Annotated in this window: 44 protein-coding genes and 15 pseudogenes (2 of these 59 running past the window's edge); 30 read left to right on the top strand and 29 right to left on the bottom strand. The window is 34.5% G+C overall.

Annotation, left to right across the window (positions count from 1 at the left end):
• Together ABWU45_RS03745 and ABWU45_RS03740 are read left to right on the top strand one after the other, a co-directional pair.
• Positions 1-474: the 3' portion of a RadC family protein gene (locus ABWU45_RS03745; protein ID WP_353279024.1), read on the top strand. It extends 183 nt beyond the left edge of the window; 474 of the gene's 657 nt are visible here — the last part of the coding sequence; its start codon lies off the left edge, out of view; the stop codon is at positions 472-474.
• Positions 475-575: 101 nt separating this feature from the next.
• Positions 576-989, top strand: a pseudogene (locus ABWU45_RS03740) (hypothetical protein); the annotation flags it as partial.
• A 262-nt stretch (positions 990-1251) separates the two neighbouring features.
• On the opposite strand, the gene ABWU45_RS03735 reads toward ABWU45_RS03740, so the two are convergent.
• On the bottom strand, positions 1252-2220 hold the full coding sequence (locus tag ABWU45_RS03735) for a transposase (protein WP_141456909.1): 969 nt from the start codon (positions 2218-2220) through the stop codon (positions 1252-1254).
• A gap of 210 nt (positions 2221-2430) precedes the next feature.
• On the opposite strand from ABWU45_RS03735, the pseudogene ABWU45_RS03730 reads away from it, so the two are divergent.
• The 3 genes and pseudogenes from ABWU45_RS03730 to ABWU45_RS03720 all read left to right on the top strand — a co-directional run.
• Positions 2431-3156: pseudogene (locus ABWU45_RS03730) on the top strand (hypothetical protein); the annotation flags it as partial.
• Positions 3157-3222: 66 nt separating this feature from the next.
• Positions 3223-4142: pseudogene (locus ABWU45_RS03725) on the top strand (helix-turn-helix domain-containing protein).
• 25 nt (positions 4143-4167) lie between these two features.
• Positions 4168-5070: a helix-turn-helix domain-containing protein gene (locus ABWU45_RS03720; protein WP_353279023.1), complete on the top strand. Its 903-nt coding sequence runs from the start codon at positions 4168-4170 to the stop codon at positions 5068-5070.
• Positions 5071-5118: 48 nt separating this feature from the next.
• Here ABWU45_RS03720 and ABWU45_RS03715 read toward each other — a convergent pair whose 3' ends face one another.
• The gene (locus tag ABWU45_RS03715) at positions 5119-6030 is read right to left on the bottom strand and encodes a patatin-like phospholipase family protein (RefSeq protein ID WP_353279022.1); all 912 of its coding nucleotides are present in this window, start codon (positions 6028-6030) and stop codon (positions 5119-5121) included.
• On the opposite strand from ABWU45_RS03715, the gene ABWU45_RS03710 reads away from it, so the two are divergent.
• A complete protein-coding gene (locus ABWU45_RS03710; protein WP_353279021.1) occupies positions 6029-6559 on the top strand; it encodes a phospholipase D family protein in 531 nt (176 codons plus the stop codon). The genes ABWU45_RS03715 and ABWU45_RS03710 overlap by 2 nt on opposite strands.
• Positions 6560-6565: 6 nt before the next feature.
• Here ABWU45_RS03710 and ABWU45_RS03705 read toward each other — a convergent pair whose 3' ends face one another.
• The 3 genes from ABWU45_RS03705 to ABWU45_RS03695 are packed head-to-tail and all read right to left on the bottom strand — an operon-like array spanning position 6566 to position 8986.
• The gene (locus ABWU45_RS03705; RefSeq protein WP_353278695.1) at positions 6566-7495 is read right to left on the bottom strand and encodes a group II intron maturase-specific domain-containing protein; all 930 of its coding nucleotides are present in this window, start codon (positions 7493-7495) and stop codon (positions 6566-6568) included.
• 53 nt (positions 7496-7548) lie between these two features.
• Positions 7549-8793 (bottom strand): group II intron reverse transcriptase/maturase, encoded by a 1245-nt coding sequence (ltrA, locus tag ABWU45_RS03700; RefSeq protein WP_007302363.1) that lies wholly within the window; start codon positions 8791-8793, stop codon positions 7549-7551.
• A gap of 52 nt (positions 8794-8845) precedes the next feature.
• On the bottom strand, positions 8846-8986 hold the full coding sequence (locus tag ABWU45_RS03695; protein ID WP_019078704.1) for a hypothetical protein: 141 nt from the start codon (positions 8984-8986) through the stop codon (positions 8846-8848).
• A 172-nt stretch (positions 8987-9158) separates the two neighbouring features.
• Between ABWU45_RS03695 and ABWU45_RS03690 the strand changes: the two genes are divergently transcribed.
• The 4 genes from ABWU45_RS03690 (at position 9159) to ABWU45_RS03675 (ending at position 12590) form a co-directional block, all read left to right on the top strand.
• Positions 9159-9851: a reverse transcriptase/maturase family protein gene (locus ABWU45_RS03690; protein WP_353279020.1), complete on the top strand. Its 693-nt coding sequence runs from the start codon at positions 9159-9161 to the stop codon at positions 9849-9851.
• Between the two features lie 318 nt (positions 9852-10169).
• Complete coding sequence (locus ABWU45_RS03685) at positions 10170-10310, top strand: hypothetical protein (RefSeq protein ID WP_019078704.1); 141 nt, start codon at positions 10170-10172, stop codon at positions 10308-10310.
• Positions 10311-10362: 52 nt separating this feature from the next.
• Positions 10363-11607: a group II intron reverse transcriptase/maturase gene (gene ltrA / locus ABWU45_RS03680; protein WP_007302363.1), complete on the top strand. Its 1245-nt coding sequence runs from the start codon at positions 10363-10365 to the stop codon at positions 11605-11607.
• 53 nt (positions 11608-11660) lie between these two features.
• Positions 11661-12590, top strand: a complete 930-nt coding sequence (locus tag ABWU45_RS03675) for a group II intron maturase-specific domain-containing protein (RefSeq protein WP_353278695.1) — start codon at positions 11661-11663, stop codon at positions 12588-12590.
• 6 nt (positions 12591-12596) lie between these two features.
• Here the strand turns inward: ABWU45_RS03675 and ABWU45_RS03670 are convergent, their stop codons facing one another.
• Complete coding sequence (locus tag ABWU45_RS03670) at positions 12597-13127, bottom strand: phospholipase D family protein (protein ID WP_353279071.1); 531 nt, start codon at positions 13125-13127, stop codon at positions 12597-12599.
• Between ABWU45_RS03670 and ABWU45_RS03665 the strand changes: the two are divergent.
• Positions 13126-13536, top strand: a pseudogene (locus tag ABWU45_RS03665) (patatin-like phospholipase family protein); the annotation flags it as partial. The gene ABWU45_RS03670 and the pseudogene ABWU45_RS03665 overlap by 2 nt on opposite strands.
• Before the next feature lie 21 nt (positions 13537-13557).
• Here ABWU45_RS03665 and tnpC read toward each other — a convergent pair.
• Positions 13558-14910, bottom strand: a complete 1353-nt coding sequence (tnpC, locus tag ABWU45_RS03660; RefSeq protein ID WP_353279066.1) for an IS66 family transposase — start codon at positions 14908-14910, stop codon at positions 13558-13560.
• A 474-nt stretch (positions 14911-15384) separates the two neighbouring features.
• Here tnpC and ABWU45_RS03655 point away from each other — a divergent pair, with 474 nt between their 5' ends.
• Positions 15385-16803 (top strand): AAA family ATPase, encoded by a 1419-nt coding sequence (locus ABWU45_RS03655; RefSeq protein ID WP_353279019.1) that lies wholly within the window; start codon positions 15385-15387, stop codon positions 16801-16803.
• 719 nt (positions 16804-17522) lie between these two features.
• Here ABWU45_RS03655 and ABWU45_RS03650 read toward each other — a convergent pair.
• Together ABWU45_RS03650 and ABWU45_RS03645 are read right to left on the bottom strand one after the other, a co-directional pair.
• Positions 17523-18509, bottom strand: coding sequence for a hypothetical protein (locus tag ABWU45_RS03650; RefSeq protein WP_353279018.1), 987 nt, complete (start codon positions 18507-18509; stop codon positions 17523-17525).
• On the bottom strand, positions 18475-19707 hold the full coding sequence (locus tag ABWU45_RS03645; RefSeq protein WP_353278251.1) for a hypothetical protein: 1233 nt from the start codon (positions 19705-19707) through the stop codon (positions 18475-18477). Before ABWU45_RS03645 ends, ABWU45_RS03650 begins: the two co-directional genes overlap by 35 nt.
• 217 nt (positions 19708-19924) lie before the next feature.
• On the opposite strand from ABWU45_RS03645, the gene ABWU45_RS03640 reads away from it, so the two are divergent.
• The 11 genes and pseudogenes from ABWU45_RS03640 (at position 19925) to ABWU45_RS03590 (ending at position 30737) form a co-directional block, all read left to right on the top strand.
• Complete coding sequence (locus ABWU45_RS03640; protein ID WP_353278250.1) at positions 19925-20383, top strand: Holliday junction resolvase; 459 nt, start codon at positions 19925-19927, stop codon at positions 20381-20383.
• A gap of 102 nt (positions 20384-20485) precedes the next feature.
• The gene (locus ABWU45_RS03635; RefSeq protein ID WP_353279017.1) at positions 20486-21697 is read left to right on the top strand and encodes a DNA modification methylase; all 1212 of its coding nucleotides are present in this window, start codon (positions 20486-20488) and stop codon (positions 21695-21697) included.
• Positions 21698-21726: 29 nt separating this feature from the next.
• Entirely contained in the window at positions 21727-22209 is a 483-nt protein-coding gene (locus ABWU45_RS03630; protein WP_353279016.1) for a hypothetical protein, read from the top strand.
• A 1-nt stretch (position 22210) separates the two neighbouring features.
• Positions 22211-23681, top strand: a pseudogene (locus tag ABWU45_RS03625) (ankyrin repeat domain-containing protein).
• Positions 23678-25525, top strand: a pseudogene (locus ABWU45_RS03620) (phage terminase large subunit family protein). Before ABWU45_RS03625 ends, ABWU45_RS03620 begins: the two co-directional pseudogenes overlap by 4 nt.
• Positions 25504-25728, top strand: coding sequence for a gpW family head-tail joining protein (locus ABWU45_RS03615; protein ID WP_353279015.1), 225 nt, complete (start codon positions 25504-25506; stop codon positions 25726-25728). Before ABWU45_RS03620 ends, ABWU45_RS03615 begins: the two are co-directional and overlap by 22 nt.
• A 26-nt stretch (positions 25729-25754) precedes the next feature.
• A complete protein-coding gene (locus ABWU45_RS03610) occupies positions 25755-26786 on the top strand; it encodes a YhcG family protein (RefSeq protein WP_353279014.1) in 1032 nt (343 codons plus the stop codon).
• A pseudogene (locus ABWU45_RS03605) lies at positions 26786-28184 on the top strand (phage portal protein). Before ABWU45_RS03610 ends, ABWU45_RS03605 begins: the two are co-directional and overlap by 1 nt.
• Positions 28184-29218 carry a S49 family peptidase gene (locus tag ABWU45_RS03600; protein ID WP_353279070.1) on the top strand — a complete coding sequence of 345 codons (1035 nt, stop codon included), beginning with the start codon at positions 28184-28186 and terminating at the stop codon, positions 29216-29218. The pseudogene ABWU45_RS03605 and the gene ABWU45_RS03600 overlap by 1 nt, the downstream one beginning before the upstream one ends.
• A gap of 141 nt (positions 29219-29359) precedes the next feature.
• A complete protein-coding gene (locus ABWU45_RS03595) occupies positions 29360-29734 on the top strand; it encodes a head decoration protein (RefSeq protein WP_353278498.1) in 375 nt (124 codons plus the stop codon).
• Between the two features lie 25 nt (positions 29735-29759).
• Positions 29760-30737 (top strand): major capsid protein, encoded by a 978-nt coding sequence (locus ABWU45_RS03590; protein WP_353279013.1) that lies wholly within the window; start codon positions 29760-29762, stop codon positions 30735-30737.
• Here the strand turns inward: ABWU45_RS03590 and ABWU45_RS03585 are convergent.
• From ABWU45_RS03585 to ABWU45_RS03575, 3 genes and pseudogenes are all read right to left on the bottom strand, one after another.
• A pseudogene (locus ABWU45_RS03585) lies at positions 30714-31539 on the bottom strand (IS4 family transposase); the annotation flags it as partial. The gene ABWU45_RS03590 and the pseudogene ABWU45_RS03585 sit on opposite strands and share 24 nt — an antisense overlap.
• Positions 31540-31717: 178 nt before the next feature.
• Positions 31718-32995 carry an IS4 family transposase gene (locus ABWU45_RS03580; RefSeq protein WP_353277994.1) on the bottom strand — a complete coding sequence of 426 codons (1278 nt, stop codon included), beginning with the start codon at positions 32993-32995 and terminating at the stop codon, positions 31718-31720.
• 102 nt (positions 32996-33097) lie between these two features.
• Positions 33098-33637, bottom strand: a pseudogene (locus ABWU45_RS03575) (IS4 family transposase); the annotation flags it as partial.
• A 75-nt stretch (positions 33638-33712) separates the two neighbouring features.
• On the opposite strand from ABWU45_RS03575, the gene ABWU45_RS03570 reads away from it, so the two are divergent.
• Positions 33713-33883 carry a hypothetical protein gene (locus ABWU45_RS03570; RefSeq protein ID WP_167480074.1) on the top strand — a complete coding sequence of 57 codons (171 nt, stop codon included), beginning with the start codon at positions 33713-33715 and terminating at the stop codon, positions 33881-33883.
• An 8-nt stretch (positions 33884-33891) separates the two neighbouring features.
• Positions 33892-34806: pseudogene (locus ABWU45_RS03565) on the top strand (patatin-like phospholipase family protein).
• 95 nt (positions 34807-34901) lie between these two features.
• Here the strand turns inward: ABWU45_RS03565 and ABWU45_RS08380 are convergent.
• The 5 genes and pseudogenes from ABWU45_RS08380 to ABWU45_RS03535 all read right to left on the bottom strand — a co-directional run bounded on the left by ABWU45_RS08380 (position 34902) and on the right by ABWU45_RS03535 (position 40050).
• Positions 34902-35889, bottom strand: a pseudogene (locus tag ABWU45_RS08380) (helix-turn-helix domain-containing protein).
• A 46-nt stretch (positions 35890-35935) separates the two neighbouring features.
• A complete protein-coding gene (locus ABWU45_RS03550) occupies positions 35936-36838 on the bottom strand; it encodes a helix-turn-helix domain-containing protein (RefSeq protein ID WP_353279069.1) in 903 nt (300 codons plus the stop codon).
• Positions 36839-36938: 100 nt separating this feature from the next.
• On the bottom strand, positions 36939-38123 hold the full coding sequence (locus ABWU45_RS03545) for a hypothetical protein (RefSeq protein WP_353278082.1): 1185 nt from the start codon (positions 38121-38123) through the stop codon (positions 36939-36941).
• 170 nt (positions 38124-38293) lie between these two features.
• Positions 38294-38959 (bottom strand): RadC family protein, encoded by a 666-nt coding sequence (locus tag ABWU45_RS03540; RefSeq protein ID WP_143688905.1) that lies wholly within the window; start codon positions 38957-38959, stop codon positions 38294-38296.
• Between the two features lie 170 nt (positions 38960-39129).
• Positions 39130-40050, bottom strand: a complete 921-nt coding sequence (locus tag ABWU45_RS03535) for a helix-turn-helix domain-containing protein (protein WP_353279012.1) — start codon at positions 40048-40050, stop codon at positions 39130-39132.
• A 129-nt stretch (positions 40051-40179) separates the two neighbouring features.
• Between ABWU45_RS03535 and ABWU45_RS03530 the strand changes: the two genes are divergently transcribed.
• Complete coding sequence (locus ABWU45_RS03530) at positions 40180-41073, top strand: Rpn family recombination-promoting nuclease/putative transposase (RefSeq protein WP_353279011.1); 894 nt, start codon at positions 40180-40182, stop codon at positions 41071-41073.
• A gap of 344 nt (positions 41074-41417) precedes the next feature.
• Here the strand turns inward: ABWU45_RS03530 and ABWU45_RS03525 are convergent, their stop codons facing one another.
• Positions 41418-42857, bottom strand: coding sequence for an ankyrin repeat domain-containing protein (locus ABWU45_RS03525; RefSeq protein ID WP_353279010.1), 1440 nt, complete (start codon positions 42855-42857; stop codon positions 41418-41420).
• Between the two features lie 92 nt (positions 42858-42949).
• Between ABWU45_RS03525 and ABWU45_RS03520 the strand changes: the two are divergent.
• From ABWU45_RS03520 to ABWU45_RS03510, 3 pseudogenes are all read left to right on the top strand, one after another.
• A pseudogene (locus tag ABWU45_RS03520) lies at positions 42950-43947 on the top strand (IS630 family transposase).
• Between the two features lie 15 nt (positions 43948-43962).
• A pseudogene (locus ABWU45_RS03515) lies at positions 43963-44427 on the top strand (integrase core domain-containing protein); the annotation flags it as partial.
• Between the two features lie 85 nt (positions 44428-44512).
• Positions 44513-44674: pseudogene (locus ABWU45_RS03510) on the top strand (IS481 family transposase); the annotation flags it as partial.
• Between the two features lie 194 nt (positions 44675-44868).
• Here the strand turns inward: ABWU45_RS03510 and ABWU45_RS03505 are convergent.
• The 6 genes and pseudogenes from ABWU45_RS03505 to ABWU45_RS03480 form a co-directional block, all read right to left on the bottom strand.
• Complete coding sequence (locus ABWU45_RS03505) at positions 44869-45318, bottom strand: hypothetical protein (protein WP_353279009.1); 450 nt, start codon at positions 45316-45318, stop codon at positions 44869-44871.
• A 96-nt stretch (positions 45319-45414) separates the two neighbouring features.
• A complete protein-coding gene (locus ABWU45_RS03500) occupies positions 45415-45840 on the bottom strand; it encodes a hypothetical protein (RefSeq protein ID WP_353279008.1) in 426 nt (141 codons plus the stop codon).
• A gap of 227 nt (positions 45841-46067) precedes the next feature.
• Complete coding sequence (locus ABWU45_RS03495; RefSeq protein WP_353279007.1) at positions 46068-46949, bottom strand: ankyrin repeat domain-containing protein; 882 nt, start codon at positions 46947-46949, stop codon at positions 46068-46070.
• 91 nt (positions 46950-47040) lie between these two features.
• Positions 47041-47894: pseudogene (locus ABWU45_RS03490) on the bottom strand (IS630 family transposase).
• A gap of 359 nt (positions 47895-48253) precedes the next feature.
• On the bottom strand, positions 48254-48637 hold the full coding sequence (locus tag ABWU45_RS03485) for a hypothetical protein (RefSeq protein WP_353279006.1): 384 nt from the start codon (positions 48635-48637) through the stop codon (positions 48254-48256).
• A gap of 344 nt (positions 48638-48981) precedes the next feature.
• The gene (locus ABWU45_RS03480; protein WP_353279005.1) at positions 48982-50052 is read right to left on the bottom strand and encodes a hypothetical protein; all 1071 of its coding nucleotides are present in this window, start codon (positions 50050-50052) and stop codon (positions 48982-48984) included.
• A gap of 974 nt (positions 50053-51026) precedes the next feature.
• Between ABWU45_RS03480 and ABWU45_RS03475 the strand changes: the two genes are divergently transcribed.
• Positions 51027-53099 carry an ankyrin repeat domain-containing protein gene (locus ABWU45_RS03475; protein WP_338406671.1) on the top strand — a complete coding sequence of 691 codons (2073 nt, stop codon included), beginning with the start codon at positions 51027-51029 and terminating at the stop codon, positions 53097-53099.
• A gap of 285 nt (positions 53100-53384) precedes the next feature.
• Here ABWU45_RS03475 and ABWU45_RS03470 read toward each other — a convergent pair whose 3' ends face one another.
• The 5 genes from ABWU45_RS03470 to ABWU45_RS03450 form a co-directional block, all read right to left on the bottom strand.
• Positions 53385-54869 (bottom strand): recombinase family protein, encoded by a 1485-nt coding sequence (locus ABWU45_RS03470; protein WP_353279004.1) that lies wholly within the window; start codon positions 54867-54869, stop codon positions 53385-53387.
• Positions 54863-55297, bottom strand: coding sequence for a DUF2924 domain-containing protein (locus ABWU45_RS03465; protein WP_338406669.1), 435 nt, complete (start codon positions 55295-55297; stop codon positions 54863-54865). The genes ABWU45_RS03470 and ABWU45_RS03465 overlap by 7 nt, the downstream gene beginning before the upstream one ends.
• A gap of 4 nt (positions 55298-55301) precedes the next feature.
• The gene (locus tag ABWU45_RS03460; RefSeq protein WP_338406668.1) at positions 55302-55775 is read right to left on the bottom strand and encodes an ankyrin repeat domain-containing protein; all 474 of its coding nucleotides are present in this window, start codon (positions 55773-55775) and stop codon (positions 55302-55304) included.
• Positions 55776-55813: 38 nt separating this feature from the next.
• Positions 55814-56527, bottom strand: coding sequence for an ankyrin repeat domain-containing protein (locus ABWU45_RS03455; protein WP_353279003.1), 714 nt, complete (start codon positions 56525-56527; stop codon positions 55814-55816).
• A gap of 167 nt (positions 56528-56694) precedes the next feature.
• On the bottom strand, positions 56695-57671 hold the 3' portion of the coding sequence (locus ABWU45_RS03450) for a phage tail protein (protein WP_265024140.1). 184 nt of this gene lie beyond the right edge of the window; only the last 977 of its 1161 coding nucleotides appear in the window; the start codon falls outside the window, past its right edge; its stop codon occupies positions 56695-56697.

Below are 57671 nucleotides of genomic sequence, written 5' to 3'. Positions count from 1 at the left end.
GATGACCTGAAAGTCATAGAAGGAGTAACTGATTCTGCAGTAGCAATGATTATGTGCGTTAAGGAAACACTAGAAAGGGTACTGAGAGAAAAGCTCAAGAGTGAGCCAGTAATGGACTTACAAGGTCTAGTAGAGTACTTGAACGTAAGTATAGGCCACTCAGAAAGGGAATGTGTAAAAATACTGTACTTGAATAACAGGCGCCAATTAATCGGAGAAGAACTCTATATTGGTGAAATGGAAAAAGCACCGGTATACATAAAGGAGATTATAAAAAAAGCATTAATAAAAAATGCAACATTAGTAATAATGTCACACAACCATCCTGGGGGACGCTTAGAACCATCAGAAGAAGATCAAGCAGTAACGAAGAGCTTAGCAGCAGCATGTAGTACTATAAGCGTAAAATTGTTTGACCATATTATCATCACAAGTGGAGGCTATTTCAGCTTTCGAGAGAACGGATTGTTATAGTAGAAAGTATTTGTAAATCTACTCATTATAATTTATACTGAGTAATAGAATGTATAAATAAGATTTATATACTTAAAAAGTATTTTTAATATGGGGGTTATATGACTAGTAAAGACAAGTTATTGAAGAAAATATTTGGTGCTCTTGAAGGCGTTGATATAAAGCAGTCTAAGTTTGTGAGCAAAATTAATAATCAGAAGGAGATAAAACCGGAAGGTACAATGCCTTTCCCTAGCAGAAACGTTCACGAAAACAAAATCAACTATGGAAAAGGACTTGACTACATATATGGCACAAAACCTTTGAGTAATCAAGCAGATTATCCAGAAGGGTTGAATCCATTTGCTTCAGCTTTGCAAAAAATAAAGCCAAGTGCAGAAAAGTTAAGCTGGCTTAAAAGTGCTGTGGTAAGAGCAAAAAGTCTAAATGAACTGCACAAGGCTGTAGACGAAGCACTAGCTGCTGGAGCAAGGCTAAATGCATGTAATGATGGAGAGTGGAGATACTGTCTTTATTGTCAACAAGTTATTTAGCTATAAAACAACAAAAAATTTATCTGCATTTTCTATAAATTAGTGTAACTGTGGATAAATACTTTAAGTGTGTGTGGACGTATTTATCCACAGTTATAGGACCATATCTTCTTAATCTTCTGAGAATAGTTTTACAAAGTACAGAGCTCAGTTAAAATCAAAATGATACATATTATAACTCAAAGTACATGTTAAATTACATCCTAAACAGTTGAGCATAAGATCCAAGCTTTTACTGTCAAAATTATCTCACTAAATTACCATTGAATGGTTGATCATTTTTAAGAATACCAAAAAATACATGCATTAGTTTTCTCATTAAAGCAACAATTATAACCTTTGGACATTTTCCTTTACTTGCTAAACGCTGACAAAACTTTTGAAAGTAAGAATTATGATTCTTGACTACTATAGCTGGCATATAAAGAGCTTTGCGAATACGCTCAGATCCTATTTTACATATTCGACTTTTTTTACTTACGGATGATCCTGATTGATAATGTTCTGGGTTTAGACCAGCAAAAGCTGTGAATTGTCTGGCATTATCAAAATTATCAACTGATGGCATTTCTGCAACAACAGCAACAGCTGTAAGATGTCCTACGCCTTTTATAGTCTTGATCTTTTCTGTTATATTTTTTAGATGCAAATGGTTATTAACATGTTCATTAATTTCTTTCTCTAGAGCAGCAGTTTGTGTGTCTATTGTAGCAATGACCTCAAGTATTGCTTGTTTACAATGGGAATCCGTATTTTTATTTTCCAAGCGATTCATCTGTTGTAGCTTGTCATCTTTAAATGCTTGCAAACAACGATAAAGGTCTCTTAAACGCCTAACTTCGGGAGGAGCAGGTTTCCAAAGATTAGGTTTGTTAGCAATACAAAACCTAGCAATCATGGCAGCATCTGACTTATCTGTTTTGTTTCTAAGTAGCTCACTTCTGCCAAAAGCTTTGATTTGGGCTGGGTTTACCACACTTACATTATGCTCCAAGTCATACATAAAATTAACTATATCTTCACTATAACAACCGGTTGCTTCGAGACACAGATGAATAAGTTCTGCTCCATGATGATTGCACCAAGCCACAAGCTTTTCAAAACCATCATGATTATTTTGAAAGACTTTGTACCGTTCTTTGTTGCCTACCAATAAACAAACATCAAATTTCTTTTTAGAAATGTCCACACCTAAAACAGCATTTGCTTGCATAAAATTGCCTACAAGACTATAAATTAGGTTGAGAGTTTAGACTAACCTTGTAAATACGGGATATAATTCCAAAGATACTGTTCAGTCTTTTAACCCTATTGAGAGGGAGAGCAAAATCTCCACTACGGCCTTACTGGCATTAGCTTCGCTACGGCTTCACCCTCTCCTATAAGATATTTTAGCTCTAATACCTTACATTATAAAGATACAAGCCTCGCGGAATATGTGATACTGGGCACACATTTTCATAAATTTGATAAGGCTGATCGTAAAAAGCTAATACGTAAATTAATGCTAAACGGTGCAGAGTTTCATGATACTTTATTGGAGAATAAATTGATAGGTGAAATCTATAATGAGCTACAACCAGAAGTTCAGCCACAGATAGATGAGAGACTAGAAGAACTAGAGAAAGCTGGCGAAAGTGCTGTGCAAGAAGGAGAATTAATAGACGTTGAGATAGATAATACAACATCGTATATAGAATTTTCTGGGGATAGCAAGGTAGAGGTAGCCAAAATACTGAGAGAGTTAGGAAGTAATATTTTAAAAATTGGCAATGATGCAGTTGAGGTTAAAAGTGAGAAGGGAGGTATAAGAAACTATATCGATATGTCAGATGAAAGCTCTATTATATTAGAATTTCCTACGAGCATTGGTAAGCTAAATATTGTATTGTACCAGGACGTAAAAAACTGCAGTCAGGTACAAGTAAAAGTAGCGGATAAGGAAATGTGGGCTGAATTACAAAAAAGAGGAGAAGAAATTGGAAAAAATTGCCTTTTTGGGGGAGTGAAGCTTAAGGAAGTGGTAGAAAGAGGTAATTTCACTAGGTGCGGCATATGGAGTGAAAAGCAGAAGGAAGTAAGTGAAAAATTGTTTTCATGGGCAGACAAAGTACGTGAAAATAGTAAAGAAACTTGTAGGGCACTTTAATTCATCAATTTAAAGGTTCCAGAGTCTGGCTATTATATCTGAGCTATAGTATAAAATATTATATGTATGGTTCTTTTTGTGGAAAAAAGTCTAGATTATAAAGTGGGAGAAAAATTAAAAAGTTGGAGGTTAGAACTAGGTACACTCAGAAAGATTTAGCAGAGAAACTTGGTGTAAAGTACTGGGTAATACTGCAATATGAGAAAGGGAACCGTAGAATTTCAATCGAAAGGTTGTACGCTATAGCAGGTGCATTGTCAGTAAGTATTACCGATCTCATTACTGCATCAAAGGAGAAAATCGGCTTTAAAAATGAGGAAGGAGAAATATTAAATCTAGTAAGAGAATATAAAAAGATTAATGATCAGGAGTTACGTAGGATGTTTTGTTTATTAACTAAATTTGTCAAAGTTAGTGAAAAAAGTAGTAAAAAATCAGAAAAAATAAAAATTGCAAAGGGTTTGGTTAAAGCAGGAGTTTCTGTTGATATTGTTGCAAAAACAATTGGTCTGCCTGCTGATGAATGTATTGAAGAAAAAGTTGGTTCTATATACTGCCAAATAGGAAAAAAGATAAAAGAATGGAGGCTAGTGAGAGAGTATACTCAAAAGGATTTAGCAGAGAAAATGAATACAACACGTGACGAAATAAGCAACTATGAACAAGGAAGGACTGCTGTTCCACTTGATAAATTATATGAAATGGCAGAAGCGTTATCGATTAATATTACAGATCTACTAATAGAGAAAGATGAAGGTAGTACAGTGGAAAATGAGCTGCTTGATTTGATTAAAGAATACAAAGAAATTGAGAGCCAAGAACTACGTAATGCATTAATAAAATCTTTGTTTGAAGGGATGCATATTTGCGAAGAAAAAGTGAGGAAAGTGGAAAGGATCAAAGTTGCAAAGGATTTAGTAAAAGGGGGAATTTCTATTGATATTATTTTGCAAATAGTTGGTTTATCCGCTGATCAAATTGCATGAAAATTTATTTTTAAGTAAGGTATATATGTTTGTTTTTGTAAGAGATGTTAGTTCTATACACTACAAAATAGGGCAAAAAATAGAAGATTGTAGATTAATGCAAAGGTGTACTCAAGCAGAGTTAGCAAGTAAAATCGAATTAGCATATAAAGAAGTAACCAATTATGAAAATGGGTATATTCCTATTCCGATTGAAGTACTATATGTAATAGCAAGAGTACTGTCAGTTAATGTTGTAGATCTATTACCTAAACCAATAACAGTAAGAGAGTATGAAGATGAAGACGAAGAAATATTCTATCTAACGAAAATATATGAGAATCAAAAGTTAGGCAAAATAGTACCTTCATTAGTCAGGTTTGTTCATATTAGCGAAAAAATTAATCAAGAAGAGGCGAGGTTGGAAATAGCAAAAAATCTAGTAAAAGAAGGAGTTTCTACTGATATTATTTCCCAGGCAACCGGCTTATCTATTTACGAGTATGATAATACAGAGAAAGAAGTCTGCACTGATTCTATATACTACAGAGTAGGGCAAAGAATAAGAGAATGGAGATTGATAAGGAGATACACTCAAAAAGATTTGGCGGATAAAGTTGGTTTAACACTCAAGGAAATACACGAGTATGAAAGAGGGTATACTGCTATAACATTTGATAAATTATATGAAATATCAGATGCATTATCAGTGAATATTAAAGTTCTGCTACCTAAAACAAGAGAAAGCAAAAAGCTATTGAGTTTAATGGATGAGTACGGAGAACAAGAATCACTAGTCGAATCTCTATCTGAAGATATGAAAAGTGGCAAGGAAAAAGTTAAAAAAACAGAAAGGATCAAGGTTGCAAAAAATCTAGCAAAGGCAGGTGTTGCTAGTGATATTATTGTGCGAGCAAGTGGCCTAACTGCTGATGAGTGTGAAAATTGAATTGTGTTAAACAATATATTAAGATATAAGTAAAAATAGTTATATCTTTTATATTTCTATACAGAATTTGTTTATCACTTTCTGATTTTCCTCTATCATTGCCTTTGCCTCTTGCTGAAGAGATTTAATATTTTTTGATGTAATATTATCCATGTCAGGTGATGCTATTTTCAATTGGGATTGTATACGTATATATTTATCAGCTATAACTTGATTAAGTTGGTAGTTTACTGCATCTAAACTTGAAGAAAACATCACATGTATTAGTGGTTTTATCCAACCTATCTTTCCAAATCTCTTTGAATTGGCATACTCTATGCTTCTATCTGTTCTTCCAGTACCTATCGATAACAGTACAATATCATCATTTGGAAATAACTTCTTACCACTTGCATATGCACAAGCCGCTGGATTATTGGCAAATACCCCACCATCCACTAATACTCTGTCTATCTGGTCAATTTTTAGATGTTTTGGTATGAAATAAGTAGGTGCAGCCGTTGCAGCTCTGAGTGCATCTTTCAGCTTAATATTACCTTCTTTCCAGCTTTTGAAGAAAAATGGGCAGTTATTGTGAATATCGTAACTCGTAATCAACACATTACTTAAAGTGTTTTTAAAGACATCATCGCCAAAATATTTATGAAGTACATACTCAATATTTTTATGTGGGTATTGTGTACAGTTAAACCAAGATAATATTGATCGCCTGAAGAATGAAGATTTAAAAATATATGGTCCATATTCCCGATAGAACTCGACTAAATCATTAGCAGAATATTGAGGTTTATCTTTTTTATATAATCCTGCCACAACAATCCCACCGGTTGAAGTACCAGCCATTAGATCAAAGATTTCAGCTATAGTTCTTCTTGTTCTTTTTTCTATTTCTGCTAGAATAATGGCTGGTATGATGCCCCTTATGCCTCCACCGTCGACTGAAAGAATATATTTGGCCATGTTTAGATATTTATTGATTTTTTTGACTTGTTTGCTTTTATCAGGTTGTGTTTCTTGTCCAAGTACTACTGTATGTTTCACTCCTAGAGAAAATTGTGCCGAACAAATAACCAATGCTATAGATCAAGCTCAAAAATCCATATTAGTTCAGGCATACCAATTTACCTCAAAGCCTATTGCTGAATCCTTGGTTCAAGCTAAAAAGCGTGGAGTTGATATTAAGGTTATTCTAGATGAATCACAAACTAGTTCAAAACATAGTGTGATTAACGAATTATTTGAGCACAAAATCCCGATATGGATTGACTTTAAACCCGCTATTGCTCATAGCAAGGTAATTATTATTGATGAGCAAAAAATCATAACCGGATCATTTAACTTTTCAGATGCCGCTCAGCAAAGAAATGCTGAAAACCTACTGATCATAACAGGAGATTCTCCACTAGTTGAACAATACGTCAAAAATTGGAAAAATCGCCAATCGCAGTCTAAGCATTATACACCAGACTTTAAGTTGTTATCTAAGTGAGGAAAGTCACCTCTCCCCACTCGACTTCAAAACCGGACTTGATAGTTTCCCATCATCCGGCTTCTCTCTAATTTGGCGCTTTTCATGCATACTCCCATGTAATTCGTCGTGACAATGCCCATGCAACAAGGATAAATTTTTGCTCATATTATTACGTCTATTCCGGTCTTTATGGTGTATCTCTAGGATATCATCATTTTTGAACCAAAGTTGACATTGATCACATTTACCTTGTTGCAACTTCATTAATTTTATTACTCGTGGTGATTTTCCTGGAACTTTACTTAAGCGATTTGCCCAATATAACCAATCTCCGTCATATAAAGATCTAGATCCTTTCACTTTGATATGCCTTCTTATGGCATGATCTACGTGCCTAACAAGCAGTAAATTGTTATTCGTCATAAATCTCCAATTATCGTTATCTTTCTTTCGAAAGTATTTTCTCTTAATCCAATGCTTCCCTTTGTTACAGTGTCTAAAGACTGCCCATTTCCAAAGCTTTCCATGCATATCATGATCTAAAGAACTAAATACTTTATGTGACACTACCGAAGAGTAATACTGACTCCATCCTCTAATAACTGGATTAAGGTTTTTAATTACTGCTTCTTGAGGTGCTGCACGCATTTCTTTAAGTTTTTGCTTAATGATTTTAGCATGTTGTTTTATAGAGAGGCGACTTGGTTTAATTAATAATTTATAACCTTTCTTACTTTGTTTTGTTAAGTATTGTCGTATTGTGAACCCAAGAAAATCAAAACCTGGTATTTGTCCTCCATAAGTTTTTAACGTATGAGATATTTTTGTCTTTGATGGCTTTAACTCTAATCCAATGGTATTTAACCATCTTTCCGTTAGATTTTTTGCCTTAAAAACAATTTCCTCATTTTCATGGAGAATCACACGGAGAGTAGACCGGCGGAGCTTCCCCACCAGTCTCTCGCAGAACTGCACGGAAACCTCTCGACTTATACAGCTCCCATTATTTAGCCTTTTGATCCTAACCCAAGTGTCCAATGATAGAAAATACTTGGAGACCTCTTTCTCACTTTTCCTAGAAATTGCTTTGCTAGTCTTCCGTGATCACGAAGTTTCTTATATTTTGTCCTGACCCATCTTATGAGGTATCTCTCTATATTTCTGAGAGATGGATACATCTCTGATTTATAAAACCTGCCATAGTACTGAAACCAGCCTCTGACTATTGGATCTATTTTCTTCGATATTTCCTCTAGTGTGGTCCATGTAATCCGATGTATTCTCCATGACTTTATGGTTTTCTTGATCTTCTTCTTGGCTTTGTTACTAATTGCAGGTAGAAATGAGATGAAATAATTCCTCATCTTATTCTTTGCTACTCTAGGTCTAAAAGTATAACCTAGAAAATCAAAGCTTTGTTTAGGAAATTGTTCTTTTCTATCATCATCCTTACTGTACACAATCTGTGTCTTTTCAGGATGTAACTTCAATTTACACTTAGCCAATCTTTCTTCAATCATTACTTTCATAAATCCTGCCTGTCTTTTAGTTCTGCAGTGCACTATCGCATCATCTACATATCTTTCAAATGGTACTGTTGGATAATTTTGTTTCATCCACATATCAAACGCATGGTGCATAAATATGCTTGAAATGATTGGGCTTATTGAACCTCCTTGCGGAACTCCTTTATCCCTTGTTACCCTACTGCCATCTGCTTGCTGAATGGGGGCTTTCATCCACCTCTCAACATACAGTATGACCCATTTGCAGTCTGTGTGTTTCTTGATAGCCTGCAGTGCTAAATCGTGGTCCAGATTGTCGAAAAATCCAGATATATCAAGATCTACCGTCCAATCATTTTTCCAACATCTCTTCCGTGCTGTGTATACCGCATCCAGCGCAGACTTATTTGGTCTATAACCATATGAATCTTCGTGAAATTTCGGTTCTACTAACGGCTCAAGATACATTGTAGCTGCTGTTTGCGCTATTCTGTCGAATACTGAAGGCACACATAAAATTCTTTGCCCTCCTGTATCTTTTGGTATCGCAACAGCTTTTACCGGCTCTGGAAAATAACTTCCGGATGACATCCGATTCCATAATTTGTATAGATTATCCTTTAGATTTTCTTCAAACTTTGTTATCGAGACCTCATCTACACCTGCTGCACCTTTATTTTTCGATACTTGTTTATAAGCTCTCCAAATAAGTTGCTTCGGTATATCAAAAGACTTTGTTTTATTCATTAACTCCTCCCTTTCGGTTGATAAATAATTAAAACTAAATAACTTAGCCCCTTCACTCCATTTCCATTACAGAAACTTCTTCGCTACTACGAGCTAATCCGCCCCTGTTTTTCGCATCGGTACTCTCATCCTCAGAGATCAGCTCTTTGGACTTCTCCCTTTTCATCGAAACGACAGGTTCCCGTAGTTCCATGCAATAGCCTAAAATAGATTCACGCCACTTTTATGCCGGACGCCACCTACCCAGTAAACAAGCTCCCAGTAGATTCATCCCAGGTTAACGACTACCCCCTGGTTTTGACGTCGTCTCTACGCTTTCGACACTTCATCAGTGGTTCACTTGCGTTCGTCTCTCTATTTCATACATGACACATAATTGTGCCTTTTCCATAACGCTCACTACCTTAGCTCTTTACCAAAGCAGCTTATGGCTGTTTGAAGCCTGCTCTTGCAAACCGGCTCCGAGGGGCCCTCCCTCATCTACTGCACAGCTTCAACACTTTCCGTGTTTCTACGGCGCACTGTCATCGGAGTATCGCCCGCTTGGTATTCCTACAATATCAGATCGAGCAAAACAAACACTTGTAAAAATGGTGATAGAACCGGAGTGGGAAGCAAAATTTGAGCCAAACACATATGGTTTTAGGTCTGGTAGGTCGTGTCATGATGCCATTGAAGCTATATTCATAGCACTAAAACAGAAAACAGCATTTTTACTGGATGCAGATATTTCAGGGTGCTTTGATAACATCAACCATAATGCATTACAAAAAAAGCTTAACACCACACCAACATTAACTAAAGTTATAAAAAGGTGGCTAAAAGCAGGAGTTATGGAAGGTAAAGCGTTTAGACCCACAAAGAGTGGTACAGTACAAGGCGGAACTATTTCACCTTTGTTAGCAAGTATAGCTCTACATGGGTTAGAATATTACCTAAAAATGGCATTGAGAAAGGAACTATTTGATTATCAAAAGAAAAAATATGGTAAAGCTTCACATAAACATGCTGGTCAATCACTAAGTGTGATTACTTATGCAGATGATTGTGCGCCGTAGAAACACGGAAAGTGTTGAAGCTGTGCAGTAGATGAGGGAGGGCCCCTCGGAGCCGGTTTGCAAGAGCAGGCTTCAAACAGCCATAAGCTGCTTTGGTAAAGAGCTAAGGTAGTGAGCGTTATGGAAAAGGCACAATTATGTGTCATGTATGAAATAGAGAGACGAACGCAAGTGAACCACTGATGAAGTGTCGAAAGCGTAGAGACGACGTCAAAACCAGGGGGTAGTCGTTAACCTGGGATGAATCTACTGGGAGCTTGTTTACTGGGTAGGTGGCGTCCGGCATAAAAGTGGCGTGAATCTATTTTAGGCTATTGCATGGAACTACGGGAACCTGTCGTTTCGATGAAAAGGGAGAAGTCCAAAGAGCTGATCTCTGAGGATGAGAGTACCGATGCGAAAAACAGGGGCGGATTAGCTCGTAGTAGCGAAGAAGTTTCTGTAATGGAAATGGAGTGAAGGGGCTAAGTTATTTAGTTTTAATTATTTATCAACCGAAAGGGAGGAGTTAATGAATAAAACAAAGTCTTTTGATATACCGAAGCAACTTATTTGGAGAGCTTATAAACAAGTATCGAAAAATAAAGGTGCAGCAGGTGTAGATGAGGTCTCGATAACAAAGTTTGAAGAAAATCTAAAGGATAATCTATACAAATTATGGAATCGGATGTCATCCGGAAGTTATTTTCCAGAGCCGGTAAAAGCTGTTGCGATACCAAAAGATACAGGAGGGCAAAGAATTTTATGTGTGCCTTCAGTATTCGACAGAATAGCGCAAACAGCAGCTACAATGTATCTTGAGCCGTTAGTAGAACCGAAATTTCACGAAGATTCATATGGTTATAGACCAAATAAGTCTGCGCTGGATGCGGTATACACAGCACGGAAGAGATGTTGGAAAAATGATTGGACGGTAGATCTTGATATATCTGGATTTTTCGACAATCTGGACCACGATTTAGCACTGCAGGCTATCAAGAAACACACAGACTGCAAATGGGTCATACTGTATGTTGAGAGGTGGATGAAAGCCCCCATTCAGCAAGCAGATGGCAGTAGGGTAACAAGGGATAAAGGAGTTCCGCAAGGAGGTTCAATAAGCCCAATCATTTCAAGCATATTTATGCACCATGCGTTTGATATGTGGATGAAACAAAATTATCCAACAGTACCATTTGAAAGATATGTAGATGATGCGATAGTGCACTGCAGAACTAAAAGACAGGCAGGATTTATGAAAGTAATGATTGAAGAAAGATTGGCTAAGTGTAAATTGAAGTTACATCCTGAAAAGACACAGATTGTGTACAGTAAGGATGATGATAGAAAAGAACAATTTCCTAAACAAAGCTTTGATTTTCTAGGTTATACTTTTAGACCTAGAGTAGCAAAGAATAAGATGAGGAATTATTTCATCTCATTTCTACCTGCAATTAGTAACAAAGCCAAGAAGAAGATCAAGAAAACCATAAAGTCATGGAGAATACATCGGATTACATGGACCACACTAGAGGAAATATCGAAGAAAATAGATCCAATAGTCAGAGGCTGGTTTCAGTACTATGGCAGGTTTTATAAATCAGAGATGTATCCATCTCTCAGAAATATAGAGAGATACCTCATAAGATGGGTCAGGACAAAATATAAGAAACTTCGTGATCACGGAAGACTAGCAAAGCAATTTCTAGGAAAAGTGAGAAAGAGGTCTCCAAGTATTTTCTATCATTGGACACTTGGGTTAGGATCAAAAGGCTAAATAATGGGAGCTGTATAAGTCGAGAGGTTTCCGTGCAGTTCTGCGAGAGACTGGTGGGGAAGCTCCGCCGGTCTACTCTCCGTGTGATTCTCCATGAAAATGAGGAAATTGTTTTTAAGGCAAAAAATCTAACGGAAAGATGGTTAAATACCATTGGATTAGAGTTAAAGCCATCAAAGACAAAAATATCTCATACGTTAAAAACTTATGGAGGACAAATACCAGGTTTTGATTTTCTTGGGTTCACAATACGACAATACTTAACAAAACAAAGTAAGAAAGGTTATAAATTATTAATTAAACCAAGTCGCCTCTCTATAAAACAACATGCTAAAATCATTAAGCAAAAACTTAAAGAAATGCGTGCAGCACCTCAAGAAGCAGTAATTAAAAACCTTAATCCAGTTATTAGAGGATGGAGTCAGTATTACTCTTCGGTAGTGTCACATAAAGTATTTAGTTCTTTAGATCATGATATGCATGGAAAGCTTTGGAAATGGGCAGTCTTTAGACACTGTAACAAAGGGAAGCATTGGATTAAGAGAAAATACTTTCGAAAGAAAGATAACGATAATTGGAGATTTATGACGAATAACAATTTACTGCTTGTTAGGCACGTAGATCATGCCATAAGAAGGCATATCAAAGTGAAAGGATCTAGATCTTTATATGACGGAGATTGGTTATATTGGGCAAATCGCTTAAGTAAAGTTCCAGGAAAATCACCACGAGTAATAAAATTAATGAAGTTGCAACAAGGTAAATGTGATCAATGTCAACTTTGGTTCAAAAATGATGATATCCTAGAGATACACCATAAAGACCGGAATAGACGTAATAATATGAGCAAAAATTTATCCTTGTTGCATGGGCATTGTCACGACGAATTACATGGGAGTATGCATGAAAAGCGCCAAATTAGAGAGAAGCCGGATGATGGGAAACTATCAAGTCCGGTTTTGAAGTCGAGTGGGGAGAGGTGACTTTCCTCACTTAGATAACAACTTAAAGTCTGGTGTATAATGCTTAGACTGCGATTGGCGATTTTTCCAATTTTTGACGTATTGTTCAACTAGTGGAGAATCTCCTGTTATGATCAGTAGGTTTTCAGCATTTCTTTGCTGAGCGGCATCTGAAAAGTTAAATGATCCGGTTATGATTTTTTGCTCATCAATAATAATTACCTTGCTATGAGCAATAGCGGGTTTAAAGTCAATCCATATCGGGATTTTGTGCTCAAATAATTCGTTAATCACACTATGTTTTGAACTAGTTTGTGATTCATCTAGAATAACCTTAATATCAACTCCACGCTTTTTAGCTTGAACCAAGGATTCAGCAATAGGCTTTGAGGTAAATTGGTATGCCTGAACCAACACGGATTTTTTAGCATGACCCACGGAATCAATTATTAGGTTGGTGCAATTTTCTCCAGGCGTGAAGCAGACTGTGGCTTTTGGGCAGGAAACACATCCCGATAAAAGCGAACAAGTTAATAAAATCAATAAATACCTAACCATGGCAAAATACATCCTTTCAGTTGACGGCGGAGGCATAAGAGGCATCATACCAGCCATAATATTAGCAGAAATAGAAAAAAGAACAAGAAGAACTATAGCTGAAATCTTTCACTTAATGGCAGGAACCTCAACCGGTGGAATTGTTATAGCAGGATTATGTAAAAAAGATAAACAAGGAAATCCCCAATATTCAGCTAGTGATTTAGTCGAGCTTTACCAAAAATACGGGTCATATATTTTTAAATCTTCATTTTTGAGAAGATCAATATTTTCTTGGCTTAATTGCGCACAATACCCACATAAAAATATTGAATTTGTACTGGATAAATATTTTGGCGATGATATCCTTAAAAACACTTTAAGTAATGTGTTGATTACGAGTTACGATATTCACAATAACTGCCCATTTGTATCCGTTCAGAGGTGTGGCTTAAGAGACAATAGATAGAAGGTTTTGAAATGGATTTAACTTTTTTTGCCTCCAAGTGAGATACAACGAAATTATCCGCTCAAGGAATCTATTCCCTCGCTCTGACTGTGCAAAATATGAATTCTTACGATAGACAACATAATGCCGTATTTGTCGCTCAACATGATTATTCGTTAATGGAATATTCTCTGGATCATCCAAAAATGTCCACATCATTGGCTCGGATTTTATAATACCCTTTACCGTTCGTGAAGCTCCTTTTGCTTCAAGTATATAAGATATTTTTATCATGCAGTACTGCATAAATCTTCGTAACTCTTTAGCTTGCTTAGTGAACTTTGAAATACTAATTTCATTTTCTGACAAAGCGTTTTTTAATGTAAATAATCCATTAGCTGCATCTTTTAAACAATGGCCAAGTCTCATTACTTCACTATTCCAGCTATGAGATAACCTCTCGAAATTTCTCAATAAGTGAGCCCAACAAATTTGTCGTTTTTCATCACTGAAGTGGTTGTAAACTCCATATCTGTCGGTAATTACCCGATTTTTGTAATCACAAAATGCACTATTCTTTAAAAACTTCATTCCTCTTGTATCTGCTAACTTCATAAGACTTGCTTTATTGTTGGCAAACATCCAGCACCATTCCAATTTACCTTTGTTATAGTGACTGGTTTCATCAATATGCAAAATTTCGCTTGCTTTCATTTCTTCCTCTATTTGTTCATAGGCTTCTTTACATTTTGACGAGACCCTTGCTTCGCTATTGGACACACTACCAACACTTATACTCATGTTAAAGATGTCTTTCATGATATTCGCTATTTCTCGCTTTGAATTCTTATAAAACCCACTTAGTGATGCAACTACTGACTTAACTCTAGGACCAAAGGTATCAGGTGTAACTCCTTCTGGTAATTTGCTACTCCTTCTTTTTCCGCATTTACGACAGCGCCCATGTTCTAGTTGGTATTCCACTACGTAAGGCTTAATTTTTGGGAGATCAACATTCTGGTGAATATAGGGTTTGTTGCATACTGCAATTTCTCCACCACATTCACAAGTATCATGTAATCTTACTCTAATTACTTCATCTGCTTCCATTTTTATCCGATAATTTCCTTTATGACCAACTTGACCCCCTATCTTCCTGCCACCCTCTGACTTATCTTCTGGTGTGTCTTTTTTTATTTTGTACAGCTCTTTTGAACTTGGTAAAGATGAATTCCTTGAGTTCAAGCCAAGTCTCTCTCTTAGTTCAGCATTCTCTATTTCTAAGATTTTATTTTTTTCTTCAAGCTTTGCTACTTTTTGCTCTAAGTTTTTACATAACTCTACAATACTGATCAACAATTGAAGCATCTAGCCTTACCTTACTATCAACATTTTCTGTTATTATTACTTTGATATGTTATGTCAATTCTTTTTTATCCTTACCATACCTCTGAACGGATACCAAATAAAAGGCATCTTTAGTAAACTTACTAGTAAGTTTAACACATTTTTTACACTTTGCAAAGAAAATTTTTCAAAAAAGATTGAACAACTTATGGTGAGTATAAGGGGTTATGGAGACTATTATGGGAATACAACAACTTTTATCGCAAACCTCTGAGCAATTAATTGCAAAACTCTCAGTAATGAAATTAGCAAATTGTAGAGGTAGCTCAAGGAAAAAAGTTTGAAGTTACTGCCATAGAAGAAGAAACAGAAGCTCGTAAAACTTGATTGCCCCTTAAAATGGAGACAAAGATCTAAATTTATTTATTTACGTCTCCAATTTTATCTAGTATAACGGAGACAAAGATTTATATTTCGTATTTTATGTCTCCATCATTTATTGGTAGGCAAACTGAGTTAAAACAACTACTGGAGCTTACAGAAAAAAATACTGCATCTTTTGTAGTAGTCAAAGGAAGGCGTCGTATAGGAAAAAGTCGTTTAATTCAAGAGTTTGGTAAGTATTTTGAACAATATTACTCCTTTATAGGTTTGCCACCAGAAAAGCATACTACAATGTCCTACCAACTTAATGAATTTTCTAGACAAGTTGCTAGACAATTTAATACATCTTTTGCTAGGTATGATGACTGGAGCGATTTACTATGGGCAGTTGGTGAACGTCTGCTATCAGGAAAAACATTATTGCTGTTTGATGAAATTTCTTGGATGGGCTCAAAAGATCCAACGTTTTTAGGAAAAATAAAGAATTTTTGGGATACGCAGCTAAAAAATAATAACAAGCTAATTTTCGTTGTTTGTGGATCAGCTTCATCATGGATCGAGAAAAATATACTTAGTAGTACTGGTTTCGTAGGGAGAATATCGTTAACTTTAACACTCGGAGAATTATCACTTTCTGATTGCAATGAATTTTGGCCGAAAAATATTTCAGCATATGAAAAATTTAAGGTGCTTGCAGTAACTGGCGGAATTCCAAAGTATTTAGAAGAGGTAAATTTTAAGCATAGCGCTGAAGAAAATATTAAAAGGCTTTGTTTTACAAAAGGTGGGTTTTTAGTTGAAGAATTTAATCAAATATTCTCAGATTTATTCATGCGAAAAACGGCTTTTTATAAGCAAATAGTCAGAGCTCTTTCTACTGGAGCTAAAGAACAAGAAGAAATTTGTGCTACTTTAAATATCGTAAGACATGGACGCATTTCTGAGTATCTACATGAGCTTGAGCTTGCTGGTTTTATTGCAAAAGATCATACTTGTAATATAAAAACTGGTACTGATTCACGACTCAGGAGGTACAGACTTCAAGATAATTATTTAAGGTTTTATCTAAAATATATTGAAAAAGATCTAGGAAAAATTAGTCGTGACACCTATTCTATAGGGTTCTTACCAGAGTGGTATACAATTATTGGGCTTCAATTTGAAAATTTGGTGCTGAACAATAGAAAGAGTATACATAATATCTTAGGAATTGATGGAATAATAAGTGAGAATCCATTTTTTCAGAAGAGAACGCGTAATAGTGCAGGTTGTCAAATTGATTATATGATTCAAACGAAGTTTAACACTCTCTACATTTGCGAAATCAAATTTTCAAAAGATAAAATTGGTCATTCAATAATACAAGAGGTACAAAAGAAAATAGATGCACTAAATCGTCCAAAAGGCTTTTCATGTCGTCCAGTCCTTATCCACGTTAATGATGTAAGTGATGATGTTATAGATAGTGATTACTTTTCACACATAATTGATTTTGGAAAATTATTAAATTGTAAGTAATGGTTTTTCTGACTTAAAAAATAGTAGTTTCTACAGTTATTCTTAAGTTTATAGAGTTTGCTAACATTAGTATCTTTGGCTTTAAAAGAAGGGGATGGAGCCAAAACAATCTCTCTACTACAACACAATTCTTTAAGATGTTTTAAAGGGCTATTATAGCGTTATCTAGATAGGGGATTAGTGTTTTTATCAAAAGCTCGTGTAATCTCCTCTCAACTCAAATAAGCAGTTATTTCCAAAATGGAAACAACTCAAATAGCAAAGAAGCTGCTGTAAAAGATATAGCTGGTTTTCAAAGCTCTTTAATTCCTTAGCTGTCTTAAAATTATTTTAACTTTTTTTGAGAAAATCCCGGAAAAAGTAGTAAGAAATCCGGTATATATTAGTATAGGGTCATTGAGTGTAGATGTGCTTCAAACACAAAAGCCGGCAAACGAACAGAGTAGAAAAGATTGAAGAAAGCAAAAGAAACGAGATAGGTTTTTGGTGAGTTACGTAATTGAGAATTTATATTTTTTTAAATAAGACAAAAACTGTATTTTAAAGCTAGATGTGACTTTAGGGTAAAAAATATACTACTTTTACTTCTCGTCAACACAGTTAACGAACTACCACAGTAAAAGGGTTGATACGGTAACCATAATCTCTACGCGATGATCCAGGCCAACCAACTGTTTGAATCACATCATTACGTTCGATGTTTAGTCCTAACTTTTTGGCTAATGTAGTTTTATTGTTCTTTGAATTGTGTTTATTGGTTTTCTAATGTAATGTTCTGGATCTGCTTCTGGATCGAGATTTAGGCGTTTTTCTATTTCAGTTATGCTAAGCAACATGTGTTTTTCAGGAGGTAATTCTTTTTTACAATCATGCAAAAATTGTTCAAATAATATGCGAAAAACCTTCATACATGCTACAGCTTTCTTATTTAGAATCTCTATATTGTTTACGTAAAGTGAGCCCTCTATCAATTGCAACTTTAGTAATTCCTTCTCTTTAGGAGGTTCAATTAGATTAAGTGCAGTATGTAAGATTTGCATTGAAGTATTTGGTATGAACTCTAGTACTCCTCTTTGTGCTGCTTCTTGGAATACTTCAATTAAAGTCTTATGCTGAAAGAAAAGGTCAACCATTTTTACTATGGGCAAATCAAGAGGTATGTTTGATGGATTTTTTCTCAGTATTACTAATACGGTTGGATTGACTCTTAGCCTATCTATGGTTAAGAATGTTGGATTGGTGCAAAAATCAAGAACAATGAGATTTACAAATTGACCTTGGTCACCAACATGATAAACTCCTCTTTCCACCTTTTGCCACATGAAATGCGTATTACTTAGCTGACCTTCAAACCAATGCATGATTTTCTCTGGGTTTAAATATACAGATAAGCGATGAAATCTTTGCTTCTTGTAGGTATTAGGTAAAATATCACGGTTGCAGTTTTCACAAATTATATTATCGCATGCTTCGTTAAAGTCCTCATCAATGAAAATCTCATTGTTACAGTATGGATCAACTATATTTGGCCAATCTAATTTATCTTGTCTACGAGAGCAGATAATGTAAGACCTCTCTTGCATCTTAATTAATTCAAGATCTGACAAATACCTTGCTGCTTCGATGTAATTTTGATTTGGATTAATCCAAGAGCTGCCAGAATTAAGAAGATCAGAGATTTGCTCTTGGCAAGATTGTAAGACCATAAAATTGTTTTATGTATGCTTTAAAATCCTCTCTTTCCCTTTTATTCAGAGGATGTTCAGAGTAGTAAATTGCTATATACTCATCACTTCGCTTGAAAAATAAGCCTATCTTTTTGCCTTGAAATATTACTTTAATCGATTCTATAAATGGCACTATGTCTCCTACAAATGGCTTTAAAACATGCAATTCCGGTGCAATAGGATCATATGGAGCAACAGTCAAAGTGATATTAGTATAGCTGTAATTGAAACGATTTGACTGAAACTTTAACTCAAAAACACGAATATTTGAATCAGATTCATTAATACAAGTTTCTATAAATTTATGCACCTGTTCCGCGAAATTTTTATCCTGCACATCTACAAAAATACATTCGCAACCAAAGTAACAACTTGCAATGCTATTTGCTATTTCTATAGCTTGATCAATATTTCTAGCACCAAGATCTACCTGAGTGCCATTTAGTAGAAAATCCAAAATCATCCACTCTGCCTTATGGCCATGAATGACTTTGTTTGAATTTAACAATAAATCTATATCGCTAGCTTTGCGTATTAACACATATAAACGATTCTGATGATAGAAGAAACCTTGTAGTTGATTCTCGAAACTGTCATTTCTCTTAATGTTATCTTCTTTCAGTATTTGTTGTATGATTTCCTCTGAGATAAAGTCCTTAAATGGAGTACTTGGTCGTCTTGGTATTTTTTGTAAGGCAAAAGACATGAAACTCTTTCTTTGTATTTTTTCAAAGTGATAGACAGACTTTAAAAGATTGTAATCTGCATGAAACAGTAGAAACAGCAAAGACTTCTTGTCATATTTATTATTATTTTTTACAAGGTAGGATTTCATGAGTTCTGTAGTTAATGCAGATCTTGCAATTTCACTGACAGTAACTTCTAGTTTTGCACGGTCAAAACAGGTAATCAAGTAGTAAGTAACGAGAGAATCGGAATAATTAGCAATCACTTTACGTTTGTATTGTACAGATGTATTATCGCAACTTTCATCATCAAAGAGTTGAGCATTTAATTTATCTTTAAAGGAGTTTTGAAAAATAATATTTAATTGCTTACCAGAAAGTGAATCTATCCAAGACTGACGTATTTTTGTATTGTGAAAACGATCAAGCAAATGGTTAACAGGTACTTCTAAATCATCTTCCCAAAATTTACGATTTGGATAAATGTTCATAAGAAACTAACCACACCATAATAGCATAATAGACTATTTAAATAGTTAAGATAGAAATCTGAAAGTCTTGACCAATAATTATGCAAGGGCTGTTTACTGATTTTTAACCAAGTTTTTTCTAAAAAGTTTGCTTAAGAAGAAGATTTTTTGGACAAAAATTTTTCAAATCCTGAATATATATTATATAGCACTCTAGCGAAACAAATTCTGAATATAAATGTCAATCCTAACACTAGACCTCGGCAAGCAAACGGGCTGGGCAATTTTAACAGGTGGAGTAATTGAAAGTGGAAGCGAAAGTTTTCATGGTAGTCGTTTCAGTGGAGGCGGCATGCATTTTTTGAGTTTTCGCAATTGGCTTAATTCCTTGAAGCATAAGTTCACTGCAGTGTATTTTGAGGAAGTAAGAAGACATCTAGGAACTGATGCAGCGCATTGCTATGGCGGTTTTTTCGCAGTTCTGTCTGCTTGGTGTGAAGAGAACAATATTCCCTACCAAGGTGTTAATGTTAAAACTATAAAACGCTTTATAGCAGATGCAAGTAAGAGTGAAGTTATTGAAGCTGTAAAGGAAAAAGGTTTTTTGCCTAAAGATGATAATGAATCTGATGCTTTAGCATTAATGTTTTACGCTATGAATCTTGGTAAAGATTTTAACATATCAAAAATACCATAAAAGTGGGTCCTTTCGGCCATAATGGCGGGTTTAGTGGGTCAGACCTCAGGCCTTTTCTAGTGTTAGACATATTTTGAATATTAACTTTTTAATTATTAAGATATGAATTTAGCAATCCACTACTATCCTGTTGAAAATCTAGTCGAATATGAGCGTAATCCACGTAAGAATGATGACGTAGTAAATAGAATGTGTGCTTCAATCAGGGAATTCGGCTTTCGTATTCCAATAGTTGCAAAAAGCGATGGAACTGTGGTTGATGGTTATTTAAGACTTAAAGCAGCAAGAAAACTTGGTATGGAGAGTATTCCAGTAGTCCTCAGTGATAATTTAAATGAACCACAAACCAAAGCTTTTCGGTTACTGGCCAATCAATCAGCCAATTGGGCAAAGTGGGATGATGATCTTTTGAGAGTGGAAATTCAAGAGCTAGAAGATTTGCAGTTTGACTTAAAAATGACAGGATTTGAATTAGAAAAAGTTCAACGGTTTCTCGATGATTTTGACGGTGAAAAAGAAAATCTTTCTGACTTAGTTGTTGATGACAAAAAGGTAGAAATAACAAAACCAGGTGATCTTTGGATTTTAGGTGATCATCGAATCTATTGTGGTGATAGCTCTGTAGTTGAATCATATAAAGCGCTGTTAGATGATAAAATGGCAGACATTACTGTTTGTGATCCTCCATATAACGTTGATTATGGTGGTAGCCAAGATAAAAAAATATTAAACGATAATCAAGGTGAAAAGTACGAACTTTTTCTCTACGATATCTGTTCCCACATTTTAGCATATACGAAAGGTGCAATTTACATCTGCATATCATCATCAGAGTTTTCAACGTTGCAAAAAGCATTTGAGGAAGCGGGAGGAAAATGGTCAACATTTATCATTTGGGCAAAGAATCATTTTACACTAGGCAGGTCTGATTATCAGAGACAATATGAAGCAATGCTCTACGGTTGGAAAAATGGCAATAAACGTGAGTGGCATGGTGGTAGAAATCAAAGTGACCTGTGGTTTTATGATAAGCCAACGCACAATACACTACATCCAACAATGAAGCCAGTAGAGCTAATGGAGAGAGCGATAGTAAACAGCAGCAGATCAGGAGACATAGTTCTTGATCCATTTAGCGGCTCTGGAAGTACACTGATTGCATGTGAGAGAACAGGAAGAATTTGTAGGACAATAGAGCTAGATTCAAAATTTGTAGATGTAACCATAAAACGTTGGCAAATATATACCGGAAGAGATGCCCTTTTAGCCAGTACTGGTAAAACTTTTGCAGAAATTCAAGAAGAAAATTCGTAAAAAGGAGCAATAAAGAGAGGAGGAAAAGAGTGGAAAAAATCACGCAGACGGAATGGGCAAAAGAACTAGGAGTTTTAAAGCAATATGTCTGTTATTTAGTAAAAAAAGGAATAGTTGAGCTGGAGGATGGACTCATTGACCGAGAACAAGCAAACAGGGCTATAGAAACAATCAGAGATCCAAGTCAACCACTGAGAAGAAAAAACTATTCAGAAAGCGGAGAAAAACTTTCCACGATGTTGCTAAAAACTAGAATAAAAAATGAAATGGAACGTGGTAAACTGCTTGAGGCGAAAGCTAAGGCTGAGATAGGAGAACTTATAGCAGTAGAGGAAGTAAGAAATGAAGCATTTAACGTAGCAAGAGTTGTCCGTAATAATTTGCTTAATATTCCAAATAGAGTTTCAGCACTGCTTGCATCGCTAAGTGACACTGAAAAGATTCATAAGACGCTCACTGAAGAGATTACAAACTCATTACAAGAATTATCTAATACTAAATTTCAAATATAAAATGGCTAATAACTTAAGTTTAGAGTTAATAAAGTGTCTAACCTGGATTAGATGTTAATGTTAGAGGATTAAATGGAAAGACACCACTACATTGTGCTATAGAATTTGATGAATTAAGCATGGTAGATCTGCTACTCACAAAAAAGAATATCAATCCTTTTGTTGAGGACAATGAAGGCAAAACCTCCTTAGATTATGCCAAAGAAGGTAAAAAAGCAGAAATATTACAAGCGCTAATTAATAACAAATACGGATCAGAACAAGATAACTTACTTCATTTAGCTGCAATGATAGGTGAAGTTAATGCAGTTAGATATTTGATAGGAAAAGGTGTTGACGTTAATGTACGAAATGCTCTGCATCATACTCCATTACATCTAGCAGCAGGAATAGGACATGCAGAAGTTGTAAAGATTTTGATAAGAGAAGGAAACGCTGAAATAGATGTCTTTGATGTACGAAATCAGACACCGATGCACTATGCAGTTAACAACAAAAAATTGGAGATAGTAAAGTTATTACTGGAGCTAGGAGCAGATGTAAATAGCGCACGTGTAGGACAAAACTCGATGAAATTATCACCTGTTCATATAGCTGTAAATAATACTAATTACGATGAAAGAGATTTGTGTCTTGATATTCTCAAATGCTTAATAAAGGAGCCTAATGCTCAAGTAAATTTGCAAGACTACGAAAATAAAACGCCACTACATTACGCTGAAAGACTTAAAACAATAGAAGTTTTACTAACGCGAGAAGATATAGACCCTCTGGTAAAAGACGATAGCGGCAAGACACCATTTGATTACGCTAAACCTGAGATAAAGAAGGCTTTGGTGAGTAATAAATACGGTTCTGAAAAGAATAGTCTACTCCATTTAGCTGCACAAAGAGGAGAAATTGAGATTGTAGATGCAATTTTAAAAGAAGAAATCAATATTGATATTGTAAATAATAAAGGTCTATCACCAATTTATCTTGCTGCAGAAAAAAGGCATTTACATGTAGTAAAGTTATTGCTGAAAAAAGGAGCAAACTATACACCTGTTTTGCACTTAGCAATCAAGTCAAATAATTTAGAATTGCTAAAAACTTTATTTAAAGAAAAGAGCATCAAATTACCAGACGAGATAGGCAAGTCTGTACCAGTTTATTATAGGTGTATAGAACATAGAGATGCAAAAGTAAGAAAATACACCAATGTGATCTGTGTTTTTACCTCAGTAAGTGCAGTAGCAATAGCGGTATGTATAGGGTTAACAGCAACAACAATAAGCAGTGCAATCATTTTTGCAACAATAACAGGGATATTTGCGCTTATTATAGCACTAATGATAAGTGAGATGAGCAAAAGATATATAGAAAACGAATTTCAGAAAAAGATGTTTATGGAATTGGAGGAGTGTGGAGGAATAAACTCTACTGTTAACAATATTGAGATAGAACCAATTATGAGTAGATGCAGACAATGATATACGCTAGAGCTTTTTCTGAAGGTTTAAGACCAGATCCAGAGCTTAAAGTATCAGAGTGGGCGAATGAGTATCGAGTTTTAGCGCCAACTGCAGCATCAGAGCCAGGAAAGTGGAGAACAGAAAGAACTCCTTATTTAAAAGAAATCATGGATTCACTTTCTCCGTCCTCACCAGCAGAAAAAGTAGTATTCATGAAAGGAGCGCAGATTGGAGGAACAGAAGCTGGTAACAATTGGATAGGCTATATTATAGATCAGACTCCTGGTCCAATGTTAGTTGTGCAGCCAACAGTTGAAATGGGAAAGCGTTGGTCAAAAGGAAGATTTGCGCCGTTAATAGAGAGTACGCCATGTTTAAAGAGTAAAGTAAAAGACCCAAGGTCAAGAGACTCAGGCAATACTGTACAAAGTAAGGAATTTCCAGGTGGAATAGTAGTAATAACTGGAGCAAACAGCAGTGTAGGACTGAGGTCTATGCCAGTAAAATATCTCTTTCTTGATGAAATAGACGCCTATCCAGGAGATTCAGGTGGTGAAGGAGATCCAGTTTTACTCAGCATAGCCCGTACTAATACATTTGCACGGCGAAAGATTTTTTTAGTATCAACACCAACGATTCATGGAATAAGCAGAATTGAGAAAGAATTTGAAGCAACAGATAAGCAGTACTTTTTTGTACCATGTCCGTATTGTAATTACTATCAAGTTCTAAAATGGTCACAAATAAAATGGGAAGATAAAAATCCAAGTACAGCACACTATATATGTATAGAATGTGGTGAAAAGATAGAAAATCATTAAAAGACAGAGATGCTTGAACGTGGAGAATGGAGAGCTACAAATCCAATGAAAGGTGAGAAAAAAGGATTTCATCTTTCAAGTCTTTATAGCCCAGTTGGGTGGTATAGTTGGCAACAAGCAGTAGAGGATTTTCTGCATGCAAAGGAAAGTGAACAATTACTGAAAGTTTGGATAAATACTACGCTTGGAGAAACTTGGGTAGATAAAGGAGAAGTGCCAGATTGGAAGCAATTATTTAACAGGAGAGAATTTTTTCCCGTAGGCACAGTACCTAGGAGAGAAGTGGTGCTTACAGCAGGAGTAGATGTACAAAAAGATCGCTTAGAAGTAGAAGTTGTAGCATGGGGAAAAGGCAGAGAAAATTGGTCAATAGATTACCGAGTATTTGAAGGTGATACTGGAAGAGGAGAAGTATGGGGAAAGCTTTCGGAGCTCCTCAATCATCATTTTATCGGTGAAAATGGGCTTGAGTATATGATAAGTATGATGGCGGTTGATGCAGGGTATGCAACGCAAGAAGTATACAACTGGGTAAGAGGTCATCAAGGATCTGGAAGAGTAATGGCAGTCAAAGGTGTAAATAAAGCACTAGTACCACTTAGCAGCCCAAGTAGAGTAGATATAACAGTTGGTGGTCAAAAGCTGAAAAGAGGAATAAAGCTCTGGCCAGTAGGAGTATCGATATTAAAGTCAGAGCTTTTTCAGCTACTTAATGTTTTAAAAAACGGGGAAAAAGAAAAAGTGCCAGCAGGATATTGTCATTTTCCTGAGTATGCACCTGAATATTTTAAGCAGCTAACGGCAGAGCAATTAGTCAGCAAGGTAGTAAAGGGATATACCAAACAAGAGTGGCAAAAGGTAAGAGAAAGAAATGAAGTATTAGACTGTAGGATTTATGCAAGAGCAGCATCGATAGCACTGGGAATAGATAGATGGCCAGAGAGTAAATGGAATAGTTTAAGTGAAAAACCAGAAAGTAAAAAATCAAAGAAAATAGTGAAAAGCAAATGGATCAGTAAATGTATAACGAAGATTATCTAATTCAAGTTGAACAAGCAATAAAGAAGCTTCAGAGTGGCGAAAGAGTGGTATCAATTGCATATGGTGACCATGTTGTGCGGTACGGGGAAGTTCAAATAAAGGATTTATTGGAGCTCAGGCAACGAATAAAAGCGGGGTTAAAAGTTGCAGGCATGAAGCCAAAGAGGAAAATTGTTTTTTCAACGAGTAAGGGGATCGTATAATGATAAAAATCGTTGAAAGGAACTCTATGACAAAAATTATAGCAAAAGAATATACAGAATTTTTAGAGCAGCTGAAAGAGCAGATTGCTACTAGTCGTTATAAAGCAGCACTGGCAGTAAATAGCAAGCTTATTGTGCTTTACCACCATATTGGTACAGAGATCTTAAAGCGTCAAAAAGAACATGGCTGGGGTGCAAAGATCATCGATCAACTCAGTCGTGATTTAAGAGATGCTTTTCCTGATATGAAGGGATTTAGCATTCAAAATCTAAAATATATGAGGAGATTTGCGGAAGAATATAGCGAAAATGAAATTCGTCAACAAGCTGTTGACCAATTACCTTGGGGACACAATATTGTAATAATGTACGAAGTTAAAAATAAAGAAGAAAGATTTTGGTATATTAAAAAATCATGTGAATGCGGATGGTCTCGGAACATCTTATCCATGCAAATTGAAACAAACTTGTATAAACGCGAAGGAAAAGCAATCACAAATTTTGGTGATAAGCTTCCGTCACCTCAATCAGATTTAGCGCAGCAAACACTGAAAAATCCTTATGTATTTGATTTTTTGAGTCTTGGTAAGAAAGCTCATGAACGGGAGGTAGAAAAAGCTCTTGTAGCTCACACAGAACGTTTTCTTTTAGAGCTTGGTGAAGGGTTTGCATTTTTAGGAAGGCAGTACCATTTAAGGGTTGGAGACAGAGATTTCTATTTGGACTTGCTCTTTTATCATATTAAGCTTCGCTGCTATATTGTAATTGAGTTAAAGGCAGGTAAATTTAGGCCAGAGTATACTGGAAAGATGAATTTTTATCTTTCAGCAGTTGACGATTTATTAAGACAATCAGGTGATAATCCATCAATTGGTCTTATTCTCTACCGCTCTAAAGTTGGTGTTATAGCCGAGTACGCATTACGTGATATAAATAAACCGATAGGCCTTGCTGAATATCGAATAACTGAAAACCTACCAGAAGAGATAAAAACAGCGCTACCAACAATAGAAGAGCTAGAGGCTGAATTATTGAAAATTTCAGATAAGGAAAAGTAATGCTATTAAAATCGTTCAAACAACTATTTAGTAAGCCAAAAATCAAAAGTTCAGCGTGGGATGGAGCAGGCTCAGGAAGAAGATTTTTTCACTTTCAACCAGAGTTAGGAAGTATAAACAATTTGCTGTCTCAAAACCTTGAAACTTTACGTAGCCGCTCTCGTGACATGGTGAGAAAAAATCCATATGCAGCAAATATCATTGATACTATAGTAAGTAACTCTATTGGAACAGGAATAAAACCACAATCAAAAGCAAGAGATGGAGAATTTCGAAAGAAGGTGCAAGAATTATGGCTAAAATGGACAGATGAAGCAGATAGCTGTGGAATAAGTGATTTTTATGGATTACAAGCTCTAGTATGCAGAAGTATGATAGAGGGAGGAGAATGTTTTGTACGTCTGCGGATCCGAAAACCTGAAGATGGTCTGTGTGTACCTCTGCAATTACAAGTACTTGAATCTGAACATTTAGATAATAAAACAAATCAAACTTTAGCAAATGGTAACATAATCCGTAATGGCATTGAGTTTTGGGCAAAGAGAGGCATATTACTTATTTAGAGAACATCCAGGAGAAAGCTCGTTTGGTGAATCAGTGAGAGTGCCAGCAAATGATGTTTTACATATCTATAGACCATTAAGACCTGGGCAAATTAGAGGAGAGCCATGGCTTTCTAATATACTGCTAAAGCTTTATGAGCTTGATCAATATGATGATGCAGAGCTGGTGAGAAAGAAAACTGCAGCAATGTTTGCTGGATTTATTACGAGACTCGATCCTGAAGCAAATATTTTAGGAGAAGGTGAAAGTAATGAGCAAGGAGTAGCACTGTCTGGATTGGAACCTGGAACAATGCAGCTTTTAGACCCAGGAGAAGACATAAAATTTTCAGAGCCGTCAGATGTTGGAGGAAGTTATGAAGCGTTTATAAGACAGCAACTCAGGGCAATAGCGATTGGTACAGGGATAACATATGAGCAGCTAACAGGAGATTTAACCGGCGTTAATTATTCATCAATCAGAGCAGGATTAATAGAGTTTCGTCGTCGATGCGCTATGCTGCAACATAACATTGTGGTATTCCAATTTTGCAGACCAGTATGGAATAGATGGCTAGAGTTAGCAGTACTTTGTGGAGAACTCTGTATAGATGAAAAAGTAGTAAAAGCAGCGAAAGAAGAAGTAAAATGGATACCACAGGGATTTGATTGGGTGGATCCACTGAAAGACCAGCAAGCACAGCAAATGGCAGTAAGGAATGGATTTAAGAGTCGATCGGAAGTAGTATCAGAAATGGGTTACGATGTTGAAGAAATTGACCAAGAAATAGCAGAAGATCAAAAGCGTGCAAATAGTCTCAACTTAATATTTGACTCTGATTGTAAAGGATTATGATGCTCTTAGGAAAACCATTAATGCTTGAACCAAGGAGTTTTGAGCTATTGTCATTAAACAATCAAAAACATCCCACGTTTAAAAACATAAAGCACTCCATCAAAAGTAACGTAGAAAGAACTGCAATTATACCAATTCATGGAATTTTAACTAAAAAACCGGGTGCGTTTGATGAAATGCTCGGGATGACATCATATGAGCAAATAGAAGTACAAGTAAAGCAAGCATTAGAAGATAGTAGTATAGAGACTATTTTACTGGACATAGATAGTCCCGGAGGAGAGGTAAACGGTATTTTCGACTTAGCTGATTTTATCTACAGTGCAAGAGCAAAAAAGAGAATTGTGGCAATAACAAACGATGATGCGTACTCTGCTGCATATGCTATAGCTTCTAGCGCTGAAAAGGTATATGTGAGTAGAACTTCAGGAGTAGGAAGTATTGGAGTAATAGCAAGTCACATAGATCAAAGTGGGTTTGATGAAAAGCAAGGTATTAAGTACACCACAATCTTTGCTGGTAGTCGAAAGAATGATTTAAACCCACATGAGCCAATGACGTCTGAAAGTCTGGAAAGCTTACAAAAAGAAGTAGACCGACTATATGAAATGTTTGTGCAGCTAATAGCACGTAATCGAAACCTTTCTATAGAAGCAATCAAATCAACGGAAGCAGGGCTATATTTTGGCGAGAAAGCAGTAGAAATAGGTCTAGCAGATGGAGTTACAACATTTTTTGAATTTATCAATAATCATAAAAGTAGGAGTGTTAGTATGACAACTAATGAGTTAACTGAGGAAGGCTACGAGAACTGTCGTAGAGAAATTTTAGAGATAATAAGATTATGTAATGTATCAAAGATGCCAGAGAAAATAGGAGAATTTATTGAGCAAGGCGTAAGTGTTGAGCAAGCAAGGGAGGTTTTAATGGAATTACTTGCAGAGAGAACAAAGAAGACAGAGATTTTAAATACAATACCACAGAATTCTCCGGAAGATTTGATGATGCAGGTAGCGAAAAGTCGGTGCATTTAAATTTTATAACCGCCGTATATAGTGCTCTGTGGTAAACAAGTGTTCAAAATGCCCCATAATGGCTAATTATAAGGTAATAACCGCGGTGTATAGCAATTGTAAACGCGGCGGTAAAAAAATAAAAAAAGGAGAGAAAAAGGTATGACAAGTATAACTGAACAAAATAACCTTGGTGACCTATTAAAGTATGAAGCATCAAGTCTATATTCAAGAGACCAAATAACAGTAGCTAAAGGTCAAAATATTAAACTTGGTGCAGTAGTTGCCAAAAAGACAGAAGATGGTTTTATTAGAGTACTTAATCCCATTGGAACAGATGGCACACAAACAGCAATAGGTGTAATAACAAGTGATGTAAACGCAACGGAAAACACCAAAGCAGTAATCATTACTCGTATAGCAATGCTAGCAGATCATGCAGTTGTATGGCCAGCAAATATCACTGAAGAACAGAAAGCTGAAGCAATAAAGCAACTTGAAGCACGAGATCCGCAAGGGAGCTTAAAAAACTATTAAAAACACAAAAGGGGGAAAATAAAAAATGCAAAATCCATTTACAAATACAGCATTTAGCATGACGGCACTAACAAATGCGATGAATATATTGCCGATAAATTATGGACGGGTTGAAAATTTAAATTTATTTCCAAATAGGTCAGTAAGATTTAGACATATTACCATAGAAGAACATAACGGAGTTTTAAGTTTACTACCAACGCAAGTTCCAGGAGCACCAGCAACAGTAGGAAAAAGAGGAAAAAGAAAGGTAAGAACGTTTACGATTCCGCATATTCCACATGATGATGTAGTGTTACCAGAGGAAGTACAGGGAATAAGGGCATTTGGATCAGAAAGTGAACTGAAAGCGCTGGCAGACGTAATAACTGACCATTTACAGCTAATGAGAAACAAACACGCAATAACATTAGAGCATTTGCGAATGGGAGCGCTGAAAGGAATAATTCTGGACGCAGATGGCAGTGAATTATTAAATTTGTACAACGAATTTGAAATCACACCGAAAGTAGTAAATTTTGCCCTTGGAACAGCGACAACTGACGTAAAACGTAAGTGTCTGGAAGTACTCCGGCATATAGAAGATAATCTAAGTGGTGAATATATGACTGGAATTCATGCACTGGTAAGCCCTGAGTTTTTTGATGCACTAACTTCTCATGCTAAAGTAAAAGAAGCATACGAGAGATGGCAAGAAGGAGCAGCGCTTCGAAATGATATGAGGTCAGGGTTTACATTTTGTGGCATAACGTTTGAGGAATATAGAGGACAAGCAACTGATCCTGAGGGAAATGTGAGAAGGTTTATAGAAAGAGAAAGTGGAAACTGTTTTCCAGTAGGAACAGCGAGCATATTTACAACATATTTTGCACCAGCAGATTTTAATGAGACAGTAAATACACTAGGAAAACCACTTTATGCAAAACAAGAGCCAAGGAGGTTTGATAGAGGGACTGATTTGCATACCATACGCGTCAAGTTAAGAGATTGTGAGCAAATTTAGAGAGGTTAAAGTGGATACTCTAGCCCTTCTACGTTTGTCTTTTAATGAAAATCGCGACCAAGTTATAGTGAGTTTTTTAAGAAATGCTTTTAAACTATTAATTTTGGTTAATACTAAAAATAACTCTCTAACCCGCCTTTTTAGCTCAATAAATGCCTTTGTTTAAGCTAAGTTCTGTATTCTTTTTCACTTCTGTGCAACCAACTATGCCGTGAAATATAAGAATTGCGCACAATTTAGCATATAGTTCACATAATACTCTGCATGGCTTTCCTTTTAGCTTATCAAGCCTGATATGGCTTTTATACAATTTAAATAATAACTCAATTTGCCACCTTACTCTGTAAATCGTTAATACTTGCTCAGCACTAATTTTATTTTCTGGAACATTAGTTATAAATATTGACCAGTTCAACAATTTTTGATTTCTTTTAGAGGATGTATATCCCTGCGATCTTGCTAATCTATTAGCTTTCCTTCTTCTGGCCATAGACTGTTCTTCAGTTAGTTTCTGACATATAATTCTTACTCTAATTTTTGCTTCTTTTCCTAACAATACCTCGTTTTCTAAAAATAACTTATCCTCTAAACATTCTAATAACTCCATTTTTTGATTTGTTTCTACATCATATATGTTGGTATCGGATTTATAACGACTTATGAAATAAGCTCCTATTTCATTGATTTGTTTAAAAGAACTTGGCACAAAATAACCGAGATCAGATATTAGCAAATCATTGCTTAATATATTACTTAAATGTTTCCTATATCCCTGGTCTGATCTCACTGCCATTAAGTTAAGGGAAAGAGAAGTTAAGATTGGACAAAAAATTTGAAGTGATTGATAATTATGGTAAATACTAGGGTGAATTTTTAAGAAAAGGGAGTCTGAAAAGTGCAAGTTATTTAAAAAAGTAATAATTGCAGGTTATTTTGCAAAGAATGTACTAATGCAATGATACTGAAAAGATATCTTGAATTTAAAACACATGTTTTCTAGCTCTTTTCTGGTAGTTGAGTGAACGAATATCAGATATCTTATGACGATCAACTCTTCTCCCTTTTCTCACCACTAAAGTGTTCATCAAAAATAACTGTGATAGTCGATCCATAATGCAGTCTATGTCTGACTCTGTAGAAAAAATATCAAAGGCTAAGTTTTTAATCGCATTAAATGAGACAGATTTATTGATGCTTTTTTTTAGTTTACTATTCTGTGAGCTCAATGTCTCTTCATCATCTTCTATCATGATACTTTCTAGATTACTGATGAAGATAGTTGACCAAAAATCCTGCTTGATAGTTTCAATACTTTTTCCTGTGAAATTCTCTAAATTTAATCTTCCCTTCAGCCTAGAAAAAAATGTTTCTACTCCCCAGCGCAAGTAATATAATCTCTCAAACTCTTCAACTGTAAAACGTTTCTCATCTAACAGAGATGTTACTAACACTTCAACTTCGCCAGAAGAAAGTATTATTTTGACTAACCTGAATTTCATCTCATCAGGTAATCCTAGCTTTCGTAGCTGTCTTGCTACTTTAATAGGTGCGGTAGACACTACCACCGTACTAGATGGGCTTTCCGGCTTAAACATAGCGTTTATTTCATTGAAAGACGAACTTGAACAGCGAATTATATAATTGATTTTCCTTCCTGTAAGCTCAGCAAGAAATCGATAAGATACGTATCCTCTATCACAGATTAACAAATCGTCTGATTTTATGGATTCAAGCATACCGATTGCTAAATCAACCTCATAGCTGTCACCTCTACTTAGCACAGATTTTATTGCAATATTATTTAGCACATCGTAGCAAACTTCAAAGGTTGCACTTGTATAGTCTTCAAATCTCTGGATTCCATTCCATACTGCTCTTGAGCTAAACTCACCTATTATTTTGTCGCTCTTTGGCAGAATCAGTATTGAAGCATCAAATGCAAGTACTCTGAAGCCATGGTGGGTTTTAAATTCCTGATCTTGGTAGTATAGGGAAACTATATCATCATTTAACTCTGAAAACGCAGTATGTTTTAGCTTCTTTCTTGCTTGAGTAAATGCACTTGCCGTAATTGTATAATCTTTTCTTGTATGCAGAACAAACTCATTAAGCATCACTTGTAATGACTTTACACTCTTTCTAAAAATCAGGAGAAATACATTAACGAAGGGCAGCTTTCTTTTTCGTGAGAAGTCTTTTGAGGATGCTCTGTGTGCGTTTATAAAGTTTAAACTCATCAATTTATTTTTTATAAACATGATTATTCTTTTTTTTACTCATGTCATTACTTCTTTTAATTTGTGAATCTTACCTGATTTTATAATACAGTTCATCACTTTTCCTTAACTTAATGGCAGTGGGTCTGATCTTACCCCCTCCGTTAAATTAAGTTGGTCTATTATCTGATTCATGTAGTCGAAAACTAATTGTAACTTTATTCCATACTTAGTATTGCTTTCATAGCCACTGTAGCTAGTACCATAACCTTTATACATCTCTTCCATACTGTTAGGTAGAGTAATATAGCTACTGTCCAATAATTTAACACTATTAAATTGCTGTAAGATTTTGCAATCAACTTGCAAGATATTTTTAAAGAGAATCACAGATTCATTATACATCCTTTTCATAAATTCCACTGCTTCTTCAGTAAATCTAAAATCCAAACCTTGTTTTGTTATATCTATCGAGTCCTCGTTTAGTAATTGACACATTGTTTCTACGCTACAATTATCAACTCCTATATTACCCAAGACCATGGCTTTTACGAATGATGAACCTTTTAGCTTTCTCTTTCTTTTTATAAACCTTGTTGTAATTGAGATTTTCTCTGCTTTTTCATTAAAAAATTCTTTGAGCTTTTTTGATAAGCTAGTTATTTTATTCATTGGTTCTCTCACTAAAAGTATATCTGGGAGAACTTATACCTTATTATTCTATCTCTTTCATACCTTTATTTCCTTAACTTGACGCGTATGGTAGGATTCATATGGTGGTTGGCAAAACTTGACTTACGTGTACACATCCATGATAAATTTATAGAAAAAAACCAAGGACTAATCGAAATAGTCTATCGACTTGAAGAGAGAGTGAAAAACCTCACTGAAGAAGTCAACGAACTTGAAGCTATTCACAAACACAAATAAATTTTACAGTGACAAAGTACATTTTATCTGTAGATGGAGGTGGCATTAGAGGGATAATACCTGCCATTATTCTAGCAGAAATTGAATCTAGGACAAAAAAGCCAATTTCCCAGATTTTTGATTTAATGGCAGGCACCTCAACCGGTGGGATTATTGTTGCTGGACTTTGTAAAAGCAATAAACTTCAATACTCTGCCAATGATTTGGTTGAACTTTACCAAGAGTATGGAGCATATATCTTTCAATCATCATTTTGGAGAAAATCAATTGCTTCTTAGCTGAGTGGTTCTCAGTACTCATATAGAAATATGGAATTTATTCTCAACAAATACTTTGGTGAAAGTACTATGGCCGATGTTGCGAGTAATCTACTACTCACCAGTTATGACATTCACAATAGTTGTGAATTTTTCTTCAAAAGTTGGAAAGAAAAAAACATTAAGTTGAAAGATGCACTCAGAGCTACAACAGCTGCTCCAACGTACTTCACACCAAAACGTCTGAAAATTAGCCAAACAGAGAGAGTATTGATAGATGGTGGAGTGTTTGCAAATAATCCAGCGGCTTGTGCATATGCAAGTGGTAAGAGGTTATTTCCAAATGATGAGATTATACTGCTATCAATAGGCACTGGTGGAACAGATAGAAGTATAAAGTATGCTAACTCAAGGAAATTTGGCAAAATAGGGTGGATCAAGCCACTACTGAATGTGATGTTTGCCTCTGGATTGGATTGCGTTGATTATCAACTAGAACAAGTAATAGACGATAAATATATAAGAATACAATCGCAATTGAAAGTAGCATCGACTGAGATGGACAATATTACACTCAAAAATATCAAATCTCTTCAGCAAGAGGCAAATGCAATGATAGAGGACAACCAGAAATTAATAGATAAACTTTGTGATTTCATATCTTAATTTATACCAAGCAAAATTCAACTGAGCCAAAAAAGTTGGTTAGCAAATTCTGCTGGTTAAATCATTAACTAACTTTACTTATATCTTAAACACATTCAATTTTCACACTCACCCAACTCATCAGCAGTTAGGCCACTTGCTCGCACAATAATATCAATAGCAACACCTTCCTTAACTAGATCTTTTGCAATCTTGATTTTCTCTGCTTTTTTAACCTTTTCTTTACCAGTTTGCATTCCTTCAGATAAAGATCTGGCTACCGTATCCAGTAATTCTTGATCCTCAATTTTTTCGCATTTACCTATAAACCCAAAAACTGGCTCATTTTCATATTCTGTTAGTCCAAGAGCTTTAATGTTAACTGATAATGTCTTTGCTATCTTATATAATATTTCAATTGGAATATCTGTATATCCTCGTTCATAGTCGTGTATTTCTTTAGGTGTTGAACCGATTTTATTTGCCAAGTCCTCCTGAGTGTATTCCCGTATTAATCTCTGCTCTTTTATCCTTTTCCCCACTTTGTAGAGTATAGAATCAGTACAAATTTCTTTCTCTATATCATCATATTCGTAAGTAGATAAGCGAGTCACTTGGGAAATAATATCAACTGAAACTCCTTCTTTCACTAGATTCTTTGCTACTTCTATTTTCGCTTCTTCTTGGCTAATTTTCTCGCTAATATATACAAACCATTACTAATGGATACAGCTTCTTGCGTAATTCCTGATCCTTAATTTCTCTATGTATTTTTGTTAGATAGACTATTTCTTTATCCTCATCTTCATACCAACTGTTTTCTCTTAGTACTGTTGGTCCTGGAAGTAGATCTATAACATTAACTGACAATGCTCCTGCTATTATATACGATTCTTTGATTGTAATAGCCTTGCACCCTAGTTCAAAGTTATGTATTTCCTTATGTGTTAAACCAATTTTGCTTGCTAATTTTGCCTGAGTATACCCTTGTACTATCCTACAACCTTCTATTTTTTTCCCTAGCTCGTAGCTTACTGAGCCAATATGCTCTGAATTATCATAGATAAATCCTCTAAAAGCTGTTTTTCCTACAGAAGCAAACATATATTCTATCACAAAAAAATCCACTATTGGCTAAGTTTTTATGAAATCACAAAAATTTCTCAATCATATAATTTGATAAGCCTGTCGTTTGCAAGATAATATCAACAGAAATTCCTTCTTTCACTAAATTCCTTGCAACTTCAATCTTCTTTTCCTCTCTGACCTTTTCTCTACAAACATGTATACCTTTAAATAAAGACTTGATTAGCATATCGCGTAATTCCCGACTCTCAATCTTTTTGTATTCTTCTATCAAGTTTGATAGCTTTTCTTCCACTTCTTCATCTGATTCGGGAAGTAGATCTATGATACTGATTGATAATACCTTTGCTATTTCATCTAACATTTCAAGTGAAACAGAAGCTCTCCCTTGTTCATATTCGTATATTCCTTGATTTGTTATGCCAACTTTATTCGCTAAATCTTTTTGTGTATATCCTCGTATCAATCTCCACTCTTTTATCCTTTGCCCTACTTTGTATGGAACCGAAATTTTGTTCTCCTCATACTCACCAATAGATAGGTTAGTTGTTCGAGAGATAACATGAGCAGAAACTCCTACTTTCATCAAACCCCTTGCTACTTCTATTTTTACCGCTTTTCTGCTTCTTTCCTCGCTCAAACGAATAAATTTGTTTAATAAATAAAATACCTCGCTTAATTCTTCATCCTTATACCCCTTTACTAAATTTAATATTTCTTCATCTTCAAAATATCTTTTTTCATTTGGTAGTGTCTCTCCACAAACTAGACCTTTAACATTCACTGATAATGCTTCTGCTATGGCATATAACTTCTTAATTGGAATTTTACGACTCCCTTTTTCATATTGCAGTATTGCCCAGTACTTTACACCAATTTTCTCAGCTAAATCCTTCTGAGTATACCCTCTCTCTAACCTCCAACTTTTCACTTTTTGCCCTACTTCACAGTCTAGACTTTTTTCCATACAAAGAACCATACATATAATATTTTCTACTATAGCTCAAAGGCTCCAGATATAACGGTAAGAAAAAACCTCTGGAACCTTAAAGTTGGCTGTAGACGCATTAAAGTTCTCTAAAGGTTTCTTTACTACCTTCACGTATTCTATTTACCCACGGAGACAATACTTCATTATTGCTAACCTCTTTTATAGCATACTTTTCACTCCATATGCCACATCTAGTGAAATTACCTTTCTCTACTGCTTCTTGAAGTTTCACTCCTCCAAAAAGGCAGTTTTTTCCTATTTCTTCGCCTCTTTTTTGTAACTCAGCCCACATTTCCTTGTTTTCTACTCTGACTTGTACTTGATCATATTTTTTTACATCGTGGTACAATATAATATTTAGCTTACCAATGCTTGTAGGAAACTCTAATATAATAGAGCTTTCATCTGACATATCGATATAGTTTCTTATACCTCCCTTCTCACTTTTAACCTCAACTGCATCATTGCCAATTTTTAAAATATTACTTCCTAACTCTCTCAGTATTTTGGCTACCTCTACCTTGCTATCCCCAGAAAATTCTATATACGATGTTGTATTATCTATCTCAACATCTATTAATTCTCCTTCTTGCATAGCATTTTCGCCAGCTTTCTCTAGTTCTTCTAGTCTCTCATCTATCTGTGGCTGAACTTCTGGTTGTAGCTCATTATAGATTTCACCTATCAATTTATTCTCCAATAAAGTATCATGAAACTCTGCACCGCTTAGCATTAATTTACGTATTAGCTTTTTACGATCAACCTTATCAAATTTATGAAAATGTGTACCTAATACTACATACTCTGCAAAACTCCATTCCCCGTCATCACATGCATTTATTCTTGCTCCTGAGGCTAGTACTTTGTCTATAACTTTGTGCAATTCATTTACATTCTTTGCCTCTACCACTTCACTTTTTAACCAGCTCAAAGTTTCTGCACTCGGCTTTATTTTTTTCAAAGCTGAAGCAAATGGATTTTTATCTTCTTGATCACTTACAGGTTTTGTGCCATAAACATAGTCAAATCCTTTCCCATAGTTGATTTTGTTTTCGCGAACTTCTCTACCAGGGAAAGGTGCTATTTCTTCAGGCTTTTTAGCCTTATTAATTTTGCTTACAAAGGTGGATTGCTCCTTAGTACGACCTATTCCTACAATAGCATTTAACACCTCACCTTTTGATAATCTATCAAGATCAATGTTTAACTCGTAAGTACCTCCTTCTTGATCATCAAAAGGTACAATTATTTTATTACTCATATTAGCCTCCGCTATTAAATATATTTAACTAAGTCTATAACCGACTTTATTACTTTATTATTAATTTAATATATACTTTCTCATTAATTGTAAGCAATAATTAATGCACTTGCAAATACTTTCTTCATTCAAGTAGTTAAACAACTCATGAAAATCTTCAAATATCTGCTTTATAACAGTCCTTGCTCTTTAAAGCTAAAATACCCAACACTTGTGATGATAATGTGATCCAGTAACCTAATCCCTATAGTCTGACAAGCTTTAGCCAAGTCTTTAGTTACAGCTTCATCCTCATCAGATGGCTTTAACCTTCCTTCTGGGTGGTTATGCGATATTATTATTGACGTCGCTTTTCTTATTAATGCCTTTCTTGTTACTTCTCTTATGTAAAAAGGTACCTTATCCACTGTACCAGTGAACACTTCTTCCCCCTTTAAACGGCACTTTTGATCAAAATATATTATTTTCATCTTTTCCTCCTCTGAATAGCCAATACTAACCCTTAAATATTTTACGATGGTTTCCAAGTTATCCATTACAGGTCCTTTCTTTAACTCTTCTCTTGGTACTCTCTTTGCAGCTTCCTTTAGACATAAAATTACTGCTACTGTAGAGTCAGTTATCCCTTCTATAGTTTTCAAGTCATCTATTTCCTGACCTAAAATTCCTCCTATTCCAAAACTATCTATTAGCTTTCTAGCAATAACTCGAGCTTCTTCCCTGTCATGCACTGCACTTAGAAACGTTTCTATTACTTCACGATCAAGTAGAGCTTTACCGTTGCTTTCTAATGCTCTGAACTCTATTTCTTCTCTACGATCTTTCTTATTATTCATAAAAATTACCCTTCACTAATAACAAAATGTTTTTATATATTTACTGCTGTTTTTTTGTCAGCATTGGCATAAAGCCATAGCTTTTGAGTGAAGTTAAATCAATTTCTCAATCTTTTTTACTTATTTTTTCATGAATAGGTAAAGATATTAATATATACTGATTTTTTATTTTAAATTTGTTGAATTTCGTCTAAAGAGATGCCCACTGTTTTTAAAATAATATTGATAGAAATTCCTTCCTTAACTAAATTCTTTGCAATTCTCATCTTTTCTACTCTCTTCACTTTCTCTTTGCAAACTTGTATGCTTTCAAACAGAGATTTTATTAGTACATGACGTAGTTCTTGGCTTTTAATCTTTTTATATTCTTCTATTAACCTTGATAGTTCCACTTCACTATTCTCATTTTCTCTTGTTTCTGGAAGCAGATCTGTAATATTAATTAATAGCATCTTTGCTATTTCATCTAACATTTCAAGTGAAACAGCAGCTCGTCCTTGTTCATATTCATATATTCTTTGATTTATTATGCCCACTTTACTTGCTAAATCTTCTTGAGTGTATCCTCTTCTCAATCTCCATTCTTTTATTCTTTGACCTACTTTATACGGAATGGAAATTTTTTTCTCATCATTATCATATTCATCAATAGATAAACTGGTCGTTTGAGAGATAACATGAGCAGAAACTCCTTCCTTAACTAAACCCTTTGCCACCTCTACTTTTACTGCCTTTCCACTCTCTTCCTCACTAATACGGATGAATTTAGTTAATAAATAAAACGTTTCGCGTAATTCTTGATCCTTAATCTCTTTATGTCTTCTTACTAGATTTAATATCTCTTCTTCCTCATACCTTTCCTCATTTGATACTTCTTGTCCGCAAGCTAGATCTCTAGCAGTTGTTGATAATGCTTCTGCTAATTCATATAATTTCTTAATTGAAATTCTGCGTGTTCCTTTTTCATATTGCAGTATTACCTGATATGTTGTATCGATTTTTTTTGCTAAATCTTTTTGAGTATATCCCTTTGCTAGTCTATGATTTCTTACTTTTTCTGCTATCTGATACCTTATAGAGATATTTGCCATAAATATTATACAGTTTAATACTACCAAATAAAGATATACAAAAGGGATGCTTCTTTCTATGTTTGAATTTTAGTTGAATATTTCTTCACAATTGTGTATAATTATTAACGCTTTTTAGGTTAATTCGTCATGGCTCTTTCGAAGTTCCTCGATCCAAAAAATGATATATCGTTCAAGCGCATCTTTGGCACTGAAAAAAATAAAGATATCCTTATTCACTTTCTTAATGATATTCTTGGCTTCACCGGCAAAAGTGCAATAAAGGATATAGAGTTTTTAAGTACTATTCAAGACCCTGATATTGCCTCTAAAAAACAAAGCATTGTCGATGTTCTTTGTAGAGATGAAAATGGGCTGCAAGTCATAGTCGAAATGCAGGTCGCTAAAACCAAAGGCTTTGAAAAACGTGCCCAATATTACGCAGCTAAAGCTTACTCAAGACAAGCTAGTAAGGGTGATCAATATCATGACCTTAAGGAAATTATCTTTATTGCTATAGCAGATTGTATTTTATTTCCTGATAAGTCTGAGTACAAATCAAAGCATACTATTCGCGATGAAGATACTAATGAACATGATCTAAAAGATTTTTACTTTGTATTTATTGAGTTGCCTAAATTTCCAAAAACCAAAGAAGATCAGCTTTCAAGTATAGTTGAAAAATGGGTCTACTTCTTTAGATATGCAGACGAAACTAGTGAGGAAGAGCTAGAGAGAATAATAGGAAGTGATCTAATAATTAAAAGAGCATATGAAGAGCTAAATAGGTTCAACTGGTCTGAAAAAGAATTTATTGCTTATGAACAGGAAATAAAACGTATTCGTGATGAACAGGCTGTCCTCGCTCAAAAACTCGATGATGCTAAACATGAAGGCATCCAAATCGGCCATGAAAAAGGTAAAATTGAAGGTAAAATTGAAGTTGCAAAAAACTCACTCAAGGCTGGTGTTTCTATAGATGTTATCGCTCAAATTACCGGTCTCTCTCATTCTGAAATTTTACAACTCAAGGAAAAAACATAATATTCCTACTTATTCACTTCAACATTTATGAAAACCTTCTCTAAGTTAGAAATATCCCCTAATTAAGAATCTAGTGAACTGTCTAAAATGGCTATAAAAATTGCACATAGAATTATATAAATTACTATCATAACGTTACTCAAACTTCTATATCAAAGCTACGTACTGTAAGTTCAATATGGAAAACACATTAACCACTTAGCATTATTATCTGTAATATCTACTTCATCCATGTTAGTATTAGAACCATCAAACTTGGTCTGGTATCTCTAATTATTTTGGCTACCTTCACTTTAAATTTTCCACTACTTGGCATATTATAGCTCCACCTCTTATATTATAACCTACCTATTGATATTACCTCCAAGCTTGGTTACTCCTATCTCAGAAAGACAAGTTGATACTTTGTTCTTTGAATGGCCTTGAACGGAAGCATTACTTAAATAACTTTGAGGCTCTAAACTCATTTGCTTTGCACCATCAACTTCTAATCTACCATCTCTGTTGTGTAATATCTGCTCTATTGATTGATTTAGCAGACCCTTATTAAATTGAGCTATAAACTTGTCAAATTTCTTCGGACTTAATTTACCAGCTTCTTCATCAGGACATGCTTTCTCTACATACAATTTTAAAATCCCTGAAATTTCATTAAATTTACCACTCATGACTTTTCTAGTAATCTCTTTCTGCATTCCCATATAATCAATATTTAATCGATGCATTGACACACCACTTTTTAATCCAGCTTGCTCTACTACTTTCTCAAATCCCTTTGTAATATTGAGTGCATAGCCCTGTGCTTCTAGTGGAGATATAGACTGATCTACTGTAGAAATGTACTTCTGACCTGTAGCTTTTCTAATGAGCACGTCAAGTAACATTATTGTACCATTTACATCGATTGGTGCACTAATTTGTGAGATTGAACTTTGAGTGAATGTTTTCTCAGGTAAAGCAGCTCTAGAACCTAATAACCCACCTATAGAGCTCTTTACCCAACCAAATAAATCATTTATCCATGAAGATGGTCTTGTGCCACTACTTGCTGCTATCTCAGGTTGATTACTTGAATCTATAGCAAGAGGTTTACGTGATAAGTGATGACGACTATGATTTCCATGATGATAACGGCGTTTGCGTTGTAAAGGTTCTCCTCTTTCTTCCTTAACTTTTTCCAAATATTCTACAACATTATTATGTTTTTGCTCAATAGCAATATCTAGCGGCGTTTTGCCATCATTAGCTTTAGCATTAACTTCTGCTCCTCTGTTTACAAGATACTTTACTACATCCAAATGGCCATTCTGAGAAGCCCAATGTAATGGTGTCCAACCACTTTTATCAGTATCATTAACATTTGCTCCCTTGCTGAGCAAAAGCTCTATAACGGTTTCATAATTTTTTTCAGCAGCACGATGTATAGGTTTCTTACCATAAATATTTTTAGCATTAATATCAGCACCTTTTTCTATTAAAGATTTTGCAATCTCTAAATTGCCTTTTGATGCAGCCCAATGTAATGGTGTCCAACCATTTTTATCGGTAGCATTAACATTAACACCTTTTTCAATAAGACACTTTACTATATCTAAATGACCATTCCAGGAAGCATCATATATAGGGGTTCTACCATCATGATCTTTAGCCTCTAAATTAGCACCTTTCTCAATAAGATATTTAACTACATTTAAGTAACCTTTCGATGCAGCATTATGTAAAGGAGTGTTACCATCTTTGTCTTCAGCATTAATATCAGCTCCTTGCTTAACAGAATCTTTCACTTTACTAATACCAATTCCCGTTATACAAGCAACGAATAGACAATAATGGAAAAAAAAAGCCATACTGAAGTAAGTAAAATAGCGAGGTTTAGATGGCATTAAGATCAAAATTATTGGACGAAAAAGTGGTGGAATCAGCAAAAGAGATGCTGAAGAAAGTAAGAAATAATGCGTATGTTGCAAAAAAACTAAATGCTGTAATTGCAGCAAAAAAGCACAGTATAACAGCTGTAGCAAAAATATGTTGCATTTCGAGAAAGGCAATTACTACATGGATAAAGCACATAAAGTTTGGAAGAGAAGAAAAATTATTTTCTCCACCTCAACGCCGTAGAAAAACTATATTGAACCAAAGTCAACTTGAACAAATTGAGGTGTGGATAGAGGAAAACCCCAATATTACTATTAGAGAAATGAGAATAAGAATCCAAGAAAGATTTGGTTTGAATATCAGCAAATCTGCAATACATCGTAATATGCAAAGGATGAAATTCTCATATATCACACCAACATAGTGGACAAGATAAAAATAAGCAAGAGGAGTTTAAAAAAAAACCTCAATGAAACTATTGTCATGCATTCTGAAAAAGAGCTGTTTTTCTTCGATGAATCACGATTTGGTACACATTCAAAAGTTGGACACGGGTGGTTTAAAAAAGGCAGTAGGACACAGGTTAAGGTAAAATTAGGTAGGGAAAATTTTTATCTCTATAGTGCAGTTAATCCCAGAAATGGAGAGAATTTTAGCTTATTTGCACCAAACGTCAACACTGATTGTATAAATATATTCCTTGAACAGATGTCGCAATATTTAGGAATACGAAAGGCTTTTCTCGTGATGGATTGCGCTAGTTGGCATAAGTCAAAAAATTTAAAGGTACCCAAAAATATCGAAATTATATACCTACCGCCATACTCACCTGACCTCAATCCTGTTGAGAGGTTTTGGTTATATATAAAACAGAACATTTTACGCAATAAAATCTACGATACGATTGTTCTGCTTGAGAGCGCTTTGTGTAATTTTATTACCTCTCTTTCCCCTTCCACGGTTAAACAACTCTGCAATGCTTCTTATTTGGTTCATTAATAATGATAATTGGTATTAGGTTCTCAAGACACTTATTATGTAGGCAATATCAAGGGTATAGGAAGAATCTATCAGCAAACTTTTATTGATACCTATTCAAGGGTTGCTATGGCAAAGCTTTATACAGACAAAACTGCAATTACTGCTGCAGATCTTCTTAATGATAGAGTCATACCATTCTTTGATGGACAAAATGTACCATTATCCCGCATTTTGACTGATAGGGGTACGGAATACTGTGGCAAACCAGAAAATCACGCTTATCAGCTATATTTAGGAATTGAAAACATTGATCATTCAAGAACTAAGGCCAATTCACCACAAACTAATGGCATATGTGAGAGGTTTCATAGAACTATGCAAGATGAGTGTTACAATATTATCTTTAGAAAGAAAATCTACAGTTCTTTGGAAGATTTGCAGATTGATGTTGATCATTGGTTGCGTTCTTATACCAACATTCGTTATTGGGAACACAAATGGAGCAAGTTATAAATTTACTTAACTTCTTAATTATAGGCAAAAACAGCTCTTTTTCATGTGTTTCATTACTAACGGGAATTGGTATTACAATGAGACAAGACCTCATTCAGGTAAATATTGCTATGGCAAAACACCGATGCAGACTTTTCTTGATAGCAAACATATTGCTTTTCAGAAAAATATTAGTAGCATCAAACAAGAGACTGATATTAGTTTTAACTACCTCAATCCTTCTGTCAGTTAATTCTCACCTGTCAGATTAAGTTGTGTCTAGTACAATTTATTGCTTTAGCTAATCCATAACTGGGGTTTTTAGTATTTTTGTTTGTATTGTACTCATATCTAACACTCCTTTCTTTTATTATTTTATAACTTACTTTTCTAAAGTGTCAGATCAAGTCTTGTTTAATACAACCTCTATGAATCATACAATTAACGTCATGCTGAAATTAGTTCCATGACGTTTTGCAAAGGCATTGCTTCTTCAGATACTAGAATACACCAAAAGTGTACTGGATCTTTCCATTTCTTTATTTCAGGATCATCAATTATTGCTATTTTTAATTCTTCAACTTCTTCCCTTAGTTCGTTAAACTTCTCTATCAATTCCTCATAATTTTTATTATTAGCAATTAATTCATTGCAAGAATCTAGATTATCAGAAAATAAATTGTTTATATCAGAAAGAGCTTCCTTATATTGGCAAAATAACTTATCCAATTGAGGAACAAATGTTTCGTTTAAATCTTTGACTACTTTATCCAAAATCTTGTGAACATAACTAACTTTTATATTACTTCCTTGTATTTTCTCAAAATTGTTAGGTTTATGTTTAACTTCTATTTGATCGATTATTTTTAGATTGCTTTGTTTAGTGTCATCACTCATATTAACTCCTATAAAAAATTAAAGTTGTACCATGCAGTTTTTTTTATCCTACCAAACATTAATGTAAGGATAATTAAGCTTATATTGGAAACGCTCTTACATTGTTATTAATTCAGTGTCAATATTTTGAAAATATTGAGTTTCCCATGTACCATCTATGTCTATATCTTCATCACCAGATTTGTTTGATTCTAGATCGTTTACCTTTTTCTTCAAATCATTAAGGTTTTTCACTAAACCTTCACTAGCGTTGCCAACTTGTTTCATTATTTCATCAATTCTACCTGTCTCTCCTTTTAGATCATTTTTTAAATTGTCAAGAGAAGTTTTGTCTTCTGCTAGTTTATCATCCAATTGAGGAACAAATGTTTCGTTTAAATCTTTGACTACTTTATCCAAAATCCTGTGAATATAACTAACTTGTGCGCTACTTCCTTTCATTTTCTCAAAATTGTTAGGTTTATGTTTAACTTCTATTTGATCGATTATTTTTAGATTGCTTTGTTTAGTGTCATCACTCATATTAACTCCTATAAAAAATTAAAATTTCAAAATTAGATAAATTACATAACATAGATAATCTTCTCCAATTACCTAAATTAAATACTCACTCTCAATATGCTTTTCCATCATCGTTAATTCAGTATCAGTATTTTGACGATATTCGGCATGCCATCCATCTTCATCTATATCTTTTCCAGCTACTCCATCATTGTCCTTAGATTTATTCGCGTTTATCAGCAGCAGACCTACTGATGATCCATGGCCATTCTTAACAGCATAATATAAAGGGGTTTTTTCACTATTATCTTTTGGATTAACATCGATATTTTATCTGACTCCAATAGAACATTCACTGTGTTTATACGGTTTTCCTCAGCAGCTAAATGTAAAGGAGTCTTTCCACTATCATTTTTTGGATTAACATCGATCTTATTTGACTTTAATAGAGCTTTCATTACGTCTTCCTTGTCTCCCAAAGCAGCTAAATGTAAAGGAGTATTTCCATAATAATCTTTTGAATTAACATCGATTTCATTTGACTTCAATAAAGCCTCTATTGAGTTTGCACGGCCTGTGTAAGCAGCTGTATGTAAAGGATTACATTTATCATTATCTTTTAAATTTACATTGATTTTATTTGACTGCAATAGAGCCCTTATTGCATCTACACAACCTTTATCAGCAGCTAAATGTAAAGGGGTGTGTCCATCATCGTTTTGTGCATTAACGTCAATTTTATTTGACTTTAATAGAGTATTTACTGCATCTACCTTGCATCTTACGGCAGCTATATGTAAAGGAGTGGTTTCACCTAAGCCTCCTGCATTAATATTGATTTTATCCGACTGCAATAGAGCCTTCATTGCTTCAATATTACCCATCTTAACAGCTTTATGTAAAGGAGTATCTCCAAGATCGGTTTGTTGATTAACATCAATTTTATTTGACTTTAATAGAGCCTCTATTGCTTCTAGATAGCCTTCAATAACAGCTTTATGTAAAGGAGAAGGTCTCTCGTCTTCATCGCACCTTCCATTAAGATTTACTCCTTCATCTATACAATCTTTTATCATGTTAATATTCTTTTCTTCAATAAAATTACATAAGTCATAATGTGAATAATTCATCTGTAAATTCCCTTTCTAAAATAGCAATTTTAGCATAAAGTCGTTAATAACTTATGAATTTTATATTTCTCAATAATAGGTATAGCTGTTCTCATAATAGTGGAAACAAATGAAGAAAAGCAGAATCGACAGCTTGACGAAAAGATTTAAAAAGAGGAATGTTTTTCCTGGCTCTGTTTTTTATAGCAAACCAATGATGCTCAATTTTATTGAAATCTGGAGAATATGGAGGCAGATACAGAATGTCTGCACCAACCCTTTTGGCAAATTCGACAATCTTTTTAGACTTATGAAAAGTTGCATTATCTAAAATCACTGTTTGTCCAGGCTGTAAAATTGGTGCCAGAAATTGCTCGAACCAGCCATTAAAAACCTCTGTATCACAATAGCCTTCAAACGTCATAGGTGCAACGATTTTTCCCTTATTTAAAGCTGCAATCATGCTAACTCTCTGAGTTTTCTTACCTGATTTTAGTGCATTCTCCTTTTCTGCAATATCCATAAGGGTAATCTTCTGTATTGTCTATACCAGATTCATCAATATATACTAAATTTTTAGGGGACTTTGCCGATATGATTTTCAAAAATTGAGCTCGTTTTTCTTCGTTTCTTTCTTTATATCCATAAGTCTTTTTTTGCGTGTAAATCCAATTTTTTTTAGAGCTCTATGAATCGTTTGACGACTTATATTGCCCCAGCACCTCTAATTGTGTTTTAGCGCCGTATTTTTTTATAAATTCTGCAAATGCATTCCAATTGGTGATTTTATGATTATAGCCTCTATTCCCCAGTTTCTTTGATTCCTGTTTCTTTCCACCTTTTCTCCCATTTGTATAATGTTACTCTACCGATTTTGAACCTCTTTGCTACTGCTGTTTTACTCTCTCCTTCATCTAACGCCTGCATGGCTTTTTTCCTTAAGTCATAACTGTACGCTGCTGGCACTTTTACCTTCTTATTACCCTAAGTCTCTATTTTATCCTGTTTCCACTATTATGAGAAGAGCTATATTTTCGTATTTTATTTTTATCAATGGAAAGAATCCTGTTTTTTTAATACAAAGCTGCAAGAATTTTTCCTTCATCTCTAAATAAATTATACTAACTTAGTATCATATATTATTAAAAACTCAAATAATATAACCATTTCCAGCACTCAAAACCAGCTAGTGAAAGAAGAGTTTGTTTTGGGATGGCATGATCTACCATGTGATCTGTACGAACTTTTTTATATGGTAATTTTATTACACGCTAAAATCAGCTATTTGTTTAATACAATTTTTAGAAAACCCATATTCTAGAGTTTTAAAGTGAACGCTCTTCCTGTTTTTGCACTTTAATACTTTTTACATTCAATTCTGTTGATGGTTTATCCTCTTTTGATGTCTGCAACTTGTTCAGAAACCTACCATTAAATAAAATATTTTCTATTGGCAACTCTATTTTCGTTTTTCCGTTTAGTACTTTACTTACAACTTGATTTACTATTGGTCTCATCGCAAAGTTGAGAGGTTTTTTCACACTCTCAATATCTATGTCTGTAATTAAATTTATACTCTCTACTGATATTTCAATCGGAAACTTATCAAATTCTCTTGTATTCATATCGTATTGAGGTTTTACGTACTGCTTTACAAGACGATTGTTCAAAACTGTACTTTTTATATTTATGCTATCCGAATTGACCAAAATTATTATATCATTATCATCTTCAAGATAATTAGAAGGTGAGAGAGGATTATATACACGAAGCTGCTCAAAACTTATTTCAGTAGAGATAGTATCACTTTTTAGATTTAAAGAGAAAGAATCTTCTTCTTTTACAAAATTTGTTAACTTAAGTTCCGCAAAATCAGCACTACCTGATGGTATTTTTTCTACTGCTACCTCTGGTAAACCTATTGCTATAAAATTTTTTATGTTCTCGTAATTATTTACTGTTTTCAGGTCCTTACTACTGTAATACCGATTACTTTCATAACTCCCAACATACTGTTTACCATCTTGATAGCTTTTCTCAGTATGCTGGTAATCTACTTTCCCCGGCTTTTGTCTTCGCTTTGATCAATTTTGATATTACCTAATGTTGTATCTGGTTTTGTCACAGCTGCTTTTTCTTTTCCCGTAGTCAATATTTCTTGCCATACCGAATCATTTCTCGTTATAGATGAAAGAGCTCCAAGCAGCGCATGAAAATCTTGTTTATCAGCACCTGCTTTGCTGGCAGCTTTCTCTTTAAATTTATCACAATCTGACTTTGTAATCTCAATTTTTTCACCTCCTTCAGTATTTAATTGCAAATAATTATCCTTACCCATCTTTTCTTTAATTATATCAAGAATGAGAGGATTATCTCTATATGCCTCCGCAAATTTTCTTTGCTCTTCTGGAACTTGATATCCAGTAACAGCAAAACTACGATATTGTTCATCTCCTAACTCTTTAGTATCTAACAAAAATTTCTCAAGTCGAGTGTCTTTCCAAAACTTTAAAGTATCAAGAATATTTTTAGAATGGTGAACTACCTCTCTACCACCCTCTTTGCTTATTTTTTCGACATCTTTGACAAGGTGACGAAGTCCGATAGCCATAATCGATACCACTGCTTCTATTAAATAGAAAGGAGAAAACACAATAATATGAATAATCTCTTTAGCTAGATCATCCCCATACAAACTCTCAAGCTTTCCTACTCTATCTAAAATATTTTCTGTATCGTTTTTATTTATGTCATTGTTATATGCTTTCTTTAACCTTTCTAATGCACTTTCACTAACCTTTGTTAATGCCTTTTTTATCACATTTTCATTAAGATCTGCTATTTTTTTATTTTTTATAGAATCTTCAATATATTTTTTAAATTCCTCCTTATTTGTATGCCTTTTTAATCCCTCATCATTGATTGTAAAGTTCTGAGCGTATATGTGATCAACTTGTTCTGATAATGCTCGAAAAACCTCTTCTTTTTCATTTGGAGATGATCTTGCAATACTCTTTAGTATATCGAGAATAGCTTTCTGCAGCTTAATATCCTGTGAAGTATAAGTATATTCTGGTGCATCTTCAAACTTTTCAAACTCTTCATTATTATCATTTGTAGGCATAGTTTTCTCCATATTGTAAGCATACGATATTATAAATCACTTTTATTAAAAATTTAATAATTTAAAGTTAATAAATATTAATTTTATGGATTATTCAAGCAGTAAATAATTTTGACCTTACCCAGAAAAAGTGGAGAGAAAGTTAGGGATATTTTTACAAAAATGATGATACTAGAAAAGAATCTAGTTCTACTTTTTAATATAAATCTACAATGAATTTTTCCGTCATCTATAAACAAATTATATTAACTTGGTATTATATATTATTGATAACTTAAATAATATAACTATTTTCAGCACTAACAACCAACTAGTGAGAGAAGAGTTTGTTTTGGGATGCGTTGGTCTACCACGTGTACCATACGAACTTTTTAATATAGTGATTTTGCTATACGCTAAAACTAGCCATATTAGACCATTTCATCCATATCTACATACGAACTGTTTTACCCAATTTTGTTGCAAAGATTTCAAGCTTCTATTTTTATAACCTTATTTTACGCAGCTTGTTCTCACAAATATACGACCTTTTTTGCAATCTTAGGAAGAGTCAATAATTCAATTCTTTATAACACTAGCTAGCATGGTACTTTTACTAAAGTATTTTTTGAAAAAGTTAGTTGACTTATAAATAATTCTCTACTAATACTGGCATGTGTTTGTTTATTCTGCTGAAGTTGCTCCGCAGGTTACTGTATAATCTTCAGCAGTTTTTCCACTCCTTTAAAGCATAATCCATCATGCTCTTATAGTAGTAATATCAAATATAGGTCTTAACTATATTCATCTATAGTAAAATTGGCTAAAACTTCCAGTAATAAACAACTTTTAACCTCTCTATATACTCCATTATTACTCACCATAAAAACTTAACAAAAGCTTAACTACATAAGTAGTAAAAAGATTATGTTGAAATTAGCTTGACTAATATTATATATTGTACATAATATATCTAGGCTAGTAAGAGGTGTGATATGATTGTTAATGAATGTATTACTGGGCAAGATAAAAAAGCATATGAGCAAAAGCTAGGAGAAGATTTAAGCACTGACAAAATATTAGATGCAGAGTATCAATTGATAAAAAAACATCTTTTTTCATCGCTTAATTCTCGTCTTTTAATGGATAGTAAACTTTCGTTTGAGGGTATAGTATGTACATGGATTGCTAGTACACCTAATTTAACAGGAAGTCAAAAGGAGTTAAATAGAGAATTACTAAATATTCTTAAAAGTTTAGATCCATGTCATTATGATCAAAAAGAAGATAGACATTGTGAGTACTATATTGAAAAACTTAAAAATTTCCTACAAATCAATAAGAATAATCAAGACCTTAAAACTGTTCTTAACCTTAAAAGAGGAGAATCTGGATTAACAGTATTGCACCTAGTGTCTTCTGTAGGTAAGGTAACTGAAGAATATAATGAAGCTGTAGATTTACTCTTAGAGGCAGGTGCTAATCCTAATATACAGAATGATAAAGGAAGGACTCCCCTGCATTATACTGATGTTCTTGCTAGTGCAGCTTCTCTTTTAAAAGGAAAGGCCAATCCTAATATACAAGATCACAGAGGAGAAACACCCTTACATCATGCCGCTAGTATTGGTCATGCTGACTATGTTAATTTACTTATAGAGAAAAAAGCTAATTCTAACATACAGGATAAAAAAGGAGCAACCCCACTGCAGATCGCAATTGATAATCATTACTACTATATTGAGGAATGCTTTTTCACTGACAAACAAAAAAATTTGAGTGAAGAATTGTATTTTATACTTAATGAATGTTTTTATGCATATCAGGATTGTATTTGGAGTAAAGATGAAGATCGTCCAGGTTATTTCGCTAACTTCGTTCACTCCACTAAAAGTTTAAAAGAGTTTCTAGATAAACACAAGAGTAGTGAAGATCTGAAAATGATTCTCAGTATTCGAGACAGAGATGGTAGGTCAAAAATACTTAATTATGCTCGGGACATTGATAAGGAAGTAGTAGATTTATTTCTATCAGTAGACGCAGGTAGTTTTTGCAAGAAAGAAGATTCTCTCTTGGATTGTCGTGGATCTTTTTATAATGTGGGAGAAAAGTATTGTGTAAAATCGACTTTATGGAATACACCAAATCAGGTAAAGCTGAACAAATTTTTAAATAAGATATCTGAGGCTCGAGATATGTATAAACTAGAAGAGGTCGTAAATAAAGCTATAAGTTCCGGAGTAAGGATTGGTTTTTCTGAGCGTTCTTCTCAAGGTAAAAAAGCATATAATTTTGTAGATCACGTAATAGAAAAAATCAGTAAATTAGAGAAAAATCCTAAAGTTGCCAGCAGCATAATATGTAAGTTGGTATCAAGGGGAGCAGTGTTTAACAATAAAATTGGTATTGGTGTAGTTGATGCACTGGAGTCAGAATTTTATGATCATAAAGCTAATGTGGTAAAAGCTCATGAAAATTATATTAGCAATGCTCATAAATTTATTGAATTGGCGAAAAGTACCATCAATGGTGAGTTATATGATGTAAGAATAGATAACTCTACTCTCTACTTAGAATATTCTGGAGACAGCATAATAGATGTTGCAAAGATTACAGATAGAGCAGGAAATTTAGGATTAACTCAGGGAAGCATAAAATATGAAAGAGATATAATAAGGATTGGTAAAAGTGAAGTAGAAATTCAAACCGAAGGTGGAATAAGGTATTACACAGATCTTACAGAAGGCAGCAATATAGTATTAACTTTCTATACTAGTTTGGGAAATGTAGACGTTAGGCTATATCCTGACATACAGAATAAAAGCAAAATTATAGTAGAAGTGAGTAATAGAGAAGAAATATTAGAAAAATTCAAAGATCGCGAAGAAGAGTTAGGCAATGATTGCGAGCTTGGTAACTACTGGGTCTACGATGCTATTAAACAGGGATATTTTGAAAGATCTGGTGGATTAATGCGTCCTGAAGTAATAAGCGAGTCTAACAACAAATGGACAGAACGTGAAGAATTAAGAAGGACTTCTGATCCTAGGAGAGAAGTTTCTAGGTAGATTAATTTGCCATAAAGATTAAAGATTATTATTTAAATATAAACTACTATAATTTATAGATTTTGGATCATTTTCTACCATTGTTGCATCCAGTATGCTAAAATCTTCATTATTTATATTGATATTTTTCGCATAATTGATTCTGTAACATTGACTTACTTTTCTATATCAATTTCAGCATCTTTTTGTGTGGCCCTTTGTAGTAGCTCCTTTTGCAATAACCTTTTTTAATTTTCTGGCACATACTTTTTTCGATGTTTTTTCATATTGTTGTTTTTATAAACGTTACGACGCTGAGCCGTAAAATTTCTCCCTTTGCTCACTCCACAGCATCGGTATTTCTCTCAAATCAACTAATTTCAAACCCCTTGGCTGCCTCCCATTTACTATGTCTTCTTTAATCTTTGGTGCTAAATAGTTCAACCTCAAAATTTGCTGTATACGTCTTGTACCTATATTAATTTTAACGCTCAGTTCCTTCACACTTGCATATTTTCCTGCCTCCAGTTGGCGTTTCCACAGATGAGCCCTTACCACTACTTTCAGTAGTGCATTGTTTGTTTTGCCTTCTGGCTCAATTACTGTGCATTTCTTTCCTTTCTTTTTTATTGGTATAAATTCCACCTTATCCTCTAAACTCACCTCTATTCCATCTTCTTTTATCATTACTCCTTTTATTAACTTTTTCACTACTTCTTTCTGTTTTCCAAAGCTTAAATTTTTCCACTCTTCCGCTTTTTTTCCCCATTTTTCATATAGCTGTTCAGCTTTCTTCATCACTTCTTTTTCTACTTCTCCTGCTACTACAGTTCTGTTTATTGATTCACAACCTTTTCCCCTTAAGTGATTATTACATATGTAATATCGATACCTTTTATTCTCTTTTTTCGCATACGTTAATGTCATATTTACATCGCAGCTCTTGCACTTGATTATTCCCCTAAGTAGCGCTTCCTCATATTTTGCTTTTCTATATGGTTGATTCTTTATCAATTCCTGCGCTTTTTGCCATTTTTCTTCCTCTATTATCGCCTCATGTTTTCCTTCATACTCTTTCTCATAATGCCGTATTTTTCCCATATATATTGGATTTGTTATTATTCTTCTCACCGTGGCTTTTTTAAAGATATCAGACCTTGTTCTGTAACCTTGACTATTTAGCTCCCTTGCCAACTCTGCCATTGACTTCAGCTCCAAATATCTTTCAAATATATAACTTACCACTTTTGCTTCTTTCTCATTTATTATTAATTCTTTATCCTTTACATCATATCCAAGCGGCAAAGTTCCCCCCATCCACAATCCCTGCTCCTTTGATGTTGCTATTTTATTTTTTACTCTCTCTACTATCATTTCTCTTTCTAGTTGTGCTGCTCCTGATAACACTGTTTGTACAAACTTTCCCATTGGCGTATTATTGTCAAATATTTGTGTTACTGCTATAAAATTTACTCTATGCCTTCTAAAAAATGACGTTACTTCGATGCTGTCTTTTGTTTCTCTCGAGAGCCTATCCAGCGTATATACTACTACACAATCTACTTCTCCTTTTTTTACATCTTCAAATAATTCCTTTATCGCTGGTCTTTCTAAATTCTTTCCTGAATAGCCTCCATCATCGTACCTTTTTGCCAATGCTACCCAACCTTCTTTGCTCTTTATATATTTCTCACATGCTACTCGCTGCGCATCTAAACTGTTAAACTTCTGCTCTAACCCGTCTTCATTTGACTTCCTAGTATATATCGCACATCTTACCTCTTTCAGCATTCTTTCTCCTTATCTCTCATTCCAAATAGAAGCGGCCCATTGTAACTCATTCCCATTATTTTTCCGGCTACTGCTGACAATGACGTAAAAAATTCTTCTCTGTAGATTAAACCCTTATCTGTTACCATTACCGCATGCATCTCTTCTCCTCTCTCTAATATTAGCTCTGTTCCTGCTACTGGAAGTTTGTCACTACTTATTCTTTTTCCCTTCTCTAGTCGATCTGCTAGATACTCTAGTCTTTTTGCTCCTTTTCTTGACATTTTTCCATACGCTTCCTCCTGCATTCTATACGCTAATCTAGGTATCAGATATTTCTTTGAGTATCTAGGTGCTTCTTCCACAAATACCTTCTTCCATATTTTTCTCAGCTCATTCAAAGGTTTTTTCTCTAAATTCATTACTTTCTTTTCTATTTCTTTCTCCATATTTTTAGCCCTTCATAAATAGCTTCTCAATTCTGTCTGTTTCTTTCTTCAACACCTTGGTTACTTCTTTGCTATTTTTCGCATAATCCATTGCTTTCATTCCAAATTTATCTGCTTGTTCTATTTCTCCTCCAGCTTTCACTAGCTCCTCCACTATTTCTCTTTCTCCTACCATGCACGCAAGGTGTAGAGGTATGCATTTATTTCCATATTCCTCAGCATTTACTTCTGCTCCTGATTTTATCAATTCTCTCACGATTTCTAGACGTTTCTCCGTTACTGCTAGGTGCAGTGCTGTATATCCTCCTACGTCTGCTGCATTTACATTCACTCCTTTTTCAACTAATAAACTCACTGTTTTTGCGTCTATTGCATAATGCAGAGCTGTTCTTCCATTCTCGTCTCTTGCATAAATATTTTTATATGAGTTCTCTGATAATTCTTTTGCTGATTTATTAAATTTGCCAAGCTTTAACATAATCCACCTCACCTTTTCTTTAAAATCAAGTCCCCTTTTTAAGCCTTTCTTCCTACTACATTTTCTACCTCATCTATCATTTCATTCACTTGGCTGATTATCTTGCTTGCTAAATTTTGACATTCTTTCTTTATTAGCGATTTGTCTCTCTTCCTTATTTCTTCTATCTCTATTATTTTTAACTCTGGTAAATAACTCCCATTCAACATGTCTGCTATTTCTCCCACTAGCCTCTCTATTCCATAGCACGTCAGTTCTCTACTTTTTGTTACTCCACCTTTTTCTCTCAGAAATTTACTCGCCTTTTCACTCTCTTTGCTATCACATAGACAATGCTTTTCACTTTCCCAGATGTAATACATTGGTGTTGCACCATATTTATTCAGTTGATTAACCTCAGCTCCTGCTTTTACTAGCTCTTTTATTATTTCAACTCCTCCTATTTTGCATGCAGAGTGGAGTGGCGTACATCCACTGACATATTGAGTGGCATTTACTTCTGCTCCTTCCCTTAGCAGCACTTTTACATTTTCTAAGCTTTTCGCAAATACTGCACAGTGTAGTGGTGTATAACCATTTTTATCTCTTGCATTTACCTCTGCTCCTTTTTTTATTAATAATCTCACTGTTTTGTAATCAGAGATTTCTACTGCTTGGTGTAATATCGTCTCTCCTTCTTCATTTCTTTTATTAATATCGTTACTTGATACTTCTTTAAAAAACTTACTAAAAGATTCTTTGCTAAACTTCATACTTACCTCACAAAATTAGCTTTTCTAGCGTTAGATAAATTTCTTATATTTACCTGCTGCTATTCAAGTCATGTCTGTTTTAGCATAAGAAAGCAAGTCTTTTTCTTTTTATTTCATACACTTTTACCTATTATTAATATAGTATATGAGTATCTAAATATAAGTACTTAACTTATTAGAGATATTATTCGACTATCTTTCCAACTTCTGTGCAAATGTCGATGTTCATGCCACTTCAGTACTCCCGGGTAAAATACTAAAATGTAATTTTCTAATTCGTGTATTGAGTCTTTTTGCTCTGAATCTAAATCATTTTTATAGTAAACGTTGTGTTCTGCCAAACCATATTTTGTAATCTTCTGATCTGTATAGTTTTCTATTTTGTAGTGGTGAGTAACGCTAAACCTTTCTAAAATTGGCTTGTGTTTTAAATTCCAACGTTGCCCTGAAAGTTTATCGTTTCCCAATACAAATTTATTTCCTCTTTCTTCTACGCTACTAACTGGAAAGCACGTATTTATGTCTCCTAAATCCCAACTGTCTGATAATACTATCTGCGCTTTTGCAAATTTAATCGATGGTAATAAACTCTGTGGTAATGGATATAGTGCTTTTAAGTTGTACCACTGATGACTTCTTTCATAAATGCCTTTATAATCCCTTGTGTGAGTCTCTGTTTCTCCAAGTACTGCTACATCTAATCGATATACATCATTACTAAATGCTTGCTCATAATGAATCCGAAAAGTGCTAAACTTAAAATTTGGATTTAAGCTTTTTAGCTCAAATGTGTTCTTTCTACCGAATGACAGTACTGGTCCATCTTTTTCAATTTTTATCCCCGAGTAATCCGATAACAAACTTCCAAAAAAGCTTTCATCTAAAATAAACCTATCAATGTTGTAGTGGTCATTGAAAATCCTCATTAGCCTTGATCTTGCTGGTAATGACAGCTTTGCCAATTCTACAACTGCATCTACAAAAAAGTCATTTGGCACATCCTTTATTCCAATTTGCAGCTCAAAAAAATGTTTTCCAGGTGGTTCTTCGATAATTGTAATATCTTCTATATTTGCCCATTTTAGTGCTATTTTGAGTGATTCTGGGGTTCCTCTCAGTCTTTGAAACTTTACTCCTTCTACTA

Origin of the sequence: Wolbachia endosymbiont (group B) of Longitarsus flavicornis (assembly GCF_964028135.1) — a bacterium.
Taxonomy (GTDB): Bacteria; Pseudomonadota; Alphaproteobacteria; order Rickettsiales; family Anaplasmataceae; genus Wolbachia.
This window is presented reverse-complemented; position numbering and strand designations above follow the sequence as displayed.

Coding starts and splice junctions, on each gene's coding strand:
- ABWU45_RS03735 (WP_141456909.1), bottom strand. CDS start 2,220: ATGCAAGCAAATGCTGTTTTAGGTGTGGACATTTCTAAAAAGAAATTT.
- ABWU45_RS03720 (WP_353279023.1), top strand. CDS start 4,168: ATGTTTGTTTTTGTAAGAGATGTTAGTTCTATACACTACAAAATAGGG.
- ABWU45_RS03710 (WP_353279021.1), top strand. CDS start 6,029: ATGTTTAGATATTTATTGATTTTTTTGACTTGTTTGCTTTTATCAGGT.
- ABWU45_RS03715 (WP_353279022.1), bottom strand. CDS start 6,030: ATGGCCAAATATATTCTTTCAGTCGACGGTGGAGGCATAAGGGGCATC.
- ltrA (WP_007302363.1), bottom strand. CDS start 8,793: ATGAATAAAACAAAGTCTTTTGATATACCGAAGCAACTTATTTGGAGA.
- ABWU45_RS03695 (WP_019078704.1), bottom strand. CDS start 8,986: ATGGAACTACGGGAACCTGTCGTTTCGATGAAAAGGGAGAAGTCCAAA.
- ABWU45_RS03690 (WP_353279020.1), top strand. CDS start 9,159: ATGACACATAATTGTGCCTTTTCCATAACGCTCACTACCTTAGCTCTT.
- ABWU45_RS03685 (WP_019078704.1), top strand. CDS start 10,170: ATGGAACTACGGGAACCTGTCGTTTCGATGAAAAGGGAGAAGTCCAAA.
- ltrA (WP_007302363.1), top strand. CDS start 10,363: ATGAATAAAACAAAGTCTTTTGATATACCGAAGCAACTTATTTGGAGA.
- ABWU45_RS03670 (WP_353279071.1), bottom strand. CDS start 13,127: ATGGTTAGGTATTTATTGATTTTATTAACTTGTTCGCTTTTATCGGGA.
- ABWU45_RS03655 (WP_353279019.1), top strand. CDS start 15,385: ATGTCTCCATCATTTATTGGTAGGCAAACTGAGTTAAAACAACTACTG.
- ABWU45_RS03650 (WP_353279018.1), bottom strand. CDS start 18,509: ATGGTCTTACAATCTTGCCAAGAGCAAATCTCTGATCTTCTTAATTCT.
- ABWU45_RS03645 (WP_353278251.1), bottom strand. CDS start 19,707: ATGAACATTTATCCAAATCGTAAATTTTGGGAAGATGATTTAGAAGTA.
- ABWU45_RS03640 (WP_353278250.1), top strand. CDS start 19,925: ATGTCAATCCTAACACTAGACCTCGGCAAGCAAACGGGCTGGGCAATT.
- ABWU45_RS03635 (WP_353279017.1), top strand. CDS start 20,486: ATGAATTTAGCAATCCACTACTATCCTGTTGAAAATCTAGTCGAATAT.
- ABWU45_RS03615 (WP_353279015.1), top strand. CDS start 25,504: ATGTATAACGAAGATTATCTAATTCAAGTTGAACAAGCAATAAAGAAG.
- ABWU45_RS03610 (WP_353279014.1), top strand. CDS start 25,755: ATGACAAAAATTATAGCAAAAGAATATACAGAATTTTTAGAGCAGCTG.
- ABWU45_RS03600 (WP_353279070.1), top strand. CDS start 28,184: ATGCTCTTAGGAAAACCATTAATGCTTGAACCAAGGAGTTTTGAGCTA.
- ABWU45_RS03595 (WP_353278498.1), top strand. CDS start 29,360: ATGACAAGTATAACTGAACAAAATAACCTTGGTGACCTATTAAAGTAT.
- ABWU45_RS03590 (WP_353279013.1), top strand. CDS start 29,760: ATGCAAAATCCATTTACAAATACAGCATTTAGCATGACGGCACTAACA.
- ABWU45_RS03580 (WP_353277994.1), bottom strand. CDS start 32,995: ATGTTTATAAAAAATAAATTGATGAGTTTAAACTTTATAAACGCACAC.
- ABWU45_RS03570 (WP_167480074.1), top strand. CDS start 33,713: ATGGTAGGATTCATATGGTGGTTGGCAAAACTTGACTTACGTGTACAC.
- ABWU45_RS03550 (WP_353279069.1), bottom strand. CDS start 36,838: ATGGAAAAAAGTCTAGACTGTGAAGTAGGGCAAAAAGTGAAAAGTTGG.
- ABWU45_RS03545 (WP_353278082.1), bottom strand. CDS start 38,123: ATGAGTAATAAAATAATTGTACCTTTTGATGATCAAGAAGGAGGTACT.
- ABWU45_RS03540 (WP_143688905.1), bottom strand. CDS start 38,959: ATGAATAATAAGAAAGATCGTAGAGAAGAAATAGAGTTCAGAGCATTA.
- ABWU45_RS03535 (WP_353279012.1), bottom strand. CDS start 40,050: ATGGCAAATATCTCTATAAGGTATCAGATAGCAGAAAAAGTAAGAAAT.
- ABWU45_RS03530 (WP_353279011.1), top strand. CDS start 40,180: ATGGCTCTTTCGAAGTTCCTCGATCCAAAAAATGATATATCGTTCAAG.
- ABWU45_RS03505 (WP_353279009.1), bottom strand. CDS start 45,318: ATGAGTGATGACACTAAACAAAGCAATCTAAAAATAATCGATCAAATA.
- ABWU45_RS03500 (WP_353279008.1), bottom strand. CDS start 45,840: ATGAGTGATGACACTAAACAAAGCAATCTAAAAATAATCGATCAAATA.
- ABWU45_RS03495 (WP_353279007.1), bottom strand. CDS start 46,949: ATGAATTATTCACATTATGACTTATGTAATTTTATTGAAGAAAAGAAT.
- ABWU45_RS03480 (WP_353279005.1), bottom strand. CDS start 50,052: ATGCCTACAAATGATAATAATGAAGAGTTTGAAAAGTTTGAAGATGCA.
- ABWU45_RS03475 (WP_338406671.1), top strand. CDS start 51,027: ATGATTGTTAATGAATGTATTACTGGGCAAGATAAAAAAGCATATGAG.
- ABWU45_RS03470 (WP_353279004.1), bottom strand. CDS start 54,869: ATGCTGAAAGAGGTAAGATGTGCGATATATACTAGGAAGTCAAATGAA.
- ABWU45_RS03465 (WP_338406669.1), bottom strand. CDS start 55,297: ATGGAGAAAGAAATAGAAAAGAAAGTAATGAATTTAGAGAAAAAACCT.
- ABWU45_RS03460 (WP_338406668.1), bottom strand. CDS start 55,775: ATGTTAAAGCTTGGCAAATTTAATAAATCAGCAAAAGAATTATCAGAG.
- ABWU45_RS03455 (WP_353279003.1), bottom strand. CDS start 56,527: ATGAAGTTTAGCAAAGAATCTTTTAGTAAGTTTTTTAAAGAAGTATCA.